At 69.7% G+C, this 52,608-nt stretch carries 61 protein-coding genes and 1 pseudogene (1 of these 62 running past the window's edge); 19 read left to right on the top strand and 43 right to left on the bottom strand.

The annotated features are described in order from the left end of the window. Window positions 1–93 precede the first annotated feature (93 nt). From prfB to ACYVAQ_RS18195, 9 genes are read right to left on the bottom strand one after another with little or no spacing between them, the layout of a single operon-like run. The gene (prfB, locus tag ACYVAQ_RS18235) at window positions 94–1,203 is read right to left on the bottom strand and encodes a peptide chain release factor 2 (protein ID WP_460791865.1); all 1,110 of its coding nucleotides are present in this window, start codon (window positions 1,201–1,203) and stop codon (window positions 94–96) included. A gap of 16 nt (window positions 1,204–1,219) precedes the next feature. Continuing rightward, window positions 1,220–1,675, bottom strand: coding sequence for a CAP domain-containing protein (locus tag ACYVAQ_RS18230; RefSeq protein ID WP_460791864.1), 456 nt, complete (start codon window positions 1,673–1,675; stop codon window positions 1,220–1,222). Between the two features lie 36 nt (window positions 1,676–1,711). Further along, window positions 1,712–2,149 (bottom strand): pilus assembly protein TadG-related protein, encoded by a 438-nt coding sequence (locus tag ACYVAQ_RS18225; RefSeq protein WP_460791863.1) that lies wholly within the window; start codon window positions 2,147–2,149, stop codon window positions 1,712–1,714. Then, window positions 2,139–2,576: a hypothetical protein gene (locus tag ACYVAQ_RS18220; RefSeq protein WP_460791862.1), complete on the bottom strand. Its 438-nt coding sequence runs from the start codon at window positions 2,574–2,576 to the stop codon at window positions 2,139–2,141. The genes ACYVAQ_RS18225 and ACYVAQ_RS18220 overlap by 11 nt, the downstream gene beginning before the upstream one ends. Beyond that, window positions 2,573–2,956, bottom strand: coding sequence for a TadE/TadG family type IV pilus assembly protein (locus tag ACYVAQ_RS18215; RefSeq protein ID WP_460791861.1), 384 nt, complete (start codon window positions 2,954–2,956; stop codon window positions 2,573–2,575). The genes ACYVAQ_RS18220 and ACYVAQ_RS18215 overlap by 4 nt, the downstream gene beginning before the upstream one ends. Window positions 2,957–2,962: 6 nt before the next feature. Beyond that, window positions 2,963–3,151 carry a hypothetical protein gene (locus ACYVAQ_RS18210; protein ID WP_460791860.1) on the bottom strand — a complete coding sequence of 63 codons (189 nt, stop codon included), beginning with the start codon at window positions 3,149–3,151 and terminating at the stop codon, window positions 2,963–2,965. 28 nt (window positions 3,152–3,179) lie between these two features. Further along, entirely contained in the window at window positions 3,180–4,100 is a 921-nt protein-coding gene (locus ACYVAQ_RS18205) for a type II secretion system F family protein (protein ID WP_460791871.1), read from the bottom strand. Continuing rightward, window positions 4,100–4,954, bottom strand: a complete 855-nt coding sequence (locus ACYVAQ_RS18200; protein WP_460791859.1) for a type II secretion system F family protein — start codon at window positions 4,952–4,954, stop codon at window positions 4,100–4,102. Before ACYVAQ_RS18200 ends, ACYVAQ_RS18205 begins: the two co-directional genes overlap by 1 nt. 10 nt (window positions 4,955–4,964) lie before the next feature. Continuing rightward, window positions 4,965–5,465, bottom strand: a complete 501-nt coding sequence (locus ACYVAQ_RS18195; RefSeq protein ID WP_460791870.1) for an ATPase, T2SS/T4P/T4SS family — start codon at window positions 5,463–5,465, stop codon at window positions 4,965–4,967. A 55-nt stretch (window positions 5,466–5,520) separates the two neighbouring features. On the opposite strand from ACYVAQ_RS18195, the gene ACYVAQ_RS18190 reads away from it, so the two are divergent. From ACYVAQ_RS18190 to ACYVAQ_RS18155, 8 genes are all read left to right on the top strand, one after another. Beyond that, the gene (locus ACYVAQ_RS18190; RefSeq protein ID WP_460791858.1) at window positions 5,521–7,026 is read left to right on the top strand and encodes a recombinase family protein; all 1,506 of its coding nucleotides are present in this window, start codon (window positions 5,521–5,523) and stop codon (window positions 7,024–7,026) included. Window positions 7,027–7,351: 325 nt separating this feature from the next. After that, window positions 7,352–7,993: a hypothetical protein gene (locus ACYVAQ_RS18185; protein WP_460791857.1), complete on the top strand. Its 642-nt coding sequence runs from the start codon at window positions 7,352–7,354 to the stop codon at window positions 7,991–7,993. Continuing rightward, window positions 7,993–8,349, top strand: a complete 357-nt coding sequence (locus ACYVAQ_RS18180) for a hypothetical protein (RefSeq protein ID WP_460791856.1) — start codon at window positions 7,993–7,995, stop codon at window positions 8,347–8,349. The genes ACYVAQ_RS18185 and ACYVAQ_RS18180 overlap by 1 nt, the downstream gene beginning before the upstream one ends. After that, window positions 8,346–8,957 carry a hypothetical protein gene (locus ACYVAQ_RS18175; protein WP_460791855.1) on the top strand — a complete coding sequence of 204 codons (612 nt, stop codon included), beginning with the start codon at window positions 8,346–8,348 and terminating at the stop codon, window positions 8,955–8,957. Before ACYVAQ_RS18180 ends, ACYVAQ_RS18175 begins: the two co-directional genes overlap by 4 nt. Before the next feature lie 96 nt (window positions 8,958–9,053). Continuing rightward, a complete protein-coding gene (locus tag ACYVAQ_RS18170) occupies window positions 9,054–11,567 on the top strand; it encodes a phage/plasmid primase, P4 family (protein ID WP_460791854.1) in 2,514 nt (837 codons plus the stop codon). Between the two features lie 5 nt (window positions 11,568–11,572). After that, the gene (locus tag ACYVAQ_RS18165; protein ID WP_460791853.1) at window positions 11,573–12,097 is read left to right on the top strand and encodes a hypothetical protein; all 525 of its coding nucleotides are present in this window, start codon (window positions 11,573–11,575) and stop codon (window positions 12,095–12,097) included. Beyond that, a complete protein-coding gene (locus tag ACYVAQ_RS18160) occupies window positions 12,097–12,243 on the top strand; it encodes a hypothetical protein (RefSeq protein ID WP_460791852.1) in 147 nt (48 codons plus the stop codon). Before ACYVAQ_RS18165 ends, ACYVAQ_RS18160 begins: the two co-directional genes overlap by 1 nt. Further along, window positions 12,240–12,563: a hypothetical protein gene (locus ACYVAQ_RS18155; protein ID WP_460791851.1), complete on the top strand. Its 324-nt coding sequence runs from the start codon at window positions 12,240–12,242 to the stop codon at window positions 12,561–12,563. The genes ACYVAQ_RS18160 and ACYVAQ_RS18155 overlap by 4 nt, the downstream gene beginning before the upstream one ends. 298 nt (window positions 12,564–12,861) lie before the next feature. Here the strand turns inward: ACYVAQ_RS18155 and ACYVAQ_RS18150 are convergent, their stop codons facing one another. From ACYVAQ_RS18150 to ACYVAQ_RS18135, 4 genes are read right to left on the bottom strand one after another with little or no spacing between them, the layout of a single operon-like run. Beyond that, a complete protein-coding gene (locus tag ACYVAQ_RS18150; RefSeq protein WP_460791850.1) occupies window positions 12,862–13,059 on the bottom strand; it encodes a DUF7417 domain-containing protein in 198 nt (65 codons plus the stop codon). A gap of 4 nt (window positions 13,060–13,063) precedes the next feature. Continuing rightward, window positions 13,064–13,342 carry a DUF3846 domain-containing protein gene (locus tag ACYVAQ_RS18145; protein WP_460791849.1) on the bottom strand — a complete coding sequence of 93 codons (279 nt, stop codon included), beginning with the start codon at window positions 13,340–13,342 and terminating at the stop codon, window positions 13,064–13,066. Next, entirely contained in the window at window positions 13,339–13,518 is a 180-nt protein-coding gene (locus ACYVAQ_RS18140) for a hypothetical protein (RefSeq protein ID WP_460791848.1), read from the bottom strand. Before ACYVAQ_RS18140 ends, ACYVAQ_RS18145 begins: the two co-directional genes overlap by 4 nt. Beyond that, complete coding sequence (locus ACYVAQ_RS18135; protein WP_460791847.1) at window positions 13,515–13,754, bottom strand: hypothetical protein; 240 nt, start codon at window positions 13,752–13,754, stop codon at window positions 13,515–13,517. Before ACYVAQ_RS18135 ends, ACYVAQ_RS18140 begins: the two co-directional genes overlap by 4 nt. A 114-nt stretch (window positions 13,755–13,868) precedes the next feature. Here ACYVAQ_RS18135 and ACYVAQ_RS18130 point away from each other — a divergent pair, with 114 nt between their 5' ends. Next, window positions 13,869–14,039, top strand: coding sequence for a hypothetical protein (locus tag ACYVAQ_RS18130; protein WP_460791845.1), 171 nt, complete (start codon window positions 13,869–13,871; stop codon window positions 14,037–14,039). Between the two features lie 89 nt (window positions 14,040–14,128). On the opposite strand, the gene ACYVAQ_RS18125 is transcribed toward ACYVAQ_RS18130, so the two are convergent. Genes ACYVAQ_RS18125 through ACYVAQ_RS18115 form a run of 3 tightly spaced genes read right to left on the bottom strand, consistent with a single transcriptional unit; the run spans window position 14,129 to window position 15,206 of the window. Continuing rightward, complete coding sequence (locus ACYVAQ_RS18125) at window positions 14,129–14,482, bottom strand: hypothetical protein (protein ID WP_460791844.1); 354 nt, start codon at window positions 14,480–14,482, stop codon at window positions 14,129–14,131. Then, the gene (locus ACYVAQ_RS18120) at window positions 14,479–14,739 is read right to left on the bottom strand and encodes a hypothetical protein (protein WP_460791843.1); all 261 of its coding nucleotides are present in this window, start codon (window positions 14,737–14,739) and stop codon (window positions 14,479–14,481) included. Before ACYVAQ_RS18120 ends, ACYVAQ_RS18125 begins: the two co-directional genes overlap by 4 nt. 2 nt (window positions 14,740–14,741) lie before the next feature. Then, window positions 14,742–15,206 carry a hypothetical protein gene (locus ACYVAQ_RS18115; protein WP_460791842.1) on the bottom strand — a complete coding sequence of 155 codons (465 nt, stop codon included), beginning with the start codon at window positions 15,204–15,206 and terminating at the stop codon, window positions 14,742–14,744. Between the two features lie 249 nt (window positions 15,207–15,455). Between ACYVAQ_RS18115 and ACYVAQ_RS18110 the strand changes: the two genes are divergently transcribed. The 3 genes from ACYVAQ_RS18110 to ACYVAQ_RS18100 all read left to right on the top strand — a co-directional run bounded on the left by ACYVAQ_RS18110 (window position 15,456) and on the right by ACYVAQ_RS18100 (window position 17,047). Beyond that, the gene (locus ACYVAQ_RS18110; protein WP_460791841.1) at window positions 15,456–15,659 is read left to right on the top strand and encodes a helix-turn-helix domain-containing protein; all 204 of its coding nucleotides are present in this window, start codon (window positions 15,456–15,458) and stop codon (window positions 15,657–15,659) included. A gap of 2 nt (window positions 15,660–15,661) precedes the next feature. Next, the gene (locus tag ACYVAQ_RS18105; RefSeq protein ID WP_460791840.1) at window positions 15,662–16,021 is read left to right on the top strand and encodes a hypothetical protein; all 360 of its coding nucleotides are present in this window, start codon (window positions 15,662–15,664) and stop codon (window positions 16,019–16,021) included. 570 nt (window positions 16,022–16,591) lie between these two features. Beyond that, complete coding sequence (locus ACYVAQ_RS18100) at window positions 16,592–17,047, top strand: hypothetical protein (protein ID WP_460791839.1); 456 nt, start codon at window positions 16,592–16,594, stop codon at window positions 17,045–17,047. On the opposite strand, the gene ACYVAQ_RS18095 is transcribed toward ACYVAQ_RS18100, so the two are convergent. Beyond that, entirely contained in the window at window positions 17,025–18,182 is a 1,158-nt protein-coding gene (locus ACYVAQ_RS18095) for a hypothetical protein (protein ID WP_460791838.1), read from the bottom strand. The two genes, ACYVAQ_RS18100 and ACYVAQ_RS18095, sit on opposite strands and share 23 nt — an antisense overlap. A 122-nt stretch (window positions 18,183–18,304) precedes the next feature. Here ACYVAQ_RS18095 and ACYVAQ_RS18090 point away from each other — a divergent pair, with 122 nt between their 5' ends. After that, a complete protein-coding gene (locus tag ACYVAQ_RS18090; protein ID WP_460791837.1) occupies window positions 18,305–18,547 on the top strand; it encodes a helix-turn-helix domain-containing protein in 243 nt (80 codons plus the stop codon). A gap of 32 nt (window positions 18,548–18,579) precedes the next feature. Here ACYVAQ_RS18090 and ACYVAQ_RS18085 read toward each other — a convergent pair whose 3' ends face one another. Then, window positions 18,580–19,359, bottom strand: a complete 780-nt coding sequence (locus ACYVAQ_RS18085; RefSeq protein ID WP_460791836.1) for a hypothetical protein — start codon at window positions 19,357–19,359, stop codon at window positions 18,580–18,582. Between the two features lie 62 nt (window positions 19,360–19,421). Beyond that, complete coding sequence (locus ACYVAQ_RS18080; protein WP_460791835.1) at window positions 19,422–20,000, bottom strand: recombinase family protein; 579 nt, start codon at window positions 19,998–20,000, stop codon at window positions 19,422–19,424. 995 nt (window positions 20,001–20,995) lie between these two features. On the opposite strand from ACYVAQ_RS18080, the gene ACYVAQ_RS18075 reads away from it, so the two are divergent. After that, window positions 20,996–21,280, top strand: a complete 285-nt coding sequence (locus tag ACYVAQ_RS18075; RefSeq protein WP_460791834.1) for a hypothetical protein — start codon at window positions 20,996–20,998, stop codon at window positions 21,278–21,280. 45 nt (window positions 21,281–21,325) lie between these two features. Here the strand turns inward: ACYVAQ_RS18075 and ACYVAQ_RS18070 are convergent, their stop codons facing one another. From ACYVAQ_RS18070 to ACYVAQ_RS18055, 4 genes are all read right to left on the bottom strand, one after another. Further along, entirely contained in the window at window positions 21,326–21,802 is a 477-nt protein-coding gene (locus tag ACYVAQ_RS18070) for a hypothetical protein (protein WP_460791833.1), read from the bottom strand. 72 nt (window positions 21,803–21,874) lie between these two features. Beyond that, window positions 21,875–22,660, bottom strand: coding sequence for a CpaF family protein (locus ACYVAQ_RS18065; protein WP_460791832.1), 786 nt, complete (start codon window positions 22,658–22,660; stop codon window positions 21,875–21,877). Between the two features lie 110 nt (window positions 22,661–22,770). Further along, the gene (locus ACYVAQ_RS18060; RefSeq protein ID WP_460791831.1) at window positions 22,771–23,649 is read right to left on the bottom strand and encodes an EamA family transporter; all 879 of its coding nucleotides are present in this window, start codon (window positions 23,647–23,649) and stop codon (window positions 22,771–22,773) included. Beyond that, a complete protein-coding gene (locus tag ACYVAQ_RS18055) occupies window positions 23,646–24,725 on the bottom strand; it encodes a type III PLP-dependent enzyme (protein ID WP_460791830.1) in 1,080 nt (359 codons plus the stop codon). Before ACYVAQ_RS18055 ends, ACYVAQ_RS18060 begins: the two co-directional genes overlap by 4 nt. A gap of 277 nt (window positions 24,726–25,002) precedes the next feature. Here ACYVAQ_RS18055 and ACYVAQ_RS18050 point away from each other — a divergent pair, with 277 nt between their 5' ends. Then, window positions 25,003–25,878, top strand: coding sequence for a DUF6801 domain-containing protein (locus tag ACYVAQ_RS18050; protein ID WP_460791829.1), 876 nt, complete (start codon window positions 25,003–25,005; stop codon window positions 25,876–25,878). 54 nt (window positions 25,879–25,932) lie between these two features. Here the strand turns inward: ACYVAQ_RS18050 and ACYVAQ_RS18045 are convergent, their stop codons facing one another. The 11 genes from ACYVAQ_RS18045 to ACYVAQ_RS17995 all read right to left on the bottom strand — a co-directional run bounded on the left by ACYVAQ_RS18045 (window position 25,933) and on the right by ACYVAQ_RS17995 (window position 39,475). Beyond that, window positions 25,933–26,589, bottom strand: a complete 657-nt coding sequence (locus ACYVAQ_RS18045; RefSeq protein ID WP_460791828.1) for an ABC transporter ATP-binding protein — start codon at window positions 26,587–26,589, stop codon at window positions 25,933–25,935. Between the two features lie 2 nt (window positions 26,590–26,591). Next, a complete protein-coding gene (locus ACYVAQ_RS18040; protein ID WP_460791827.1) occupies window positions 26,592–27,977 on the bottom strand; it encodes a hypothetical protein in 1,386 nt (461 codons plus the stop codon). 162 nt (window positions 27,978–28,139) lie between these two features. Continuing rightward, a complete protein-coding gene (locus tag ACYVAQ_RS18035; RefSeq protein ID WP_460791826.1) occupies window positions 28,140–31,334 on the bottom strand; it encodes a VWA domain-containing protein in 3,195 nt (1,064 codons plus the stop codon). A 168-nt stretch (window positions 31,335–31,502) separates the two neighbouring features. Further along, on the bottom strand, window positions 31,503–32,846 hold the full coding sequence (locus tag ACYVAQ_RS18030) for an NAD-dependent succinate-semialdehyde dehydrogenase (protein ID WP_460791825.1): 1,344 nt from the start codon (window positions 32,844–32,846) through the stop codon (window positions 31,503–31,505). Window positions 32,847–32,868: 22 nt separating this feature from the next. Next, window positions 32,869–33,678, bottom strand: coding sequence for an SDR family NAD(P)-dependent oxidoreductase (locus tag ACYVAQ_RS18025; RefSeq protein WP_460791823.1), 810 nt, complete (start codon window positions 33,676–33,678; stop codon window positions 32,869–32,871). Continuing rightward, a complete protein-coding gene (locus tag ACYVAQ_RS18020) occupies window positions 33,675–34,373 on the bottom strand; it encodes a type 1 glutamine amidotransferase (protein WP_460791822.1) in 699 nt (232 codons plus the stop codon). Before ACYVAQ_RS18020 ends, ACYVAQ_RS18025 begins: the two co-directional genes overlap by 4 nt. After that, a complete protein-coding gene (locus tag ACYVAQ_RS18015; protein WP_460791821.1) occupies window positions 34,373–35,305 on the bottom strand; it encodes a TIGR03619 family F420-dependent LLM class oxidoreductase in 933 nt (310 codons plus the stop codon). The genes ACYVAQ_RS18020 and ACYVAQ_RS18015 overlap by 1 nt, the downstream gene beginning before the upstream one ends. Before the next feature lie 11 nt (window positions 35,306–35,316). Then, a complete protein-coding gene (locus ACYVAQ_RS18010) occupies window positions 35,317–36,177 on the bottom strand; it encodes a fumarylacetoacetate hydrolase family protein (protein WP_460791820.1) in 861 nt (286 codons plus the stop codon). A 21-nt stretch (window positions 36,178–36,198) separates the two neighbouring features. Continuing rightward, complete coding sequence (locus tag ACYVAQ_RS18005) at window positions 36,199–37,158, bottom strand: DODA-type extradiol aromatic ring-opening family dioxygenase (protein ID WP_460791819.1); 960 nt, start codon at window positions 37,156–37,158, stop codon at window positions 36,199–36,201. Further along, the gene (locus ACYVAQ_RS18000) at window positions 37,158–38,660 is read right to left on the bottom strand and encodes an aldehyde dehydrogenase (RefSeq protein WP_460791818.1); all 1,503 of its coding nucleotides are present in this window, start codon (window positions 38,658–38,660) and stop codon (window positions 37,158–37,160) included. Before ACYVAQ_RS18000 ends, ACYVAQ_RS18005 begins: the two co-directional genes overlap by 1 nt. Then, on the bottom strand, window positions 38,657–39,475 hold the full coding sequence (locus tag ACYVAQ_RS17995) for an acetoacetate decarboxylase family protein (protein ID WP_460791817.1): 819 nt from the start codon (window positions 39,473–39,475) through the stop codon (window positions 38,657–38,659). The genes ACYVAQ_RS18000 and ACYVAQ_RS17995 overlap by 4 nt, the downstream gene beginning before the upstream one ends. A 134-nt stretch (window positions 39,476–39,609) precedes the next feature. On the opposite strand from ACYVAQ_RS17995, the gene ACYVAQ_RS17990 reads away from it, so the two are divergent. After that, window positions 39,610–40,890 carry a cytochrome P450 gene (locus ACYVAQ_RS17990; protein ID WP_460791816.1) on the top strand — a complete coding sequence of 427 codons (1,281 nt, stop codon included), beginning with the start codon at window positions 39,610–39,612 and terminating at the stop codon, window positions 40,888–40,890. Window positions 40,891–40,978: 88 nt separating this feature from the next. Here the strand turns inward: ACYVAQ_RS17990 and ACYVAQ_RS17985 are convergent, their stop codons facing one another. Genes ACYVAQ_RS17985 through ACYVAQ_RS17965 form a run of 5 tightly spaced genes read right to left on the bottom strand, consistent with a single transcriptional unit; the run spans window position 40,979 to window position 46,887 of the window. After that, window positions 40,979–41,980: an enoyl-CoA hydratase/isomerase family protein gene (locus ACYVAQ_RS17985; RefSeq protein ID WP_460791815.1), complete on the bottom strand. Its 1,002-nt coding sequence runs from the start codon at window positions 41,978–41,980 to the stop codon at window positions 40,979–40,981. Window positions 41,981–42,008: 28 nt separating this feature from the next. Beyond that, window positions 42,009–43,025, bottom strand: coding sequence for a Rieske 2Fe-2S domain-containing protein (locus ACYVAQ_RS17980; protein WP_460791814.1), 1,017 nt, complete (start codon window positions 43,023–43,025; stop codon window positions 42,009–42,011). An 11-nt stretch (window positions 43,026–43,036) separates the two neighbouring features. Then, on the bottom strand, window positions 43,037–43,999 hold the full coding sequence (locus tag ACYVAQ_RS17975) for a PDR/VanB family oxidoreductase (RefSeq protein WP_460791813.1): 963 nt from the start codon (window positions 43,997–43,999) through the stop codon (window positions 43,037–43,039). Window positions 44,000–44,029: 30 nt separating this feature from the next. After that, complete coding sequence (locus ACYVAQ_RS17970) at window positions 44,030–45,418, bottom strand: glutamine synthetase family protein (RefSeq protein ID WP_460791811.1); 1,389 nt, start codon at window positions 45,416–45,418, stop codon at window positions 44,030–44,032. Further along, the gene (locus ACYVAQ_RS17965) at window positions 45,415–46,887 is read right to left on the bottom strand and encodes an APC family permease (RefSeq protein ID WP_460791810.1); all 1,473 of its coding nucleotides are present in this window, start codon (window positions 46,885–46,887) and stop codon (window positions 45,415–45,417) included. Before ACYVAQ_RS17965 ends, ACYVAQ_RS17970 begins: the two co-directional genes overlap by 4 nt. 155 nt (window positions 46,888–47,042) lie before the next feature. Here ACYVAQ_RS17965 and ACYVAQ_RS17960 point away from each other — a divergent pair, with 155 nt between their 5' ends. From ACYVAQ_RS17960 to ACYVAQ_RS17950, 3 genes and pseudogenes are all read left to right on the top strand, one after another. Next, window positions 47,043–47,543 carry a MarR family winged helix-turn-helix transcriptional regulator gene (locus ACYVAQ_RS17960; protein ID WP_460791809.1) on the top strand — a complete coding sequence of 167 codons (501 nt, stop codon included), beginning with the start codon at window positions 47,043–47,045 and terminating at the stop codon, window positions 47,541–47,543. A gap of 43 nt (window positions 47,544–47,586) precedes the next feature. Next, a pseudogene (locus ACYVAQ_RS17955) lies at window positions 47,587–48,192 on the top strand (DUF222 domain-containing protein); the annotation flags it as partial. Further along, entirely contained in the window at window positions 48,190–48,405 is a 216-nt protein-coding gene (locus ACYVAQ_RS17950) for an HNH endonuclease signature motif containing protein (RefSeq protein WP_460791869.1), read from the top strand. The pseudogene ACYVAQ_RS17955 and the gene ACYVAQ_RS17950, both read left to right, overlap by 3 nt. 213 nt (window positions 48,406–48,618) lie before the next feature. Here ACYVAQ_RS17950 and ACYVAQ_RS17945 read toward each other — a convergent pair whose 3' ends face one another. From ACYVAQ_RS17945 to ACYVAQ_RS17930, 4 genes are all read right to left on the bottom strand, one after another. Then, window positions 48,619–49,359, bottom strand: a complete 741-nt coding sequence (locus tag ACYVAQ_RS17945) for a gamma-glutamyl-gamma-aminobutyrate hydrolase family protein (protein ID WP_460791808.1) — start codon at window positions 49,357–49,359, stop codon at window positions 48,619–48,621. Beyond that, complete coding sequence (locus ACYVAQ_RS17940) at window positions 49,356–51,023, bottom strand: amidase (protein ID WP_460791807.1); 1,668 nt, start codon at window positions 51,021–51,023, stop codon at window positions 49,356–49,358. Before ACYVAQ_RS17940 ends, ACYVAQ_RS17945 begins: the two co-directional genes overlap by 4 nt. Before the next feature lie 99 nt (window positions 51,024–51,122). Continuing rightward, window positions 51,123–52,328, bottom strand: a complete 1,206-nt coding sequence (locus tag ACYVAQ_RS17935; RefSeq protein WP_460791806.1) for a serine hydrolase domain-containing protein — start codon at window positions 52,326–52,328, stop codon at window positions 51,123–51,125. Between the two features lie 55 nt (window positions 52,329–52,383). Then, on the bottom strand, window positions 52,384–52,608 hold the 3' portion of the coding sequence (locus tag ACYVAQ_RS17930; RefSeq protein ID WP_460791805.1) for a biotin carboxylase. The gene runs 1,425 nt beyond the window's last position; the window shows 225 of its 1,650 coding nt (coding positions 1,426–1,650); the start codon falls outside the window, past its right edge; the stop codon is at window positions 52,384–52,386.

Here is a 52,608-nt window from a genome sequence, read left to right as displayed (position 1 = left end):
TCGATCCGGGCCCACTGGGCGTCGTTCAACACCTCAACACGCGACATAGGTCAACAATCACCGACCTGACGACCGCGATTTAGCAGACACGCCCTAGGCCTGGTCGGTGCCCCGGCGCCAGCGGATGCCGGCCTCGAGGAAGCCGTCGATGTCGCCGTCGAACACGGCCTGCGGGTTGCCGGTCTCGAAGCCGGTGCGCAGGTCCTTGACGATCTGGTACGGGTTGAGCACGTAGTTGCGCATCTGGTCGCCCCAGGACGCGGCGACGTCGCCCTTGAGGTCCTTCTTGAGCGCGGCCTCCTCGGCCTTCTTCTTCGCGAGGAGCTTGGCCTTGAGGACGATCATCGCAGCGGCCTTGTTCTGCAGCTGCGACTTCTCGTTCTGGCACGACACCACGATGCCGGTGGGGATGTGGGTCAGGCGGACCGCGGAGTCGGTCGTGTTGACCGACTGGCCGCCCGGACCGCCGGAGCGGAAGACGTCGGTGCGGATGTCGTTCTCGTCGACCTCGATCTCGTCGGTCTGCTCGAGCACCGGCACGATCTCGACCGCGGCGAAGGAGGTCTGCCGGCGGCCCTGGTTGTCGAACGGGCTGATCCGGACCAGGCGGTGGGTGCCGGCCTCGACCGACAGCGTGCCGTAGCCGTACGGCGCGTGGATCGCGAACTCGGCGGACTTGATGCCCGCCTCCTCGGCGTAGGAGACGTCGTAGACCTCGACGGGGTACTTGTTGCGCTCGGCCCAGCGGGTGTACATGCGCATCAGCATCTCGGCGAAGTCGGCCGCGTCGACACCGCCCGCGCCGGAGCGGATGGTGACGATGGCCTCGCGCTCGTCGTACTCCCCGGACAGCAGGGTGCGGACCTCGAGCGCCTCGACGTCCTTCTTGATGCGAGCCAGCTCGGCGTCGGCCTCGGCCTGGCTCTCCGCGTCGCCCTCCTCGGCGGCGAGCTCGGCGAGGACCTCGAGGTCCTCGATCCGGCCGCGCAGCGTCTCGATGCGCTCGACCTGGCCCTGGAGGGCCGAGAGGCGGCCGGTCACCTTGGTGGCGTTGGCCTGGTCGTCCCAGAGGTCCGGCGCCGCGACCTGCTGCTCGAGATCGGCGATGTCATCCTGCAGCTTGGGCAGGTCGAGCACCTGCTCGATGGTGTGCATCGTCGCAGCGAGCTGCTTGATCTCGGAGTCGTAATCGGGTCCAGCCACCCGCTGAGACTATCTGTCAGCCCTGTCTTCCGAAGACTTGGGAGACGTACCACTTGCCGTCGTCGGAGCGGACCGCGCCGACCACCATCAGCCGGTAGTGGGTGCTCAGGATGTTCGCCCGGTGCGGCGGGGACTTCATCCAGCCGTCGTAGACGACGCTCAGGCCGGTGGTGAAGCCGCCGGCGACGTTCTCCCCCGCGTAGGTCAGGTGGCAGGTCCGCAGCGCGGCACCCATGTCCTGGTGGAAGATCCGGTGCTGGGTGGCCATCCGGTGCGCCTGCGCCCACGCGAGGTGGGCGACGCAGTCAGAGTGGTCGAGGGTGCTGAGACCGTGCCGCGTCCGCACGTCGTTGGTCGCCGAGGACGCCGTGTGTGCGTAGGTGACGTTGGCGCGGGCGTCCGCCGTGGCCGGCGATCCGGTCGGCACCAGCAGGACTGCGGCCAGGGCCAGCACCCCGAGAAGTCGTCGCACGCGTGGGACTGTAGGGCATCCGGCGGTGTTGCGGAACTAGTCCGGGAGGACGGCGGCCGAGCCCGTCGAGCGGACGCTGGCGCGCATCGGCGCGCCCGGGAGGTGCAGCGGCAACGCGACGGGGGCGGTCAGGACGACCACCACACGGCCGTGGTCGACCCTGACGGAGGCGTGGATGCCGGGGTGGTCGCCGGCCGCGCCGACGTCGCGCAGGTAGGCCAGGACCGCGCGTTCCGCCTTCTGCGCGGTGAGGGTCAGCGGGCCGTGACCGACGCCGTGCTCGTACGTCGTGTCGCCCTCGGCCGCAGCGTCGGCTCCGCGCAGGGCCGCGCCGTCGGCGAGCGCGTCGACCTGCTGGTGGCCGAGGTAGGCGGCACCGGAGTCGACGACCGCGGCGACGAGCAGGAGGAGCACGGCGGTGAAGGTGATCAGGAGGGGGATCGTGGAGCCCCGCTCGTCGGTCTCATCGGCCATCGGTCACCTCCTGGAACTGGCCGATGGGCACGGTCTGGGTCGCGTGCAGCGCGAATCGCGGCGCACCGCCCCCGAGCACATCGGGCAGCAGCGGCAGGTCGACCGCGGTGTCGAGGCGGACCGTGATGACCGACGTACCGCTGTGGCAGTCGTGGGGGTACGGCGTACACGAGAAGTGGACGGAGGACGAGTCGATGCCCTGGCCGGCCAGTGCCTGGTCGATGACGGCACGGGCCTGCCGCTCCCCCGCGACGTCGTCGGCAGCGAGGGCGTACGCGCGCGCCGCCGCGCGCACGGCGGCGCTGGTGGCGAAGGCGCCCCGTTGGACCTGGAAGACCGAGAGCACGATCCAGAGCAGGGGCAGCATCAGCAGCAGACCGATCCAGGTGACCTCGACCAGCGCGCTGCCCCGGTGCTGGCTGCTCATCGCACCTGCTCCTGGACCGCCCGACCGGAGACGTCGAAGGAGATCGCAGGGCCGCCGAGGCCGAGGGCCGGCACCTTCGCGTGTACGACGATCTCGATCGCGGGTGCGCCGTCGACGAGGATCCGGCGCGGCTCGACGCCGGTCACGTAGCGGCTGCCGACCGACTCGATGATCTGCGCGCGCGTGCGCGCGAGGCCGTCGCTAGGGCTGCTGCCGACCGTGGCGGCGAGGCGCGCCCCCTCGGCGGCCGCGGAGGACAGCGAGTTGCGCACGTGCAGCACCAGCGCGACCTGGAGCAGCCCGAGGAAGAGCGGGACGAGCAGCACCACGACGAGGACGAAGTCGACGACCGCGCTGCCGCGCTCGCTGCGCCGGTCCACCTCGGCTCACTTCACGGAGTCGAGGGCGCTGCGCAGCATGTCGGTGAGCATCGGCCGAGCGACCGCGAACAGGCCCATGCCGACGGTGATGGTCATGACGCTGACCAGGACCCAGCCCGGAACGTCGCCGCGTTCGTCGTCCTCGTTCACGTGCAACCAGCTCGTGAACCGCACCCACAGCGTCATCGGATCCATCGCTTCAACCTTTCCCGAGAGTGACCGGTCAGTGCCCGGTGAGGGTGAGCCCCACGTAGCCCGGCCAGAACGCGACGACCACCACCAGCGGCATCACGAGGAACACCACCGGCAGCATCATCAGGATCTCCTTGCGCGAGGCGCGCTCGATCAGGTCGCGCCTCCCCGCTTCCCTCACGTCGGCGGCCTGGGCGTGCAGCACGTCGGCGAGCGGGGTGCCGCGCTCGAGGGCGACGGCGATGCCTCGCGCGAAGCGGGCGACCACCGGGACGCCGGTCGTCGCGGAGAGCCGGTCGAAGGCATCGGCCACCGGCTCCCCCGTGCGTACGCCGGCCAGCACGTCGGCCAGGTCGCGACTCAGCTCGCCACGGCTGCGCGCCACGACCCGGTCGAGCGCCGCGACCGGGCCCTCGCCGGCGGCGACCGCGAGCGCCAGCAGCTCGGCGACCGTGGGGAACTCGGTCACGATCTCCGCCTCGCGCTGCTTCACCTGGGCGGTCAGGCGGTTGTCGCGCAGCAGCACGCCGAGCACGAACCCGCCTGCGCACATCACGATGAGGGGGAGGGCCGGGGTCGGCGTGCTCAGGGCACGTGCCAGCGCCACGGCGGCGACCAGGCCGAAGCCGGCCACCCCCCAGAGGACCTGTTCCACCCGGAAGTCGTGGACGGTGCGGTCGAGACCTGCGCGGGCCAGGCGGCGGCGTACCGAATCGGCGCCACCGAGGGCGCGCTCGACGAGGTCGGCGGCGCGGCGCAGCAGCGGGCCGTAGATCGCGGCGAAAGCGTGCTGGGGCTGGGAGGGGACGGGGCGCGGCTGGTCGGCGAGGAGGTCGCGGACGTAGGGCAGGACGCGGGCCTCGAGGCGCGGGCGGCGACCGTGCAGCACGTGCATGCCGATCAGGACGACGCCCCCGGCGAAGACCGCGCCGAGCAGACCACCGGTGAGCATCACGACAGGATCCTCCGTTCGACGGGGAGCCGGCCGAGCCGCATCATCAGCCGGTAGGCGACCACGCAGAGGATCGCGGTCACGACGAGGATGAACGCGCCGGCCGGCGAGCGGTAGCGGGTGATGATCTCCGGCTGGGTGGCCATCGCGAGCAGCACGATCCAGGGCGCCGCAACCGCGAGGCGGGCGCCGTTGACGGCCCAGGACTGCCGCGCCTCGAGCTCGGAGCGGGTGCGCACGTCGTCGCGCAGGTAGCCGGAGAGGTTGCGGAGCAGCCTGCCGAGCTCACCTCCCCCGACGTCACGGGCGACGCGGAGTCCCTCGACCACGCGGTCACCGACGGGGTCGGCGAGCCGAGCCTTGAGCCGGTCCAGGCACTCGCCGAACCGACCGGACACCTGGTAGTCGAGGGCGAAGGTCGCGAACGCCGGCCGCAGCGGTGTCGGGCCGCGGTCGGCGAGCGCGGCGACGGCATCGGGCAAGGACATCCCCGCGCGTACGGCGGACGCCAGGTCGTCGATCGCCTCGGGCCAGACCTCGGCGTACTCCCGGCGCCGGCGGCGTACCCGCCCGCCGAGCACGGCCACCGGGAGGTAGCCGGCGAGGGCACCGAGGACGAGCGCGAGGGGCGGGGTGCGGGTGAGGACGAGCACGAGGAAGGTGGCGGCGATGCCGGACGCGACGCAGGTCATCAGGAGCGAGCGGGGCGCGACCTCGGGAAGGCCGGCCTCGGCGAGCAGCCGCGTCCAGCGACCGTCGGGGCGGGGGGTGGTCCGGGGCCGCGGCGGCCACACGAACGCCGACCAGATCAGCAGCGCTCCGAGCCCGAACCCCAGACCGACCAGTGCCCCCATCGTCGGTGTCCTACCTGGCCTCGCCGAGCAGGCGTCGTACGTCGATGCCGACCCGCTCGAACTGCTCGAGCCGCGGCGGCATCCCGATCGCCCGCACCAGCTCGCCGCCGCGACGTTCGAAGATCGGCTCGGTCTCGATGACGTGGTTCTCGGCGCGGCCCGGGACGGCCACGATCTCCGCGACCCGGCGGGAGCCGGCGGGGTCCAGCGAGAGGTGGACGACCAGATCGATCGAGCCGGCGACGGTCGGCACCACGAACTGGGCGCTGATGTTCTCGCCCGCCAGCAGCGGCAGGGTGCAGGCCTTGGTGAGCGCCTCGCGCGCGCTGTTGGCGTGGATCGTGCACATGCCCGGCAAACCGGAGTTGAGCGCGAGCAGCAGGTCGAGGCACTCCTCGGCGCGGACCTCACCCACGATGAGGCGGGAGGGTCGCATCCGCAGGGCTTCCTTGACGAGCTCGCGGAGCCGGATCTCGCCGGTGCCCTCGAGGCCTTCCTGCCGGGTCTGCAGGGCGACCCAGTCGGGGTGGGCGGAATCTCTTCACTCACTAACACGTTCCATGAGTATGACCACCGATTGGCAGAGCCTCCGCGCCGCGATCTACGTGCGTCTCTCCGAAGACAAGCGGCAGACCGGCGACAACGTGGCGGACCAGGAGCGGGCCGCCCGCGACATCGCCGCCAAGCATGGCTGGACCATCGCCGGTGTCTATGACGACAACGACCGCACCGCAGCCGATCCGGAGCGCAAGCCGCGCCCGGGGTTCGACCGTCTCCTGGCAGACGCTGAGGCGGGCCGGTTCGACGTGGTGATCTGCCGTCACGCCGACCGGCTCTACCGGCACCCCCTCGACCAACTCCGTCTGAGCCAGACGCTCGGCCCGAAGGGCATCACCATCGTGCAGGAGTGGGCGGGCTTCCCCCTCGACCTCTCCACGCCGACAGGCGTCTTGCAGAGCGGCATCCTGGCTCAGGTCTCGCTCTACGAGTTGAGCCACAAGAAGGAGCGCCAGCAGGCGGCCAACCGCGCCCACGCTTTGTCCGGCGAGCCGCCGCGTGGTGGGCCGGTTCCCTTCGGCTACGCCGAGGATCGCAAGACCCCGAAGGAGGCCGAGGCCACGCTGATCCGCGACGCCCACCGGGCGCTGCTCCGAGGCGAGACGTTCGGCTCGGTTATCCGGGCCTGGAACGACAGCGGCATCTCGGCCCCTCGCGGCGGACGCTGGTCGTACTCAACCGTGCGGGCTGTACTCAGCCGCCCAATGAACGCCGGACTCGTCTTCTACGGCGGGCAGGTGCACAAGGCCGTGGATGCGAAGTGGACGGCCCTGGTGTCGCCCGAGGACCACTACGCCCTTGTGAACCTCCTGGCCGACCCCGCTCGGCGCACGACCACCGAGGGGAATGGCCGGAAGCACCTGCTGTCCGGCGTCGTATGCTGCGGCACGTGTGGGCAACCCATGTCCACGGGCACAGCGGGCAGCAAGACCAGCGTAGGAACGAAGACGACCTCGCACCTCTATAAGTGCCGGAACGCGACTTGCGCGCAGCGGGTCAACGTGGCTCGCGAGAAGTTGAACGAAGAGGTCGAGCGTCGTTTCCTCACCGAACGCGGCCCCCTGGCTCACTACCGGCTCATCCCCGTGGCGGGGCACGACGCTGCGACGCTGGCTGACGTGGAGGCTCGGATCGCGGGCACCACTGCCCGCCTCTCTGCCGATGACGCCGACGTTCCGGCGCTGCTGGCTGACCTGGAGCGGCTCAAGGCCGAGCGCAGGCACATCCGTGAGGCCCCCGCATTCCCCCGCTACGACAGCGGAACCGTGGCCGAGGAGTGGGAGAAGGCCAAGTCGATCTCCGACCCTGCCGAGAGGCTCGCGGCCCAGCAGAAGTTGCTGCTGGACCACCTCGCCCCCGGCGGACTGAGGATCTCTCCGAGGGGGAAGATCTCGCACCGCTTCGACCCGACGCGCGTCGAGATCAAGTGGGTGCCGGTACCCGATGTAGACGCGGCCCCTGTCGCGTACGCGCCCGACGACGGCACCACTGACTTCGGCAAGATCCCAGCATGAACGGCGCCGGGGTGGGCACACGTACCTTCCTCGTTGTCCGCCTTCGTTCTCGAAGTACACTTGTTCCAGGTTGATCGAGGAACCGCCAACCGGCAGGCCGGAATCAACTACCCGCAGGGACAGCGTGTAAGACCACATCGCCGCAAGACGATGGGCTCCGCCGAGTGCCTCGGGCGTCGGGCCTCGGTCTGGCGGTCGATCAACGTCCGCACAAGCCATGTGCGGTGGAATCCAGCGGCAGGCGGTCGTCCTGAGCCCGGAGTGGCTCCCCCGATTGGAATCGGGGTGACTGAGAGCATCGAGCCTCAGTCGGACAGGCAGCCCGATGAATACGCAAGTCACCAGCAGCCAGCCCCTCCTTGAGCCGATCGAGGAGTTCGCCCGGAAGACCGGGACGGAGATCCCGACCGCTCGGGCCATGGCCCGCGACGGCCGCATCGCGTCGGTTAAGACCTCACCCGGCAAGGGCGGCCGTGTCCTCGTACCTGTGACCGAGGCACCTCGCTTCTTGCGTCAAGCGGAGGAGAACCGTCGCCGCACGATCGGCGCGTCGCCTTCGCAGGATCCCGATGACGGCACGACGGTCGTCTACAACGACGAGTGGAGTCGTGCCGAGGACGGCGACGAGTTCCTGGACGCCGACGGGTTCCCCCTGTCCGGCGAAGCACTCGCCGAAGCCAAGGCCGCCCTGCGGGCCGAGCGCGCCGCAGACGCTGCCAAGCACCGCGAGGAACTCAAGGCCCTTCAGGCCAGCCGCGACCGTCAGGCTGCGGCGGACACCGCACTCCGGGACCAGCGCCAGAAGAAGTTGAACTGGCTTGCTGACCCCAACGGCGGGCTGGCGGTGCTCGACGCCCTCGACCCGTTCACCATCGCTGACACCCTCCGGGCGGCACGCAAGGCAGCGGCAGAGCAGGCCGCCGCGCAGGCCGTCATCGACGCCGCAGATGCTGAGGAGGTGGAGTGATGTTCGCGCCCCTCGCCAGCAACCGGCTGCTCCGGCCGGTCCGGCGTGCGTTCTTTGGCCCTACTGACGTGCGCAGCCTGACCGGCTACACCTCGGCCGACGGACGCCGCCGGACTCGCGTCGTGTTCACGACCGGCCAGACGGCCCATCTGGAGATGCCCATCGAGGAAGTTCGTGCCGCACTCGACGCCGAACGCGCCGAGATGATGCTCCGGACGGTCCGGAAGATCCAGCGCGAGCGCGAGGAGTTCGAGGCAGCGCACCCCGAGTGGGCTGAGGAGTTCGCGGCACTTCGCCAGTGGGACACCGTCTTCGAGGCGGCGTACCAGCAGGTGGTGGCGGAGGCGGAACAGTGAGCACCTGCACCGCCCTCACCCACAAGACCCGGAAGCCGTGTAAACGCGAAGCCGTCAACGGGACGACGGTCTGCGAGATCCATGGCGGCACGGCACCCCAGACACGGCGGAAGGCCGAGATCGACCGGGCCGCTCGGGCTCTCGACGCGATGATCGAACCGATCCCTCTGACTGACCCTGAGGCGAACCCGGCGACCGGGCTCTACAACGAGTACCGCCGCGCCGTCGCCAGGGTCAGATTCCTGGAGAACTTGCTGACTGAGACCACTGACGCCGAGGGGCTTGTCTGGTCCAAGACCAAGGAGGAGCAGGTCGGAGCCACAGAGTGGACCGGAACCAACGTGATCTTCGAGGCCCGCAGCCCGGTCCTCGTAGACCTCCTCCAGCGGGAGCGCAGACACCTCCTGGAGATCACCACCTTGATGAGCAAGAACGCCTTCAAGGAGGCCGACCTCGCGATCAAGGAGCGGTCCGCTCAGTACGTGTACGAGATCGTCATGGACCTCGTTCCCGCGCTGGGTCGCAAGGTCGATGACCCCCGCGTGCGCCGGGCACTGGGCAAGTTCTTCTCCGATCGTGCTGCGGCCGTACTTCCTCCGCCGCCGTGATGAGGCGGACGGTCTCCGGCTGGGCGCGCCGGAGGTCGCCACCTCGACCACCCACAACACACGCAACCAAGCCAGACCTAGACGAGAGGCACTTCGATGCCGAAGCAGAAGACTCCTACCAATCCGACCGAGGCCGCGCCCGGCTATCCGACAGCGCCCGAGGGCACTACCTTCGCGGCGTTCTTCGACGCCATGGAGAAGGCGGGCATGGCGTACGCCGGATCAACCAGCGAGGGCGGCCGGTTCCAGTGCCCCTACCCCGGCCACGAGGACGAGAGGCCCAGCCTCGACGTGACGGTCGGCCACAACGGACTTCCGATCCCCAACTGCAAGGTCTGCGAGCAGGTCTACTCCGGCGACGCCGACTACGGCCGTCTCGACTGGCTCCACGAGGTGGAGACCGCCCTCGGCATCAACCTTCGAGGCGGCGCCCGGGTGACCGACGCCGAGGACGTGACGTGGGGCGAGCGTGCCGCGCTGTCCGGTTCACACCGTATGAAGGGGGATGGATCCGAGCGTGTAAACGTCGAGCGGATCACCTACCCGTACAAGTTCGCGGACGGCAAGCCGAACTTCCGGGCATACCGGGTGCAGTGGGACGAGGCTGACGAGAACGGCGACCTCCAGCCCAACAAGTCCTTCTTCGTCAAGCGGTACGTCCGGGGCACGGGCTGGATGACCGGCTTCACCCCCGACACCGAGCGCACGCCCTACCTCTACGAGCGGTTCGCCGAGTGGGCAGAGTCTGATGACCCGGTGCTGTGGTTGGTGGAGGGCGAGAAGGCGGTTCATGCCCTGCTCAAGCGTGGCAAGCAGGCCACCACGTTCCAGGGTGGAGCCAGCGCGCCTCTCACCGAAGGCTGGGTGACCCGCTACGGCTTCGACCGGTTCGAGGTCCGGGTGTGGCCCGACGCCGACGAGGCCGGAGTCAATCGTGCCCGCGCCCTCATCGCCGACCTCAAGGCCGCTGGTGTGGACGGGGCCGTGTGGGGCGTGCCTGTGGAGATGCTCAGCCCGAAGGACGACGCCTACGACGTCCTCCAGCGCAAGCAGGCCAGGCACATCCGGCCGCTGACCGATGCCGACCTCGTCGCCTACTCGGGGCTGGCTCCGGCTCCGAAGACCCGGAGGCAGCAGGCGGCTGGGCTCGATGCACGGTCAGCCGCCGAGCCCCCGAAGTCGATCGCCGTAGCCGGGAAGACCCTCGTCAGCGCCTCCGGGGCCGCATGGGCCGACTCACGGGCTGAGGCGGACACCCCCTACCTCGTCAACGGACTCAGCGAGCCCTACCCGTTCGTGGACGAGTACCTCGACCGCCACTACAAGCGCAACGGCACCCTCACGCTGCGGTACGCCGATGTGGGGTTCTGGCTGTGGGAGGGCGGCGATGATGGTGCGGAGCACTACCGGCCGCTCACCCAGGTCGAGATGGGTGCTCGGCTTGTTGAGGATGTGCTGGGCGCAACGTGCGTGAACGCTGACGGCGAGGTCGTGCCGATCAAGCCCACCCGCCGGTTCAAGGCCGAGGTGTACGGCGCTCTGGTGGACAAGACGCTCGTCTCCCACCACGGTGCCGCCGGAGAGTTGATTCGGCCGAGCGGCGGTGTCCCGTTCCGTAACGGCTGGCTGGACGTGACCACGGGGACGCTCCGGCCGCTCGATCCTTCGATGGACGTCAGATGGGTCGTGCCCGACGACTACGACCCCGACGCCGATGATCCGGTGGAATGGTTCAAGTTCCTTGACTCGATCGGCTACACGGACGGCACCGACGAGCGCCTGCTGCTCCAGGAGTGGTTCGGCTACCTGTTGTCCGGCGACACGAAGCAGCAGAAGGCGCTGATGATGGTCGGACCTCCCCGGTCCGGGAAGGGCACGATCCTCATGGTCGCCGAGGCGATGATGGGTGACGGTTCGGTTGGTCTCGACCTTGGAGCGTTCGGCACGAACTTCGGGCTCCAGCCGGTCATCGGCAAGGGGCTCGCAACAGTCGGTGACGCCCGGTTCGAGATGAGGACCGACAAGGCGACGGTGCGCCGTCTCCTCTCGTTGATCGGTCAGGACTCCATCACGATCGACAGGAAGCACAAGGATCCGGTCAGCGTCCGCTGCGGCGCGAGGCTGATGCTCGGCACGAACGAGGTGCCCGCCCTGATCGAAGCCAGCGAGGCTCTGTCGAGCCGCTTCCTGTTCCTCAAGATGGGCGAGTCGTACCTGAACCGTGAGGATCTGGGGCTCCAGACACGGGTGCTCGCGGAGATCCCCGGCATCGTCAAGTGGGCATTGGAGGGGCTGAGGCGGCTCACCCGGAATGGGAAGTTCACCGAAACGGAGTCCGGCCGGGAGATGCAGAGGGAGATGCGGGAGATCGGCAACCCGACCACCGCGTTCGTGGACGAGATGTGCGTTCTCGACCCGACGAAGTTCGTGCCGACCGAAGACCTCTACAAGGAGTACGCGCTCTGGGCTACCCGCCACGGCCACTACGTGACTTCGTCTGCGGTCTTCGCACGTGACCTGAACGCGGCGTACCCCGACTCCGTCATCCACTGCGCCACCCGCAAGTCCGGTCGGGTTCGCGGATTCGTCGGACTGAGCCTGGGGAGGTGAGAACGATGGTGAACAACGAGGACGTGTCACGGTACGCGGAGCCCAAGGTGTGCGGAGCGAAGTGCCGTCAGACCGGCGAGCCGTGCAAGAACTACGCACCCCCCTTTGGATTCCGCTGTATCAAGCACTCCGGCAACACCGTGCGTGCCAGGGAACAGGCACGGGAGCGGCTCAACGCCTACCTCTTGTGGTCCACCGACCCTGGATACATCAAGCGCGAGCATCTCCGGCGCTGGCGTAAGTCCAACGACCGCTGGGAGATGCGGCGGGCTAGGCAGGCCGACCGGCGGCGCGGAGACGGCAAGAACACGGCCGTCGCCCAGTTACTCGCCCACCGTGCCGCCGAGGCCGAGGAGAAGCAGCAGATCGCGGCCGACAACGCTCGGGCTCGCGCCGAACGGACTGCGGCTTGGAAGGCAAGCCGGGCCGAGCAGACAGCCACCGAGACAGACCACGACTTCCCGGGCTATGACGATGAAGGCCCCGGCTCATACGGCTACGACACTGCCTTCGATTGGAGCACCTTGTGATGAAGAACGACAACCAGACGACCGTGCGGGAGGCGGTCCACGACGTCGCCGAGGCCATGATCGGGCGGCGGCTCACAGTGGCGGACAAGGCTCTCCTGGAGGCGTTGATGCCCGCCGGATCGCTCGACAAGGTGGTGGAGTTGTGAGCACCAAGAAGGCAGACCACGACCCCGCCGAAGCACCGGAACTCACCGCCGAACAACTGGAGGCCGAGTTCCGCGCTGCGAACCGGCGGCGGGCCGCCGAGTCGTTCGAGCAGCCTCAGACCAAGCCCGGCTCACTGCTCCAGTATCGGCCGAAGCGCAAGGCACGGCCCCGCCGGAGACCCGTCATCGACACGGTTCCGGGCGGCGGCGAGATCTACGGTGACGTCCTCCCCATCGCAGCGTCGAACGTGCGCGAATCGAACGTCGTGCGTTACCGGGGCTTCGAGGACGACTGGATCTCCGACCTGTTCGACGCCTAGGCCATTCTCGAACGCTTGTTCGATAGAATGCGCTGGTGGCGAGGACGCGGCACGTGAGGGCGAAGCGGCCCTTCATGCCGACCGAATACGCCGGGCTCGTTCTCGAATGGAAGCAGACGCCGGACGGTTGGCAGGCGTTGGTCATCTACGTCGAACCCGGCGGTGCCGCTCACCTGGACTGGTTCGCCCGCAGAGAACCTGAGACCGATCATCACTGCGCCGAAGATCGGATCGGCCTACGGATAGCCGAAGGCCCGGCTCCCCCCATCCAATGCGGGAGCCGGGCCGTGGCGTGCCGTTAGATGGTGGCGAGCACCTCGCCCTCCGGGCTGAGCAGTCCCTCGGCGATGAGCCGCATCGCCGTGCGGCCGTAGTGGCCTTGGAGTTGCCAGACAAGGCCGGACTGCACGAGGTCGCCGAAGAACTCGACGGTCTCGGCGTCGTCCAGTTGCCCTGCCTCGTAGGCGATCACATTGGTCAGCAGGTCGGTGGTCATCGGCTCACCTCAGCCATTCGGCCGGAAGGTCGGTGTCCTCGCCGTCCTCGTCCACCCCGACCAGCACGGCCGGACCGACGATCAGGCGACCGGCCAGGATCGAGGCTTCCTTGTTGATCGGCAGTCGGAGGAGCCGACCTTCTTCGTTACACCAGAGGTGCGCGTCGAGGCTCACCGGCACGTGCTCGATGAGGCCACCCACGAGCGACTGGAGCGTCGCGAGATCAGCCGAGATCTCGCGACGCTCGACCCCGCCATCGGGCGTCAGGATCACGGCGATCACCGGGCACCACCTGACCGGCGGCCCAGCCGCCCGTAGAGGTCCACGGCGGCGATGCCGAAGACGACGAGCGTTCCGAGGACCGCCACGACCACTGCGAACTTGTGGGCGTGGACCACCAGGACCAACGCGAGGAAGACGCAGACGAAGGTCTCGGCGAAATGTCCGAGCGTCTTCATGCCGACACGCCCCCGTCCACGCCGCAAGCCGCTAGGAACTTCCTGCGATCGAACGCGGGGTTGAAGACAGAGCAGGCGTTGGCGACCTCGTGGGCCACCTTGGCGACCGTGGCCGGGTCGGCCGAGGGGTCGTGCGCGACGTACTGGATGCCGTCAGCGATGCGCTGGAAGTGACGGCGGGTAAGGCTTGCTCGACGCGGGGGCGACGAGCCGTTGGTGCGGAAGGCTTCGACCATCGTTGGTCCTCTCTCAGCGGGGCCACGGGTTGAGGCCCTTCATCCGGGTGTCAACACGGTCCATGGCCTGAAAAGTCCCGCTCCGCGCCCTGCGTTTACACGCACACTGGAGGCGTGAGCGAGCACCGGGCGCAGTGGACCGAAACGATCTTCGAGGTCGTGTTCGCCGAGCGTGTGCGTGCTCGACCCGCTGGCGGGATTCACGGGCTCAAGGCGATACAGGAGGCCCAGCGCCGAGCCGAGGCCCTGCTGCGCGATCTGGAAGGCAACGAAGCCCGGCCCTGACTGCTCAGGACCGGGCCTCTTGGCGGCCGGGCGAGAAGGCCGAACCCGGCCGCGTCGGAGGTCGCGCTCAGCATTCGCGACCTCCGAGGTCACTCGATGGGCTCGACCGGCGGCAGCGGCACGGCCACCCACTGGAGTTCGGTGCGCTCGGTCCCCCGGTCGAACACCGGCTGCTGGTGGAGGTAGGTGCGTGAGCCGTCGCTGTAGGTCACCAAGACCCCGTCGTGAAGCCGCTTGGTACTGCCGTCGCTCATCTGGAGCGTGACACCCCTCGCGGTGCGGGAGATCTCCACGGGTCCGTCCTCGAAGACCACGTGGCGGAGGGGGCGGTCCGAACCGGCCGGGTGCTGGATCCGGCTCGACTCGACACGTGCGAGGGCTGCCTGCTCGGCGAGGTACTCCGAGTAGCCGGGCCGGTCGCCAAGGTAGGCACTGCCGCTCACAGCCGACCGCCCAACTGGTCGAAGCGCCGGTGGAACTCGTCGGCAATCGCCTCGGCCCGAGCGGCCAGGTCCATGACGTAGTTCGCGACGGCGCTCGCCTGCTCGTTCGACAACTCGATGACGTCGCCGGTCACCGGATTCGACAGGTCGATGCCGCTGTAGGCGTCCGGGGCGTCGGCGCCGTTGGACAGGTCCACCGTGGGGCTGGCGGGCTCCCAGCCTCCGTACATGGTCGGAGTGTCGATCGTGCGTCCCATGGTCACCGCCCCCAGAGCCACTGGTCGGCCGCCTCGGCGGCATCGACGTCGGCCTCGGCCGCTGCCAGACGGGCGGCGTTCCCGGCTGAATCGCCAGGAGTTCCGGGGCTACGCATGGCCTCGTCGGCGCGGGCGTTGAGTGCCTCGTCGCTGGCGTGGAAGCGGGCCTCCAGGCCAGGCACCGAGGGCACTGCCGCCGGGTTGCTGGCCTTGACCGACTGGACGTGCTGCCGCGCTGCCAACTGGATCTGGCGGAGTTCGCGGGCATCCTGCTCAGTGTCGGCGACGCCCAGGCCGACCGACGCGTGCTGGGTGAGCCAGCGTCCGGCTTCGGCCCGGACCGACTCGCTCGGCGACAGGAGCGCCGGAAGCATCTCGGCTGCGATGTTCGTCGGCACATTGGCCCTCTCAAACTGGGCCAGAATCCGGTCGGCTTCGGCGATCCGGCTATCAACTTCGTAAACCATCTTGTGTGCCTCATCTCGTCTTATGCGTGCGGCGGATTGCCGTTTACACGCGGGATGGGCTCGCTACCTCAGGATGCCGCTACGGCACCTCCGAGTTTATCAGTGGGGCAATACCGCTAACTAAGGGAGAAGGCCCCCGCCGCCCCGCCGACGCCGGTACCTTCCGATGTTCCGCGCGACGAAAGTGCCGCGCGAAAGAGAGGAGAATAGGAGGAAAGGCAGCAATACCAGCAAAGGGCAGTGAGCAACATGACGAGGCAGCCGGACTACCTCACCCCCGCAGCAGCAGCGGTACGCACCGGGGTGAGCGAGAAGACCATCAGGGCGGCCGTCAGGAGAGGTGACCTGGCCGCGTGGCAGCCCGGCGGGTGGCACGGCCGCATCCTGATCCGGCCCGCCGACCTGACGGCCTGGGCCAACCGTGGGTGGGTCTCTCCTCGGGCAGGTGCGTGATCGTGGCAGCCACGCACCGCATCAAGGGCTCAACCGACGACTTCATCCGGCCGATCATCAGTGCGCTCGACGTGGCCGCCCACGTCGAGGCGTCGCTGTTCGACGTCCTCCACTCGGACCGCACGCCGAACGAGAAGCGCGCGGCCCTCGATGCTCTGGCTGATCTCGCCAAGACCCTCTCGGTCACCTGGGCGCACCGGCTCCCGGCATACGGCGAGGCCGGAGCGGCCGTGTTCTACCGGCTCTGCGGGCTCGATCGCGACGGAGGAGTGCCCGAGTACATCTCGCGCCGGATCGAGGCCCCTGAGGCTGATTCTGGCCCGCTGGCGAGCCCTGGCGGCCTCCCCGAAGGCGGTGCGTGACATGGGCAGGCCCAAGATGCAGCCCGTCGAGTGCTCCGAGCCCGACTGCGATCGGCCCACGACTGCTCGCGGTCTCTGCCCGAGGCATTACAACCAGGTGCTCCGCGCCGAGCGGCCGACGCCGAAGCCCGCTCGGACCGTCCGGCCCGAGATCCCGGTCGTGGTGGCGGACTTCGCCTACCCGGACCCCCACAGAAGTGCCCCGAGCGGGCAGCGGCTCGTGTCCTACACCTGCCCGGCGTGCGGCAAGGCCCATCTGACGAGTTGGCTGGCCGATGCCGAGAATCCCGGCCTCAAAGTCGCGTCCTGCGTCACGAAGGTGAGTTCCGGAAGGTACACGAACCCGATGGTCGAGGTGCTTAAACCGCCGCCTTCGCGGATCTTCTCCAGTTTCTCGGAATACAAGCTTCCGCACGAAAGCGCGAGTTCTACAAACGGCCTGGCACGAACAGATCTCGACTTCTGCAACGGCAAAACCGACCGTGTCCCTGACATAGAGAAACCCCGGAGCAGACTGGCGCTCGCTCCGGGGCTTCCCACCCGTATCCACACGCAAGAGAGGATGCATTAATGATAGGCGACTATCACCAGCCGGAGTTTGCGGAAGTGCACCACCTCGGGGAGGACTTCACAGTCGGAAACGGCTGGATCAACTTGCGCCATGTCGTGGCCGTCCGGCCCGTGGCGCTCGATCTCAGCCCGCTGTGCCCGGACTGCGCCGAGAAGGCCCGCAAGGCAGGCCTGCCGCCGGTCCTGGCCGTGAAGATGATCGACGGCTCGAAGTACCGGCTGCTCGGCGATGGGCTCCACGATGACGTGCAGGCCGTCCAGCAGGCCCGCAGACTGCGCCGCATGCTCGTGCAGTGCCAGCGGGAGCAGCACCTGCCCAGCGGCCCGCTACGGGGCGTCGCGAGCCTGCCCCTGCTCAGCGGCCCGCTACGGGGCGTCGCGAGCCTGCCCCTGCTCAGCGGCCCGCTACGGGGCGTCGCGAGCCTGCCCCTGCTCAGCGATGCACGCGACGCTTGAAGTAGACCGTTGCACCTCGCGTCACTGAGGCCCGCCAGCCCGTCACCTTGTGCACGAGCAGGAACTTCGTTGCGCTGAGCCGCGTAAACGACTTCGTGATACGTCCACGGCAGCAGATGTCGTCAGATGACTGGCCCGTGTAGATCCTCCATGAAGTGACCGTCGAGCCAGCCGGGATGCCGATCACGAATGCGTTCTTGGCGTACCGACCACCCCAGCAGTCGAGCGTCGCGGTGGCGTCGTAGTTGTCTCGTGTGATCGCGCAGTTGCCACGGGTGGAGAAGCGGCCTTCGTTGCCACTGAGGCCATGGTGACCGTGAAGCCAGAAGTAGCCGGTTGCCAGCGTCGTTGCACCGGTTGCCGTGGCCGTGTGACCGTCCTGATCTGTGCCCTTGAGCACGAGCCGGTACTTGCCAGGCGCGGCAAGAGCCCCGTCGTTGCGGTGTCCGTTCCACTTCGCTGAGAACGACCAACCCCCGGTGTAGACCCCGAAGTTGTGGACGTTCGACCAAGCCTCGTGCCGGACGCGGCTGCCCGTTGCGGCGTTGTAAACGTCGAGACTGGCACTCGCCATGAACCGCGATTGGATCACGTGAAGGGCCGTCGTGTCCTTGTACCCGTCATGCACGACCGGGTAGAAGGTCGGGTTGGTAACCGCGACGGAGGAGAATCCCAACGGTCCGACGACTTGGAAGTAGTCCGTCCATCCGCTCATTCCGTCGTTCCACGGCCAAGGGTCAGGGTTGTTGGCGTCCCAATCGACAGTGGCGTCACAGTTCTCCTGAGGCGCGTCGGGCAACGTGACCTGGAACGACTGCACAGCGTTCGTGCCGTCGTAGGTCGTCGTGGTGTCAACGGATCCAGGCCATTCCATGTCTGGGCACTTGACCCACATGTGGTAGATCCCGTGGGGCGAGTTGGTGAAGTCGAAGACGACGGTGGTCGTCGAACCGGCCGACAACTCGGCGTCGCCGCACTCGGGGCACGCCGGGTCATTGCGGTCATCGGGGAATGACATCGTGGGGTTAGGCGAGACCGACCCGTGCGCGGCGGGTGGAGCCACCGCGAGGCCAGCCACCAAGACACCGAAGACGGCGATGACGCGGGCGATGCCGCTAGTGCGAGCGGTTCTCATGCCTTAATCCCCCAAGAACTGATGCCAACGGAGAAGCGGCCCGATCCGCGTGTTCGAGCATACGACCATGTGCTGCGGATTCGCAGTCGATCAATCCGCAGCGCGTTTCTACGGTCGATCGCGTGGACGACGCGGAGGCTCTGAGGCGCAAGGAAGACGCCGCCGCCCACCTCCGCGCCTTCGGGGACCGAGTCCGCGAACTACGCGCCCAGAAGGGCGTCAGCCAAGAGGATCTGGCGCATGCCGCAGGGCTTCACCGCACCGTCGTCGGCTTCGTGGAGCAAGGCCGCCGAGAGATCGGCCTGAGCAAGGTGTGGCTCCTCGCCGACGCGCTCGGAGTCAGCGCCGCCGACCTGTTCGCCTGAGCAACTGCACGCTCGCGACGCAGGAACCAGCGTCACTGGAGCATGTCTAGGACCAGGTCTCGGAGCCACTGGCGGATCCCAAAGCCTCCGGCGTTGGCGAACAGGGCGTCCTCTGCGGCTTCGCGGGAGGGGAAGCCCTGCCCCGCGTAGTGGGAGACGGCTTCGATCACATCGAAGGCTTCGGCGCGGCGCAACGGCCAGTCCTTGGCCCCCTCGATGTCAACCACCTCCGGATCCGTGAGAGCCCCGAACCCCTCGTGCCGGAGCAGACGGCCGAGCGCGTCGCTCGGGAGCCGGACCGCCGTGCGCCCGTCACCTTCACGGATGAGCCAGTCGGGCAGTTCCGGGTTGCTGGTGACGCTCTCGCCCGTCGTGAGGTCGATGACCTCGACCCCCGCTTCGGCGTACCGGTCCCAACCAGTCAGGTGCTTAGGGACGCGACTGAGAAGTTCGTGCTCTGCCTTGGTCACGGTGGCGGCGACGGCAAGGTTCTCCATGATCCAGCGGATCGCCCGCTGGTTGGGGTTGGCCTCGATGAGCGTGGCGAGATGGGCTCGGGTGAAGACGTGCTCGTGCTCAACCGGGACCCCGGCGGCGGCCTTCTGAGCGCCGACGCTGACGAAGCGTGTCGCACCCTGCTTCGGCAGGGTGCCCTGGGTAACCAGCGACAGCACGTAGAGCCGAAGCAACTCGCGACGAGCGGTCGGCCTCGCGTCGAGTCCTGGGCTGGTTGCGGCGAACAGGGCCATAGCCGTCGCGGCCTCAATGACGGCGTCAGCGTGGGGTGCGCGGCTCCAAGGAGTGCTGGTCATGGCCGCAGCCTGCCACCGGGATCCGACGGATTGGGTGACCCATCGGCTGGCCGCACGACGCGTCACGCAGCGGGATCGGCGTACGTGCCCTCGCCGTTGAGGGCGCGGTACAGCGACGACCGCCCGACGCCGAGATCGCGTGCGACTTGGGCCGTGGGTTCACCCGCCTCGATGCGACGCCGCGCGGCTTCAATCTTCTCCGGCGTGAGCGCAGGCTTCCGGCCCCGGTACTTGCCCTTGGCCTTCGCCAGCGCGATGCCCTCGGCCCGCCGCTCGGCGATCAGCGTGCGCTCCAACTCGGCGACTGCGCCGAGCACGTGCATCTGGAAGTTGGCGTACGCGTCCGCTGCACCTGGGCGGAAGGTGAGCGCCTCCTTCACGAACTCGACCTCCACGCCGTTGCCGGTCAACTCGCGCACGAGGTCGAGTAGGTCGGGCAGGCTGCGAGCCAGTCGGTCCATGCTCGCCACCCGCAGATGGTCGCCGTCGCGGACGTACTCGATCATGCGGCGCAACTCGGCCCGCTCCTCGCGGCTCCTGCCGGACACGCGGTCTTCAAAGACGCGGTCTGCTTCGCCGATCGCCTCGTATTGGCGCTCGGGGTTCTGGCCGACCGACGACACCCTGACGTAGCCGACCACCTGCCCTTTGCTCGTTCCCAAAACTCTGCCCTCTCGTTCCGGGACACCTGTCCCAAAGACCCCGATTGGGGCCTACTGGGACAACGTTTGGGGGTCGCTGAAAAGTCCCGTTGGGGAGTACCTCAGAGGGACGAATCTGGCGAGAATCTCGGCGCTCAGAAACTCGCCCGGCCGAGGCGTTCCGGCGATGTTGTGACGGGCGTTCTCGGCGAGAATCGCCAGTGTTGTAGCGGGTTTCCGCGCACGCGGAAGGTCTTCGGCGTTGGCGTTCGGGGAGAGGGCCCAGGTGAACCAGCACGAACGAGCCCGTACATGAGCATGAGCGCGACGATCTCGGCACACCAGCGCGCCCGTCCCGCCCCTCCGCCGCAGTGCGCATAAGCCCGGTGACAGGTCCGGTGACACCAGTGACAGGTCCGGTGACACATCCAAGGGGCATGTGTCACCGGCGAAAACCTCCTCTGACCTGCGGAAACGCCCCGCCGGTGACACCAGTGACACATGAAACTGACTTATGACCAGAACATCAGGAGGGGGATGGGGGTAGGAGGTGAGCACCGGGGGGTGTTGGCGCTGCAATGCACCCTATGTGTCACTGGTGTCACCGAAACAGGCCAAAACCGCCCCTGACCTGCGGAAACACCCGGTGACACATGCGCGTGCACCTGTCACCGGATGTGTCACCGAATCTGCTGTACGCCCACTTCGGCGCTCAACATCGAGTGCAGAACCCGGGATCCGCGTTCCAACATCCGATGTTGTGGCGAATCGTCGCGTTCTACACAGTGACGATCTGCCCGATCGGCTCCAAACTGCAAGATCCGACCGCGAACCTCACTGGCAGAACGAGCAATCCGCCGAAGCGCCGTTGCAAACAGAGGCGTCGAGTCAGACGCCGTGTTGGGACGCCCTCGAACTGGATCGAGTTCGCGTACAGAATCGCGCCGTTCATGTGATGCTGGCGAGGCCACGCCCCAGACGCCAAGGAGGTTCTGATGCCCACCGGACCCAGCCACTACAAGACCACAGCGACGCTCGTTCGCGGCGACGGCACGAACGTTGACGACTACGAGATGAGCGACGTTGTCTGCCGTTGCACGATCGGCGAGGACCACAACGGCGATGGCGAGCCGCTCGCCTCGATGTTCTCTGATGACGACGACTCTGACGACGAGACGCTCAGCGTGTACGACGCGGCGGACATCTGGCGCTCGAAGGGCATGGACGAGGACTACATGTTCGGTTACAGCGAAGAAGAACTCCGTAACGCTGGCGGCTAGCCAACCTCCGCTTGCGACGCCACCGCGCTGTCTCCAGGTTCCGAATCAACTACAGATGTGGCTGGCCTTCGCGGCGGCGACGTACATGTGCGATGCGTACAGGTCGTATCCGGAACTGTTCAACATGCCCTCTGGGCTACCGCCGTTCGATACCCAGTTGCAGATGAAACCCGCCGTGCCGACGAGGCTGTCGAACGTCGTGTCCTCAGGCGGGAAACTGTTTGGAGCGCCAGATGCTGCGTTCCGAATGATCGAGACGAACCGCATGAATGCTTGACGGTCGATCGCTCCGTAGGGCGCGGCGTTGATCGGACCTGTCGGCGACGGCTTGGGCTTCGGCTTGGCGGTATGCGATGCAGGGACGTGAGTGGCCGACGGCGTCGGTGACGACGATGCTGAAGTCGTCGCAATGGTCGCGAGCGACGGCTGGTCTACCGAAGCGCCAGAGGTTCCGCCGCAACCTGTGAGCAGCGGCAGTCCGAACGGAACGACGCAGAGACCGGTGACGAGACGACGATTCACAGCGCAAACCTAGGGACCAAGCAGTCGTCTCGCCCGCAAACGGCCACATTCACGAGACCGCTCCGAACGGCCTCACGCCGCGCCGGTGGATAGCGAGCCAAGAAACTTCGGGTGGTGGAAGCGGATCTCGAAGACCTCCTCGGCGGTGATGACCCGCTCCCCGCCGGGGATCGCGGCCGCGAGGCAGTTGAGCATGGTCGTCTTGCCGGCCTGGGTTCCGCCCGTGACCAGGATGTTCAGACCGGCGCGGACCGACGCCTCCAGGAAGTACGCGGCCTGCGGGGTGAGGCTGCCGAGCTCGACGAGCTCGCTCAGCCGGGAGGCGCGGACGACGAACTTGCGGATGTTCACCGCGGAGAAGCCGCGGCTGATCCCCTTGAGCACCACGTGGAGGCGGTGGCCCTGGGGCAGCATCGCGTCGACGAACGGGCGGCTCAGGTCGATCCGGCGGCCGGTGGTCTTGAGCATCCGCTCGACCAGCTCGGTCACCTGGGCCTCGGTGAGGATCAGGTTGGTCAGCTCGTGCCGGCCGTTGCGTGCGATGAAGACGCGGTCCGGGGAGTTGATCCACAGCTCCTCGACCGTCGGGTCGTCGAGGAAGGGCTGCAGCGGCCCGAAGCCCGCGACCCGCGCGACCAGCTCGGCGACGAGACCCTCGGGATCGGCGACCGGCGCGACGGCGCCCGTCAGGCTGCGGTCGTCATGGGCGCGGACCAGGCTGCGGGCGAGCGCCCGGACGGCACCGACCTCGTGCTGCGGGTCCAGCCCGTCCCGTCGTACCGCTCCGCGGAGGGCCTCGTCGAGCGCGCCGACGACGTCGGCGGTCGCCGGTACGACGGGTTGCTGCTGCACGGCCACGAGGACTCCCGAGATGAGTGGATGGCCCCCTGACCGTAAGCGAAGAACCGCGCAATGGCGAGGGCTCTCGACCGAATCTGTGGATGAGGTGCGCCGGACGTCCGAGTCGGTCAGAACATGGCGAGAGCAGAGGTGCCGATCACGACGAGTGCGCCGCCGGCGATCGCCAGGCGTCCGAGGCGCTCGTGCAGGAAGACTGCTGCCAGAAGCATCGTCGGCAGGGAGAACGCGCCACTCAGAAGTGCGACGACGCTGGTGTGGGAGCCGGCCTCGTAGCCCCACGAGATCCCGGCGTACGCCGCCGCCTCACCCATCCCGATGCCCGCCAGGGCCGGGATCGCTCGCAGGCCCACGCGCAGCGGTGCCTTCCTGGCAACCACGAACACGACGAAGAGGACCGTCATGCACCCGTACATGAAGGCGGCGCACGCGATCGGGTCGCGGTCCCTCACGATCTCGGACCAGCCGACCGTCCAGCCGGCCGCGAGCAAGGTGGCGAGCCCCACCGGCCGGAACCCCTTGACCCGCCCGATGCCGCGCAGGACGGGCACGCCGTCGGTGGCACTCAGCAGGATCACCCCGCCGAACACACCGACCAGCGCGAACGAGCGCCACAGGTCCGCGCGGTCCCCGAGGAAGGCGATCGCCGTCAGCGCCACGATCCCGGAGAAGGAGGCGAAGACAGGACTGAGCCGAGAGACATCGCCCTCTCCGAATCCCTTGTACAGCAGCAGGTAGATGACGCCCTGGAGGATCCCCAGCAGCGCCAGGCCAGTCATGGCTGCCGGCCCGCCGATGCGCGCACCGTCGTACTGGTCCCAGGTCCCGGCGGCCAGCGCCACCAGGAGGAGGGTGGCAACGACGTGACCCGACACCAGGGCGGTCAGCTCGTCAAGGGCGTCGACGCTGACCTTCGCGAAGAAGTCCGCGAGACCCCACCCGAACATGGCCAGCAGGCCGCCCCCGACGGCGACGGCGTAGGCGCTCACTCGACCACCAGGTGGGGCCGTGGGAAGCCGTTGAACGGCACCGCGAGCGACATCGTGTACGCCCCGACGTTCGCGAACTCCAGGCACGACCCCTCACGTACGTCGGCGGGGAGGCGGACGTCGCGCGCGATCACGTCGGCCGAGTCGCCCGTCGGGCCGGCGAGGTTGAACAGGAGCGTCCCGGCTGAGTCGCTCGCGTCGATGGCACGGACCGGGTACTGGGTGCGTCCTTGGTACGCCATCGCCTCGAAGAGGCCGTTGTAACAGCCGGCGTCGAGGAAGAGCCAGTGCGACCCGCCTCGATCGGACCGTCCCACGACCCCGACCGTCAGCGTCGCCGCGGGCGCCACGACGAATCGGCCTGGTTCGGCGACGACCTGGACCGGGGGCAGTGTCGCCAACGCGCGCTGGATCTCAGCGCCGATGTCCGCCATCCGCGGGACCTCGGGGCCTTCGTACTGGCACGGGAACCCGCCGCCGATGTTCAGGTGCGACAAGGGCTCGCCATCTGCGGCGAGCTTCTCGTAGACCGGTCGCACGAGATCGATGGCGGCGGCCCAGGCCGTCGGCCTGAGGGACTGGGACCCGACGTGAAAGCTGAGGCCCCGGCAGTCGAGCCCCCGTGACCGCGCGTACGTGGCCAGGCCGTACGCGCCACCGACCTCCGCACCGAACTTCTCGCCGAACGCGAACGATGATCGGGAGTCGTCGACCCGCACGCGGACGTAGACGGAGGCGCGCGGAGCGTGCTTCGCGATCTTGTCGATCTCCGCCTTCGTGTCGGCGCTGAAGATCCGGATGCCCCGAGCACTCGCCTCGTCGACGTGGTGCGCAGGCTTGATCGCCGTACCGAAGGCGAGCTGGTCCGGAGAGATGCCGAGGCCGAGGAGAAGTGCGATCTCGTGGATCGAGGCAACCTCGAACGAGGCGCCCGCCTCGGCGAGCGTGAGGAGAACCGGCTCCTCGGGGTTCGCCTTCACCGCGTAGTAGACCTGCACACCGGGCACCGCGCGCCGCAGCGTGGCGACGCTCTCGATCAGGCGGTTCCGCGACAACGTGAAGTACGGGGTACTCACACCGACACGAGCTGGTGCTGCGGCGAGCGTCATCGGGCAGGGAGCCTTCGCATGCGAACGACATGGCGGATCCCCCGATGCTCACCGCCGTTGGCGAGCGCACAGTACTGCTCCGCCAGGCGGGCCACACCACTGTTTGTCGAACTCGCGGAACAGCTCCTGGAGGCGACAAACACCCCTGGAATGTTCGGTGGGGATGTGATGAGGTGCGGGTGGCGGCGAGGTCCGGGAGGGGCCGCGCCGCCGATTCGGAAAATCGAACAGGGAGGGAACCCCTATGAACGTGCGTCCTCGTGCGCGCCTTCGCACCATCGCCAGCGCCGGAGCGACCGCCGTCGCTGTCGGCTCGACCGTCGTCCTCGGAGTCGCGGCGCCGGCCTCGGCGGCGACGCTGAGCTTCGACTGCAACGTGCCGGTCGTCGGCATGCAGACGTTCTCGGCCACCATCAGCAGCAACGCCCCGACCACGCTGCCGACGGGCAGCAGCACCGCACCGAACGTCACCACCGTGATGACCGTGCCATCCTCGCTCGCCGACACCATGCGCAGCCTGCTCGGCGTCACCTCGCTGTCCGGGGTGATCCACTCGACGACCCTCGTCAACGGTGTCGCGAAGGTCGTCGACCTGACCATCCCGTCAACGCCGGCGGGCGCGACCGGGACGGCCGTCCCGCTGGAGGCCACGGGCGCGCTCGCGCCGATCACCGCCGGGATGCCCGGCTCCAGCACCACGCTCGCCGCGGGTGCGCAGGACGTGGTGATGAGCCTGGTCACCGGCAGCGGCACCTCGCCGTTCGACGTGCCCTGCACGCCGAGCACCGGTCAGAGCACGACGCTCGGCACCATCACCTCGGTGACGGACGGCTCGCGGACGACCGGCAGGACTGCGTTCAGCCGGGCCAAGCACGCCGCCACCAGCACCGCCACGGTGACGTCGAGCCACGGCATCGTCAAGGCCACCGGCAAGGTGACCTTCGTGCTCAAGCGCGGCACCAAGAAGATCGCCTCCACCACCAAGACGCTCAGCAGCGGCAAGGCGGTCGCGGTCTTCACGGGGGTGCGGACGAAGGGGAAGTACACCGTGACCGCGACGTACGCCGGGTCGAGCCGGCTCAAGGCCTCGAAGGGGACATCGAGCTTCACGGTCCGCTGACCACCTGAGGAACGGACGGCGCCGTCGACCGATCCGGTCGGCGGCGCTCGTCCCTCAGCGGGCACCGGGAGTCGTCAGCCGCCCGTCGACCAGTCGCACGACCCGGTCGGCGTAGGTGGACGAGATCTCGTCGTGCGACACCACGACGACGGTGACGCCGTGGCGGTCGACGAGCCAGCGCAGCAGGTCGTGGATCGCCCCCTTGGCCTCGCTGTCGACGGCGGCCGTCGGCTCGTCGGCGAGGACGAGCTCCGGCCGGTGGGCGACGGCACGCAGCAGAGCGACGCGCTGTGCCTGACCGCCGGACAGACCGGCCGCGAGCTGGTCGAGGACGTGCGCCACTCCGAGGCGGTCCGCGAGATCGGCGAGCCATCCCTCGTCCACGCGCGAGCGGTTGAGCCGGTGGCCGACCTCGATGTTCTGGCGTGCGGTGAGCCCGCCGAGCAGGCCCGAGCGCTGGAAGACGAGACCGACGGCCGCGCGGTACCGCGAGCGGTCGCGGCCCCGGAGGTCGGTCACGCGGTGGTCACCGACCTGGACCGAGCCGGTGTCCGGCCGGTCGATGGCGGCGACCAGGTTCAGCAGCGTCGTCTTCCCCGACCCCGAGGGACCGGTGATCAGCGTGAGCCGCTTCTCCTCCACGTCCACGGAGACGTCGGAGAGCACCCGCGTGGTGCCGTAGGCCTTCGACACTCCCTCGATCCGGATCATGCTCATCCCTTCACGGCCAGCGACAGGTCCAGCGACCGGGCGAACTTCGACAGGGCGCGCCGGGACGCGACGAGCATCGAGACGAGCGTCAGCGCGACGCCGACGCTCATCTCGGTGAGACCCACGCCGATCCGGACCCCCAGCTCGCTCGCGTTCATGGCGGCGGCGACCGGGACCATGAGCGGGCAGGCCAGGACGGCCGCCCGGTAGGTGGTCCGCAGGACGCGGCGGCGCTCGACCGCGCGCAGCGTCCGGATGTCCACGCCGCCGGCGTGCAGGGTGCCGATCTCGCGGACGTTGCGCTGCAGGTTCGACTCGCGCTCGCCAGCGGCCGCCATCGCACCGAACAACGCCAGGTACAGGATGATCTGGAGCAGGAGCGGCGTGGCGTTCGCCCGCCAGAAGTCCCGGTTGTCCTCCTTGAAGGTCGCCGGGCTCACCACGCTGGCGGCCAGCCCGGCGTCGCGGAGGTCTGCCCTGACCTGGTCGCCGGCCGGGCCCCGCACCAGCACGCCGAAGTACGCCGTGGAGGTCGCGCCCTCGACGCATGCCCGTGCCGTGGTGTCGGCGAGGATGCCGATCGACCGGTTCATCTGCGCGATCCCGTGCTCGACGCCCGCCACCCGGAGGCGGACGTCGTTGACCATGACGGAGTCACCGCGGTGCAGCCCGAGGGTGTCGTCCAGGACGATCGACGGGTCGGCGCACCCGTCGACCACATCCCCGGAGATCCGTTGGTAGACCGTGTCGGGGACGGAGATCTCGAGACCCGACTGGTCGTCCAGGTTGAACAGGTGCTTCCCGAACGGCACGTACGCCGTGGGATCGCGGGCGACCAACGAGGCGACCGCGACCGAGGGCAGCGACGAGTCGTCCATGAACGTGATGCCCGGGGACTGCAGCACCAGCGCCGTCGGCTCGCCACCCATCACGGCGAGCGCCGCGTCGATCGGCCGCAGCGGTCCGTTCGTCACCTCGGACTCGATGCCTGACGTGGCACCGACCAGCACGATGGCGAGCACCGCGATCGAGGTACCGGCGAAGAAGGCGCGGAACGGGCGGACGAGACGACGTACCCGCCCTCGGTGCTGGGGCGCGACGTGCTCGACGCCGGAGTACTCCACCGCGGCCAGGTCGTTGAGCGCCTCGGCTCGGCGCGACCAGACCGGCAGCACGCCGTACGTGCCGAGAGCGATGAGCCCGACCGCGGCGAGGTAGGGACTGACGATGCGCAGGGCGTGGACGACCTGCACCAGCCAGTCGACCATGTGCGGAACGAACCCGGGCACGGGCCGGACGGTGAAGGACCGGAGGTCGCCAGAGATCGGCCAGACCGCCAGCAGCGCGAGACCCGCGACAGCGAGAGCGAGCCAAGCCAGCCGTCGCACGTGCCACTCCCCCGTTCGGTCCGTCCAGATGCACCCGAGAGAGCCGCGCACGGCGAGGGCGATCGTTGCACAGTCCGGGCGGCGGGAGGGCGGTTTCTGCGGCAACGGACGGCGCCGCCGACCGAGTCCGGTCGGCGGCGCCGTGCCGTTGTTGCGGCTCGGTCAGCTGAGCTTGATCACCACCAGGGCGAGCGAGCCGGTCGCCGTCGACGGGGCGTACGCCGGGTCGCCGGCGAACTTCGCCTGGTAGCTGCCGCCGAGGGTGATCGGGATGACCGTCAGCACCCCGCCGCAGGCCGCCTTGCCCGTGGCGTCGGTGGTGGCCGAGCAGATCGGCGCCCCGCCGGCCGTGGTGAAGGAGACGGTCCGGCCGACGACCGGGCTGCCGTCGCGCGTCCTGGTCAGCGTGGCGGCCGGGTGGAGGGCGATGTTCGCCGACACCAGTGCCGACAGGCCGGTCGAGAACAGCAGCCCGCTCACGCTCACCGTGGCGATGTCCGGCGCCGCGACCAGCGTCGTCGCCGACCGGTTCACGGTCACGGCGGCGGTCGCCGAGCCGGAGAGACCGGTCCGGTCGGTGACGGTCAGCTTCGCCGTGTAGCTGCCCGCGGCGGCGTACGCGTGCGTCGCGGAGACGGGCGGGGCACCGGTGCCCGAGGCCGCCGGGGCCCCGTCCCCGTAGCTCAACGTCCACGAGGCCAGGTCGGGGGCGCCGTCCGGGTCGGACGTGCCGGCCGTGCTGAACGTGACCGTCTGACCGGTCTCGCCCGTGCCCGGCGAGGCACTCAGGGCCGCGACCGGCGGGGCGTCGACCACCCAGGTGCGGGAGGCCGGCGTCGGGTCGACGTTCCCGACCGCGTCCACCGCGGCGACGGTGAACGTGTGGCTGCCCACCCCGAGGCCCGTGAGCGTCACACCGGTGTTCGGGCACATCGCGGCCATCCCGTCCAGCGCGCAGACGAAGTGGTCGGTGTCGATGGCCGGCGTACCGCTGTAGGTGAACGCGGCGGTCCCGGTCGCCACCGTCCCCGTCGGACCCGAGTCGATCGAGGTGTCCGGCGGCGTGGTGTCGACGGTCCAGGTCCGGCCGGCCGGGCTGGGGTCGACGTTGCCGACCGCGTCGACCGCGGCCACCGTGAAGGTGTGGCTGCCGTCAGCCAGGCCGGTCACGGTCCGACCGGTGTCGGCGCACGTCACCGGCGACCCGTCCAGGGTGCAGGTGATGTGGGCGGTGTCGCTGGCCGGCGTACCGCTGTAGGTGAACGACGCGCTGCTGCTCGCGACGGTGCCCGACGGACCCGAGTCGATCGAGGTGTCCGGCGGCGTGGTGTCGACTCGCCAGGTCCGCGACGCCGGCGTGCCGTCGACGTTGCCCACCGCGTCCACCCCGGCCACCGTGAAGGTGTGGCTGCCGTCAGCCAGGCCGGTCACGGTCCGACCGGTGTTGGTGCACGTCACCGGTGACCCGTCCAGGGTGCAGGTGAAGTGGTCGGTGTCGCTGGCCGGCGTACCGCTGTAGGTGAACGACGCGCTGCTGCTCGCGACGGTGCCCGACGGACCCGAGTCGATCGAGGTGTCCGGCGGCGTGGTGTCGACCCGCCAGGTCCGCGACGCCGGGGTGCCGTCGACGTTGCCCACCGCGTCGACCGCGGCCACCATGAAGGTGTGGCTGCCGTCAGCCAGGCCGGTCACGGTCCGGCCGGTGTTGGCGCACGTCACCGGCGACCCGTCCAGGGTGCAGGTGAAGTGGTCGGTGTCGCTCGCCGGCGTGCCGCTGTAGGTGAACGACGCCCTGCCGCTCGGCACCGTCCCCGACGGTCCCGAGTCGATCGAGGTGTCGGGAGCGGTCGTGTCCACCGTCCAGGTGCGTGAGGCGGGCGTGGGGTCGACGTTGCCGACCGCGTCGACCGCCGCCACCGTGAAGGTGTGCGAGCCGTCGCCGAGACCGCTGAACGACTTCCCGCCGCTCCCGCACGGCACGGTCGAGCCGTCGAGGGTGCAGGTGAAGTGGTCGGTGTCGCTCGCCGGCGTACCGCTGTAGGTGAAGGACGCGCTGCCGCTGCCCACCGTGGCCGACGGACCGGAGTCGATGGAGGTGTCCGGGGCCGTCGTGTCGACGGTCCAGTCGCGTGAGGCCGGGGTCAGGTCGACGTTGCCCGCGGCGTCCACGGCAGCGACCGTGAACGTGTGGCTGCCGTCGGCCAGCCCAGTGACGGTCGTCCCGTCGTTCGCGCACGGGAGCGCTGACCCGTCCAGGGTGCAGGTGAAGTGGTCCGTGTCGCCGGGCGTGCCGCTGTAGGTGAAGGACGCGCTGCTGCTGCCCACCGTGGCCGACGGGCCCGTGTCGATCGAGGTGTCCGGCGGCGTCGTGTCCGGTACGGCGACGTGCACCGTGATGTCGGCCGAGACGTGGGTGCCGTCCGTGGCGGTGCCGCGGAGCTCGATGGTGTCGTCGCCGGGCTGCAGGCCACTCGCGGTGGCACTGATCTGACCCAGGCTGTTGACGGAGGTGACCGGCGTGCCCGCACCGCCGTCGACGGAGATCTCGACGCCCTTGATGCCCGCCGGCGGCGTACCGGTGAGGGTGCCCGGAAGCGACGTGAACGTGGGCACCAGCGTGCACTTGGTCGCGATGACCTGGAGCGGCGCGCACACGCCCTGGGAGCCGACGGAGTAGACGTAGACCGCTGCTCCCTCGGCGTCGAACACGGTGCGCTGCTGCTGGGTCGGCGTCTGCGTGGAGGCCGGGTTCGGAGCACCGTCGGTGATGAGGATGACCTGCTCGATGCCGCTCTTGCCGGCCAGCTGGGTCTGTGCGGCCGTCATCGCGTCCTTGGTGAAGGTGTTGCCGCCCGGGTACGGGTGGTTCTGCACCGCGGTGACGAAGTTGTCGGCGGCCGGCTGGTCGGCCAGGACCGTCTCGACGTTGCTCGAGAAGAAGATCAGGCTGGTGTTGACGCTGAGGCCCGAGGTGTTCCGGATCTGGTTGAACAGGCCGATCGCGGCGTTCTTCTCGGTCTGGAAGTTCTGGGTGCCGAGGCTGCCCGACTCGTCGATGACGAAGACCACGTGAGCCTCGCCGGTGACCGGGACGTTGCCGATCGAGATCGTGCCGGCGACCGGCGCGGAGGTCGTGCCGACCGGGAGGGACGCGCCGTCAGCAGGGCTGGTGATCGCGATCGAGAAGTCCTGGCCGGTGGACGTGGTGGTGTCGCCGGTCGGGGCCGCGGAGGCCGAGGACAGGGCGGCGGTGAGGAAGACCGCGGCGGACGCGGTGAGCGCGACCGTGGCGCGCCACGGGCCACGCGACCGAGGTGCGGCGTGCGCCCTTCGGGCACGACGATGTGCTGCAGGCATGGGGGAACCTCGACTCTGCTCTGGGGGCTTGCATGGAGGGAGCGCCGCCCGAGCCGACCGGCTTCGGACGCTACTCCCGCGCGACCATCCCCGTGCGGGTTCGCCGAAAGGCAAAGACCGGCCCGGACGAGAATCGTCCGAGCCGGTCCAGACCGGTCCCCGAGAGGGTCAGCCGACCACGCGGATCAGCTTCTTGTTGACGAACTCCTCCATGCCGAGGCGGCCGAGCTCGCGGCCGAAGCCGGAGCGCTTCACGCCACCGAAGGGCAGCTCGACGCCCTCGGCGCCGACGCCGTTGACGAAGACCATGCCGGTCTCCAGGGCGTCGGCCACGCGGGCGGCCTGGTCGGCGTCGTCGGTGAAGACGTAGGAGCCGAGGCCGAACGGGGTGTCGTTGGCGATGCGGATCGCGTCGGCCTCGTCCTTGGCGCGGAACACCATGGCCACAGGGCCGAACAGCTCCTGGTAGTACGCCGGGTTGTCCGGCGTGATCTCGGTGAGGACGCCGGCCGGGAAGTACCCGCCCTCGCGCTCCCCCGCGGTCGCGAGCTTCGCGCCACCGGCGACGGCGGCGTCGACCTGGCGGGAGAGGTTCTCCGCGGCGGCGAGCGAGGAGAGCGGCGCCGGGGCACCCCGGTCGAGCACCTTGGACGTGAACTTCGCGACGAAGTCCTCGTACAGGTCGTCGACGACCACGAAGCGCTTGCCGGCGTTGCACGCCTGGCCGCTGTTGTCGAGGCGCGCCTCGGCGGCCTGCTCGACGGTGGCGTCGAGGTCAGCGGCCGAGAGCACGATGAACGGGTCGGAGCCACCGAGCTCGAGGACGCACTTCTTCAGGTTGCGGCCCGCGATCTCGGCGACGGCCGCGCCGGCGCGCTCGGAGCCGGTCAGGGAGACGCCCTGGATGCGCGGGTCGGCGATGACGTCGGCGATCTGCTCGTTGGTGGCGTAGACGTTGTTGTACGCCCCGACCGGGAAGCCGGCGTCGAGGAAGATCTGGGCCTGGATCGCGGCCGAACGCGGGCACTGCGGCGCGTGCTTGAGGACGATCGTGTTGCCGGTCGCGAGGTTCGGGGCCGCGAAGCGGGCGATCTGGTAGACGGGGTAGTTCCACGGCATGATCCCGAGCAGCGGGCCGACCGGCGTACGCCGGATGACGGCGCTGCCCTCGCCGTCGAGCAGCTCGATCGGCTGGTCGGCGAGGATGCTCTCGGCGTTCTGCGCGTAGAAGTCGTAGATGCCGGCCGAGAAGAGGACCTCGCCCTCGGCGTCGCCGAGGGGCTTGCCCATCTCGGCGTTGATGGAGGCGGCCAGCTCGCCGGCGCGCTCACGGTGCAGCTCGGCGACCCGCGCCAGCAGCTTGGACCGCTCGGCGACGGTGCTCGTGCGACCCCACGAGTAGTAGGCGTCCGTCGCGGCGGCGACCGCGGCGTCCACCTCGGCGTCGGTGGCGGTCGGGTAGGCCTCGATCAGCTCACCCGTGGCGGGGTTGCGGACGGCGTACTCGGTCATGGGGTTCTACTCCTCGTTCGGTTCAGGGCAGGGTGATGGACACGCGGGGGTCCAGTGCCAGCGTGCCGGTGTCGACCACAGTGGATCCACCATCGACGGGAAGCACAACCCCGTTGACGTAAGACGCGGCATCGGACAGCAGCCATGCCACGGTAGCCGCCACCTCCTGGGGCTGCGCCGGACGCCGCTGGGGTACGACGGCGGTGGCCAGCCGGTAGGCGTCCTCGGTCGAGATGCCCCGCTCGCGGCCGAGCTCGGTCATCTCCATGTCGCCCATCTCGGTGGCGGTCCAGCCGGGGCAGATCGCGTTCGCGCGCAGGCCCTCGCGACCGTGGTCGACCGCCAGCGACTGGGTGAGCAGCAGCAGGCCCGCCTTGCTCGCGGAGTACGCCGCCATGCCGTCCGCGGCACGCAGGGCCGCCACCGACGACACCGCCACCACGGCACCTCGCGCGGCAAGCAGGTGCGGCAGCGCGGCCTTCACCAGCAGGAACGGCGAGGTGAGGTTGACCCGCAACGTCTCGTCCCACTGCTCGGGCGTCACGTCGGCGACGCCGCCGATGTGGATGATGCCGTGGTTGAGGACGAGGCCGTCGAGCCGGCCGAAGGTGGCGATCGTGTCGTCCACGACCGCGTCGACGCCCTCGGGGGTGCTGACGTCGGCGACGACCACGTGGGCGCCGGTCGCGTCGGCGACGGCCCGCAGCGGCGCCTCGCGCCGGCCGCAGATGACGACCGTGTCGCCCGCTGCAGTCAGCGCGCGTGCGACGGCCGCGCCGATGCCGGTGCCGCCGCCGGTGACGAGGACGACCCGAGAGGCGGCGTCGCTCATGAGGGCGCTACCTCGTCGAGGAAGTAGTCGACCAGCGCGGCCGCCCGCACCCGGATGTCGGGGTCGAGGGAGCGCACGTGCTCGACGAGGACCGCGGGGTCGAGCCCGGCCTTGCGGGCATCGTCCTCGCCACCGTCGACCATCCACGCGCCGAGGCTCTCGGCGTCGATCTCGGGGTGGAACTGCACGGCCAGGTTGCGGCGCAGCACGAAGGCCTGGGTGGCGGCGGCGTTGACGCCGACGACCGTCGCGTCGGCCGGCGGGACGAAGCGGTCGTAGTGCCACTGGGTCCAGATCCCGGCGACCGCGGGGACGCCGGAGACGACGTGCGGCCCGATCTCGGGCAGGGGCGAGCGGACGACCTCGCCGCCGTGGGCGGTCGCGAGCATCTGCGCGCCGAAGCAGATCCCGAAGACGGGCACCTCGGCCTCGTCGGCGTCGCGGAGCAGCTCGAGCTCGGGCTTGACCCACGAGGTGACGTCGTCGCCGTACGCGCTCCACCGGGCCCCGAGGACGAGCACGGCGTCGTACTCCTTCGGGTCGGGGAAGTCGACGTCCACGCCGGGGTCGTCGAAGCGGTCCGGCGGCACGACCTGGAGGCTCTCGATCTCGTAGCCCCGCTCGACGAACCGGCCCTCGATCGAGCCGGCCGTGTCCAGGTAGTCGTGCCCGATCACCAGCAGCCGCTTGCTCATCAGCCCATCGCCTCCGCACGCTTCATGACGTCCTTGCAGAACGCCTCCATCTTGGACTGGTCGTCGATATACATCGACGGCTTGATGCAGATGGTGGTGAAGCCCTGCTCGAGCTGCTCGGGGATGGAGTCCATCGACTCCCCCAGGTCGGCCGGCGAGTGGTCGTCGGGGAACGAGTAGCGGACGCCGCCGACCATCTCGAGGTCGGCGATGTCGCGGCCGGCTGCGGCCATCTCGGTGCGGATGACCTCGAGGTCCTCGGCCGTGGGGCGACCGAACGGGTGGAAGCCGTGGCCGTACTTCACGATCCGCTCGACGACCGCGCCGTGCGCCTTCTGCCCGCCGAACCACATCCGCGGCCCCTCGGGGCGGAACGCCTTCGGCTCCAGGTAGATGTCCTCGAAGTCGACGTACTCGCCCTTGTACGTCGCCGGCGACTGCTCGAAGACGAGCTTCATCACCTCGAGCTGCTCGTCGAGGATCTTGCCGCGCTCGCGGAAAGGCACGCCCATCGCGGCGTACTCGTCCCTGCTCCAGCTCACGCTCGGCTGGACGACGAGTCGGCCCTCGGAGATCAGGTCCAGGGTGCCGAGCTCGCGGGCGAGCAGCAGCGGGTGCCGCAGCGGCGCGAGGACGGCGGCGCCGACCAGCCGGATCCGCTCGGTGACGCTCGCGATCGCGGAGAACAGCATCAGCGAGTTCGGCCAGGGCATCAGCGGATCCTGGTTGCCGGGCGCCGCGTAGTCGCGCGGGTTGCCCATCACGCCCTTGTCGCTGGCGTCGCGGCCGAGCACGACGTGCTCGGAGATCATCACCGAGTCGAAGCCGGTGTCCTCCGCGATCCGTGACCAGGTGACGAGGTCGTTCAGGTTGCGTCCGTCGGTCAGGGTCCAGTTCTCGCTGAGGATCATCAGCATCCGGGGAGCAGGCATCGGTGCGGTCCTCAGTGGGTGTTCGACAGGTCGGGCTTGCGGATGCCGCGGAACTCCCAGTCGCCGCCCTTGGCGGTCGACAGGACCTCCTCGCTCTCCGTCGGTTGCGCGCCGACGTCGCTGCGGATCGGGGTCGGGCCCTCGACGATGTGGTTGCGCAGCGTGCCGAGGCCCTCGACCTCGACCTCCACGACGTCGCCCGGGTAGACGGTGCGGGAGATGGCGGGTGTTCCGGACATCAGGATGTCGCCGGGCTGCAGCGTGATGGTCCGCGCGATGTCGGCGACGAGGTAGTGCATGTCCCACTTCATCTCGTCGGTGTTGCCGTCCTGGCGGACCTCACCGTTGACGATCGTGCGGATCCGCTTGTTGCGGAAGTCCCAGCCCTCGACGATGCCGGGGCCGACCGGGCACAGCGTGTCGGCGCCCTTGACCCGCAGCATCGACCCGGAGTCGGTGTCGCGGAAGTCGTGCAGGCCGTAGTCGTTGCCGACGGAGTAGCCGCGGATGTAGTCGCCGGCCTCCTCGGGCGAGATGTTGCGCGCGGTCTTCCCGATGATGATCGCGATCTCGCCCTCGTAGTTCAGCCACTTGCAGCCCTGGGGCCGCACCACGGCGGCGTCGTGCGCGGTGAGCGCCGAGACCGGCTTGTGGAAGTACGTCGGCGCGGGCGGCAGCTTGAGCATCATCTCCTCGACGCGCGAGGAGTAGTTGAGGTGGACGCAGACGATCTTGCTCGGCGTCACGGGCGGCAGGTGGGTCGCGTCGGCGATCGCCACGGTGCGGCCGTCGCCGGCGACGAGGGTGTCGCCCTCCCGGCGTACGTCGACAGCGTTGCCGTCCAGCAGGATCCGGCGGTACTCGGTGGTCATGTCAGCTCCTCGTGGTGTGCGTCAGCCGGCGGCCGGTACGTCGGCACCGGTGCCGCTCGTCTGGCGCACGTAGTCGGGGTCGGTGGGGGTACGGCGGGGTGCGGGGAAGCCACCCTCGGGGCGGTCGAACCACAGGTGCACCTGTCCGGTGCCGACCGAGTTCTCGTACTCGCCGTACTGGCGGCCTGTGGCGGTGCAGTCGCCCTCGCCGAGCGCGCCGATCATCATCAGGTAGTGCTGGAAGCGGGCCTCCGGCTTGAACCGGTAGAACTCGTCCATCGTGTCGAGGACCCGGGCGTGGTCGCCGTCCTTGAACCACGCGATCCGCTCGGCGTCGGCCGCGGCGGCCTCGGGCGTGAAGATGTGCTCGACCCCCGCGGCCTCGTGGTCGCGGAGCTTGCGCAGCGGCCAGAAGGTGTGCGACATCGCGCCGCTGGCGACCAGGAGGACCTTCCGGTCCGAGGCGGCGATCGCGTCACCCAGGGCGCGGCCGAGCCGGAGCGCGTCCTCGCCGTCGGCAGTCTGGCAGACGCCGATGGAGATCCACTTCTTGTCGGCCAGACCCTGGCCGAGGTACTCCCACACGTTGGTGGTCGCGTAGAAGATCGGCAGGGCGTCGTCCTCGATCGCGGTGATCCAGGTCGAGTGCTCGGCCGCCTTGCTCGCGATGAGGTGCGCGAGCTCGGGGTCGCCGGAGAAGTCGTAGGGCCGCTGCGACATGCCACGCGGCAGCTCCTCGGACGTGAACAGGCCCTTGCGCTGCTCCTGGGCCGTCACGACGAACTCGACGGTGGTCGCCCAGTGCGAGTCGAGCACCACGACGGTGTCGTAGTCGAGGGTGTCGAAGACCTCGCGGCGCAGCTGCTGCAGGCCGGAGACGAGGGTGGTGTCCTCGCCGTTGTTGAGCTCGCGCCGGATCTCCTCCGGCAGCACGATGGTGGGGACGTGGGCGATCAGGCCCGCGCCGACGATCTCACCCATCAGCTGTCTCCCTCCGCGTCGCTCCAGCCGGTCGGCGAGAACACGCTGTTCTTGATGTCGGTGTAGAAGTCGAAGGACCAGATCCCGCCCTCGCGGCCGATGCCGGACTTGCCGTTGCCACCGAACGGGGCGTTCAGGTCGCGCACGAAGAAGCAGTTGACCCAGACGGTGCCGGCGTCGAGCGCTGCCGAGACGCGCTCGGCGCGGTCGCGGTCGCCGGTGACGAGGGTGGCGGCGAGGCCGAAGCGGCTGTCGTTGGCCTTGGCGATCGCCTCCTCCTCGGTGCGGAACGTGCTGATCGTGACGACCGGGCCGAAGACCTCCTCGGTCATGATCTCGGAGTCGTCCTTGGCGCCCACGAGGATGGTCGGGCGGTAGTAGAGGCCGCCGAGCTCGTCGTTGGGGCCACCGCCGAGCAGCGCCTCGGCGCCGTCGGCGAGCGCCCGCTCGACGAAGCCGGAGACCTGCTCGAAGTGGCGGCGCGCGACCAGCGCGGAGACGTCGGTGGTCTCGTCGCGGGGGTCGCCCTGGCGCAGCCGCGCCGCACCCTCGACCACCCGGCGGGTGAACTCCTCGGCCAGGCTCTCGTGCACGTACATCCGGGCGGCCTTGAGGCAGACCTGGCCGGCGTTGTCGAACTGCTCGACCGCGATCTCGACCGCGAGGTCGAGGTCGGCGTCCTCGAAGACCAGCAGCGGGCTCTTGCCGCCGAGCTCGTAGGAGAGCGGGATGATATTCGTCGCGGCGGCCTTCGCGATGACGCCGGCGGTCGGGACCGAGCCGGTGAACGCGAGCCGGTTGATGTCCGGGTGCGCGGTCAGCGGGGCGCCGGCCTCCGCACCCGTGCCCTGTACGACGTTGAAGACGCCCGCGGGCACTCCGGCCTCGTGCATGATGTCGGCCAGCAGGCTGGCCGTGAGCGGCGCCCACTCCGGCGGCTTGACGACGACCGTGTTGCCGGCGGCCAGCGCCGGGCCGATCCGCCAGGTGGCCAGCATCAGCGGGGCGTTCCACGGGGTGATGATCGCGACCACGCCGGCCGGGTCGTAGCTGATCCGCTCACGGTGGCCGCGGCCCGGCACCTCCATGTCGGGGTGGCCCAGCTGGTGCTCGGCGAAGTCGGCGAAGGCACGGAAGTTCATCGCCACCCGCGGCATGACGCCCCGGCGGTGGCTGCGGATCAGGGAGCCGTTGTCGCGGGTCTCGACCAGGGACAGGTCCTCGACACGGGCCTCGATGCCCTCGGCGACCCGGCGCAGGATGTCGGCGCGCTCCTTGACCGCGAGGCCCGCCCAGGCCGGGAAGGCGGCGCGGGCGGCCGCCACGGCGGCGTCGACCTCGGCCGAGGTGCCGGCGTGGACCTCCGCGAGCGGTGTCTCGTCGATCGGGCTGATGTCGGTGAAGGTCGACGCGGAAGCGACGCGCTCGCCGCCGATCCAGTGCCGGGTGTCGACCGGGACGCCCTCGACGACGGCGATGTGCTCGGTGACCTCGGCGCTCATCGGGCGGCCTCCTTCTGCGGGGTGAGGGTCGCGAGCGACGTACCGCCGTCCCACACCACGCCGACCTGGCGGTAGTAGCCGCCGATGACCTCGCGGACGGGAAGGCGGTGCAGCTCCTCGGTCGGGGACTCGAAGAGCTCGACCTCGACGTCCCCGGTCCAGGCCGGACCGGCCTCGAAGGAGCTGGCGCCGGAGGCGATGAGCTCGACGTACGCGTCGGGGCTGTTCTTCTCGATGCCCGGGTACACGCGGTGATGCGCCATCGGGTGGCCGTTGACGAAGCCGTTGCTCGGCGACTCCTCCCGGAGGGTCAGCACCGCCTGCGCGAGCCGACGGTCGCCGGCCGCGAGGGTGGCGCCGAAGACGCCGCCGGGCGCGATCTGCGGGGCGCCCTGGCTGAAGGGGTGCGGCCGGGTCTGCCACATCGAGCCGAGCTTCTTCGGGTAGCCCTGGTGCATGCCGCGGGCGATGGCGAAGTCCTTGTCGACCCAGATGTAGACGCAGCGCGAGTAGGTGACGCCCTCGAACGCGCAGCGGACGACGACGAACGCCTCCTTGTACTGCGAGCGCACCGGGTCGAGCAGCTCCTCGCGGGTGCTCGAGCACGACTGCCAGTCGGCCCAGATCAGCGCGACCGCGCCCGGGTCGTCGGGCGCCAGCTCGAGCGGCTCGGGGAGCAGCTCGCGGACCCGCTCGGGGTCGGTGCGGTACTCGACGGTGAGCAGGTCACCCGAGTAGTACCAGGGCGGTGACGGGATCACCGACGACTGGCCGGTCGCCGTCCGGGGGAAGAAGAACCCCTGCATGTCGTTCATCGTGCCTCAGCTCCGGTCGAGGGAGAATCAAGATCGTTCGGATCCGTACGATATCCACTCGCCGCCGGAAAGACCACCCTTGCGGCGAACCTTTTCGAGAGATATTGTTCGGACCCGAACGATCTAACCTTCCGATGGATGGAGTCACCGTGGACAAGCCGCCGTACGTCGCCCTGGAGGATGTCGACCTCGTCGACCTCGACCGCTTCGTCGGGCCGCAGGCCTGGGGCATGCTCGACGCGCTCCGGCGCGAGGACCCCGTCCACTTCCAGCCCGAGACCGATGGGGGAAGCGGCTTCTGGGCGGTCACCAAGCACGCCGACATCTGCGAGGTCGACAAGGACCCCGAGACGTTCACCTCGACCAACTTCGTCAACCTCGAGGAGGTGGAGCCGGAGCTGCAGGAGGCCCGCCGCTCCATCCTCGAGATGGACGGGCTGCGTCACCGCGCGCTGCGCAAGCTCATCTCGCGCGAGTTCAGCCGGCCGAACCTGATGCGCAACTACGAGGCACTGCTGCGCGACATCACGCGCGCCACCGTCGACGCCGCGCTCGCGAAGGGCGAGTTCGACTTCGTCGAGGACGTCAGCGCGGACTTCCCGATCCAGGTGCTGGCCCGCCTGCTCGACGTACCCCAGGAGAAGACGGGGCAGCTGATCGAGTGGGGCAACCAGATCATCGGCTTCTCCGACCCGGAGCACGCCGCTGTCCTGATCTCCGACCCGGAGAGCGAGAAGTACAAGCACCTGCCGTTCCGCTCCCCCATCTCCCAGGAGGTCTTCGACTACGGCCGCGAGCTCGCGGCGGGTCGGCGAGGCGGCGAGGGCACCGACCTGGTCAGCCAGCTCGTCAACAAGATCCCCGAGGACGGCCAGGCCATGTCCGCCTCGGAGTACGACTCGTACTTCCTGCTCCTCGTCGTCGCCGGCAACGAGACGACCCGGCACACCATCACGCACTCCATGCTCGCCCTGCTCGAACACCCCGAGCAGCTCGCGAAGCTGCAGGAGGACCCGTCGCTCATCCCCGACGCCGTCGAGGAGTTCCTGCGCTGGGCCTCGCCGGTCTTCCACTTCCGCCGCACCGCGACGCGCGACGTCGAGCTCGGCGGGAAGCAGATCAAGGAGGGCGACAAGGTCGTGATGTGGTTCGCCTCCGGCAACCGCGACGAGGACGTCTTCGAGAACCCCTACGACTTCGACGTGACCCGCAAGAACATCGACCACGTCACCTTCGGCAAGGGCAGCCCGCACCTGTGCATGGGCAACAACCTGGCCCGCATGGAGATCCGGCTGATGTTCGAGGAGCTCATCCCGCGGATCGACTCGATCCAGCTCAACGGTGAGGTACGCCGGGTCCGCAGCAACTTCGTCAACGGCATCAAGACCCTGCCGGTGAAGGTCACCACCCGCTGACCCCTGCTTACGCGAGTTGCCAGTTGTGGTCGACCGAAACCAGGGTTTCGGTCGACCACAAGTGGCAACTCGCGTGAGGGGGTGGGGGTCAGGAGGTCCAGCGGGGCGCGTGGTCCTTGTCCACGAGGACCGCGCGGACGCCCTCGACGAAGTCGGCGCTGGCGATGACCTCGGCGGCCGTGGCCAGCTCCATCGCGAGGCAGGCCTCGAGGTCGAGCTGACGGCCCTCCACGATCAGGCGGTCCGTCACCGCCATCGAGTACGGCGATGCGGCGGCCAGCTCGCCGATCGTGTCCTGCGCCCAGGCTGCCGCAGGGCCGGAGTCCGGTCCCGCAGCGACCAGGTCGGCCAGCCGGGTGCCGATGCCGGCGAGGTCGGGCGCGCTGAAGGCCCAGTCCAGCTCGGGCCGCACGGCGGCCAGGCGACCCGCCTCCCCCGGCTGCCCGGGGGCGAGCTCACGGAGCAGCTGCTCCAGCGGGCCGTCGTACTCGGCGATGAGGTGGGGCAGCCGGGCCAGGTCCTCCGCCGAGCAGGCGTGGGTGGCGAGGCCGAGCGCGAGCGCGTCGGCCGCGCTGATCCGCGCGCCGGTCAGGCCCAGGTAGCGGCCGGTCTCACCGGGCAGCCGTGGCAGGAAGTGCGAGCCGCCCACGTCGGGGAAGAAGCCGATCTTGGTCTCCGGCATCGCGAACGAGGCCTGCGGCGAGACCACGACGAAGGTGCCGTGCACGCTCAGCCCCATGCCGCCGCCCATGCAGACGCCGCCGACGAGCGCGACGACCGGGACGGGGTAGCTGCCGAGGAGCGCGTTGACGGCGTACTCCGTCTCGAAGAACCGCAGGCTCGCCTCGTGCCAGCCGGCCAGCGAGTTCTCGCGGATCCGGCGGATGTCGCCTCCCGCGCAGAACGCGCGGTCCGACGCGCTCTCGATGGTGACCGCGCGCAGGCCGGCGGTCCGCCACTCGTCCAGCGCCACCCGGATCCGCTCGACCATGCCGAGCGTGATCGCGTTCAGCGCGCGCGGTCGGTCGAGGATGATCCGTCCGACGTCGCCGAGCCGCTCGATCCGGACGTCCTGGTCCCCCTGCTCCATGCAGGCCAGTCTCCCAGGGGCGGGTCGGTCAGCCCTCGTCGGCCACCAGGCGCCGCAGGATCTTGCGGACCTGCAGCGCGGCCAGGTCGGCGGCGACGTTGACGTCCTCGCCGTAGCCGTCACGGTCGATCACACCCTGCATGGTCTCGAGGATCTCGCGGACCTTGAGGTAGTAGGACTCGAAGATCGGGCGCAGCACGTCGGTGGTCTCCGCGCCGTGCGCGAAGTTCCGGCTGACCCGCCAGATGTGGCGCGTGTGCCGGTCGTCGACCGGGGTGACGGCGTGGGTGAACCGGAACGTCTGCGTCCCGCCCTCCTCGGCCGGGACGAGCACGTCCCAGCGGTCGGCCCACAGACCGGGGGCGAGGAAGGCGCCCTCCTCGCGCTGGGGGTACGCCGCCGTGGTGGCCGCTCCCGACACCTTGGCCTGCCACTCCGGCATCGGGGCCGCCGGCCAGTCCCGGTGGAAGGACACCGTCGTCTCGGTGAGCTCCACCTGCAGCGCGGGCGCGACACCGGCGAGCGCCGGCGGCGAGATGACCGGGTCGACCACGGCCACGTGGGTGATGTCGGCGAAGTTGTCGTGCAGCAGCCGTACGTGCGCGGCCGTCTCCCACTGCCCGCCGAACGTCTCCCAGGAGTCGTCGGTGAGCCAGGGGGTGGCGATCGGCTGGCGAAGGTCGGCGAGCACGGGCTCCCCGAGCCAGACCCACACCAGACCACCCTCCTCGCGCACGGGGTACGCCGGGACGCGGGCGCCGTACGGCACCTGCTCCTGCGAGGGCACCCGGACGCAGGCGCCGGTGCGGTCGTAGGCGAAGCCGGAGTAGCCGGAGACGACGGTGTCGCCGTCGACGTGACCGCGGCTGAGCGGGTAGGGCCGGTGGGCGTCCCGGTCGCCGAGCGCGACGGCCGTGCCGTCCGACGTACGGAACAGGACGACGGGACGGTCCAGGGCACGCGTGCCGAACGGCTCGCGCGTGACCTCGTCGGAGCTCGCGAGGGCGTACCACGCGTTGCGCGGGTAGCCGGTGCTCTTCGTCATCGCAACCCTCCTCAGAGGTCCAACGTCAGCCGGCTGCCCTTGCAGCGCGACACGCAGATCATCATGAACTCGTTCGACTCCTTCTCCTCGTCGTTGAGGATCGAGTCACGGTGGTCGACGTCGCCGTCGACGACCTCGGTCTCACAGGTCCCGCAGACGCCCTCGAGGCAGGAGCCCACGACGCTGACCCCGGCGTCACGGCAGACCTCGAAGATCGACCGGTCGGCCGGCACCTGCAGGGTGAGCCCGGAGCGCTGCAGGACGATCTCGAAGGCCTCGTCGTCGCCGGTGTCGACCTCCTTGGCCGTGAACCGCTCCAGGTGCAGCGCACCGGCAGGCCACCCGGCGCAGCGCGTCTCGATCGCGTCCAGGAAGGGCGTCGGTCCGCACGCGTAGACGAGGGTGTCGGGCTGCGGGGTGCCGAGCAGGACGTCCAGGTCGGGGAAGCCGTCGGTGTCCTGCGGCACCAGGGTCACCCGGTCGCCGTACCTCTCCAGCTCGTCGCGGAAGGCCATCGACGCCAGCGAGCGGCCGCCGTAGACCAGCCGCCAGTCGGCGCCGGACGCCTCGGCCTCGAGGATCATGGGCAGCAGGGGCGTGATGCCGATGCCGCCGGCGAGGAAGAGGTAGCGCTTCGACGCCACGAACGGGAAGTGGTTGCGTGGGCCGCGGACCTTCACGGTCGTGCCGGCCGCGAGCTCGGCGTGAACGGCCTTGGAGCCGCCCCTGCTGTCGGGTGCGCGCAGCACGCCGACGCGCCAGCTGCCGGGGTCGGCAGGGTTGCCGCACAGCGAGTACTGCCGGACCAGGTCGCCGGCCAGCACCAGGTCGACGTGGGCGCCCGGCGTCCACGGCGGCAGGGCCGCTCCGTCGGCGGACGCGAGCGTCAGCGCGACGACGTCCTCGGCGACGGTGGCCGCCCCGACGACGGTCAGGTCCGCCTCGAACTCACGGACGATGGGCTGCGAAGTCATCGGTGTCTCTCCTCTCCCGGGAACGCCCACTCACAGGTGGTAGGCGTACTCCCGGAACTCCCAGTCGGTGACCCAGTGGTGGAAGCGCTCCAGCTCGTTGCGCTTGTAGGCCACGAAGGTCTCGACGAACGTCGGGCCGAGCAGGTCGGCGAGGTCCTTGTCCTGCTCCAGGGCGTCGATCGCCGCGCCGAGGCTCTCGGGCAGCTGCTCGGCCTTGGAGGTGTCGTAGCCGTAGCCCTCCAGCTTGGCCGGCGGCACCAGCTCGTCGCGGATGCCCAGGTACGCCGCTGCCAGCAGGCCGGCCACGGCGAGGTACGGGTTCGCCGACGCGTCACCGAGGCGCAGCTCCATGCGCGAGGCGCGACCGCGCTCCGGCGGGATCCGGACCATCGCGCTGCGGTTGTCCAGGCCCCAGTCGATCAGCCACGGCGCGAGCGTGTCCGGGCCGAAGCGCTTGTAGGAGTTGATGGTGGGGTTGCTGATCGCGGCGAGCGCCGGGGCGTGCGCGAGCACGCCGGCGATCGCGGAGCGGGCCACCTTGGACAGCCCGTCCTCGCCGGCGGGGTCGTCGAAGATCGGCCGGCCGTCCGCGTCCACGGTGCTGAAGTGGATGTGGAAGCCGGAGCCGCCCTCGTCGTTGAACGGCTTGGCCATGAAGGTCGCCAACTTGCCGCGGCGGCGCGCGAGCTCCTGGACGGCGGTCTTGAACCGGAAGGCCCGGTCGGCCGCGTCGAGCGCCTCGGAGTGCCACAGGTTGATCTCGAACTGGCCGCTGGAGAACTCGTGGTTCGCGGCCACCACGTCGATGTCGTACGCCGCCAGGTCGCGCAGCGTCGCCAGCAGCGTGTTCTCCGGGTCGCCCTTCAGGCCCGCCACGTAGACGTTGCCCGTGGCCTCGCCGTACCGGCGGAAGCCGTTGGGGGCACTCGCGTCCTCCTCGAGGACGTAGAACTCGAGCTCCGGGCCGACGATCGGGGTCATGCCGAGCTCGGCGAACCGGTCCACGACGCGCTTGAGCACGTTGCGGGGGCCCTCCTCGGAGCGCGTGCCGTCCGGGTTGTAGACGTCGGCGATCACGTGCGCCACGCCCGGCTCCCACGGAACGGCGTGGACCGTGGCGAGGTCCGGAACCGCGACGATGTCGGGCAGGCCGGCGGAAAGCCCGCCCGCGATGTCGATGACGTCGCCCATCGGCGAGGTGGCGTAGACCGAGCGGCAGAACGCCACGCCGTCGCCGAGCGTGCGGTCCAGCCGGTCCACCAGGACGTCGCGGCCACGCTCGGTGCCGATCAGGTCGCTGTAGCCGACCCGGAGGATGTCGATGCCGTCCGCCTTGAGCCGGTCAGCCGTCTCGCGCAGGGCGGACTCGTCGCTGTGCACCACCGTGGGGTCTCCGTTCGTTCCTGGGGTCTTCATCATCGGGCGACAGCAGCGCTGTCAGCCAGGGCTTCGTCGAAGCGCTCGAGGTCGGAGTCGAGGGCGTCGTACGTGGTGGGCTTGCTGGATCGCAGGTAGACCGCGTAGCCGATGCCGCCGACGAGGGCCACGACCAGCAGCCACGGCAGCTTGGTGACGGCCGGGTCGGTCGAGCCGGCGACGATCGTGAAGTGCTTGAACGCGAGGACCACCGCGAAGCACAGGCCGAGGAAGCCCAGGCCGGGCGCGACCAGCGTCGTACCGATCCGCGGGTCGTTCTTGCGGCGGAAGTGGACCACGATCGACAGGGCGGCGAGCGCCTGCAGGACCAGGATCGCGAGGGTGCCGAAGCCGAGCATGCTCGGGACGACGGTGAGGATCGGGTCGGCGCCGCCGAGCTTGAAGGCGATCGCGACGACCACGGCGAAGCCGGCCTGGACCGAGCTGGCGACGTACGGCGAACCGCGGCGGCCCGTCGTCGCGAGCACCTCCGGCAGGATCCGGGCGCGGCCGAGCGAGAACAGGTAGCGGCTCGCGGAGTTGTGGAACGCGAGCATCGCGGCGAACAGGCTGACCAGCAGCAGCCACTGCATGGTGTTGGTCAGGAAGGTGCCGACGTAGCCCTGCGCGACGCTGAAGACGAGGTCACCGGTCGCGGCGTGCTCGCCGGCGGTGGCCTGGGCCTCGGCGACACCGGTCGCGCTGACGAGCGCCCAGGTGGTGGTGCCCAGGACGACGCCGATCAGGGTGATCGCGATGTACGTCGCCCGCGGAACCGTCTTCAGCGGGTTCTTGGCCTCCTCGCTGAACAGCGAGGTCGCCTCGAAGCCGAGGAAGCCGGTGGCGGCGAGCAGCAGGCCGATCGGCAGCGAGCCGGCGTGGATCGAGTGCCAGGAGAACGCGTCGAAGGAATAGCCGTGCTTGAACAGCACCGCGATGTCGAAGATGACGAGGATCGAGGTCTCCAGGACCAGCGAGATGCCGAGGATCTTGGAGCTGAAGTCGACGCCGCGCAGCGCCATCAGGTACGCGACGAGCATCGAGGCGAGGCCCCAGAACAGCCAGGAGAAGAAGCCGGACATGACCCAGCCGGTCTGGGCCTGGATGACCACCCACATGAAGAAGCCGCTGGTGCCGATGGTGCCGACGACGAAGAAGTTGTAGCCGAGCATGGCGATGAAGCCCGCGGCGAGGCCGGCGGGACGCCCGAGGCCCTTGACCACGAAGGCGTAGAAGCCGCCCGCGTTGACCAGCTCGCTCGACATCTTCCCGTAGCCGATGGCGAACAGCAGGAGCACGACGGCGACCGCGAAGAACGCGAACGGCGTACCGCCGCCGTTGCCGAGCGCGATCGCCAGCGAGGCCACGACGACCATGCCGGTGAGCGGCGCGACGGCGGCCAGGACGAGGAAGACGATGGCGCCGACGCCGAGGGCGTTCTTCCGGAGTGTGGTGTTGACCGAATCGGACATCGGTCCGCCTCCTAGGTCGCGGTGGAAAACTCGTTCGGATCCGTACGATACCGAGATGTGACCCGGAGCACCATGCCCCGAGGCAAAATTGTTCGGATCCGAACTACTTCGCGCCTTCCCGCGATCGGGATCGGCCCATGACTACCCTGAACGGCATGCCCGACCGCCACACGCTCGCCGAGACCGAGAAGGCCATGAGGGACCACGTGGGCGACCTGCCCCTGGACTTCAAGGCCGCCAATGCGCTCTCCAACCTGTTCCGCGCCGCCAACGCGGTACGCAGCGAGCTCACCAACCGGGTGCTGCGCAAGCACGACATGACCTGGACCGGGTTCGTCGTGCTCTGGGTCGTCTGGATCTGGGAGGACATGGAGACCCGGCACGTCGCCGAGTCCGCGGACATCTCCAAGGCCACGCTCACCGGCGTCGTGAAGACCCTCGAGGGTCGCGGCCTGCTGCAGCGCGAGGGCGACCCCAACGACGGCCGCCTGGTCCGCCTCCGCCTCACCCCCGCCGGCGTGAGCCTGATGGAGGAGATCTACCCGGAGTTCAACGCGGTCGAGTCCGAGATCATCGGCAAGCTCTCCGACCGCCGGGTCAGCGCCTTCACCAGCACGCTGCGGGACGTGGTGATCGCGGTGGAGGGGGCGGAGTAGGCGCCGTTGAGTCGGCACGGGCTTCGTCCTCGCCACCCGCACCACCGCGACCGCCGCCCGGGTCGACCTCCACCTCGCGCGAGACCTGCTGGCGCACCCGCTGACCGCAGCGGCCATGCGCGAAGGCGCCGTGAACACCGCCCAAGCACGAGTGATCATCCGGTCCATCGACAAGCTCTCCACCGAGGTCGACGACCTCACCCGCGTCCGGGCCGAGAAACACCTCATCAAGCTCGCGCAGACCTACGACTCCAAGGACCTGACTGTCCTCGGCACCAAGATCACCGCACTGGTCCCCGACTCCATCGCAGAGCGACTGACGACCTACGTCGACGCCGAGGACTCACCCCGTGTCACCAAGTCCCGCAGTCGCGGTGAGGCGTTCTGCCGGCTCCTGGAGATCCTCGACCCCCAGCGGCTCCCCGACCACGGCGGCGACGCCACCACCGTCCTCGTCACCATCCCCTACGAGGCACTGGTCAACGACCTCGGCTCCGCGATGCTCGGCACCATCGTCATCAGCGCCTCCGAGGCCCGCCGGCTGGCGTGCACCGCGAAGATCGTCCCCGCCGTGCTCGGCGGGACGTCCGAGGTCCTCGACCTCGGCAGGGCCCGGCGGCTGCACTCGCCGTCCCAGCGCAAGGCCATGCGGCTGCGCGACAAGAAGTGCCGCGCCGACGGTTGCACCGTCCCGGTCACCTGGACCGAGGCACACCATCTGAAGCCCTGGTCCGAAGGCGGTCACACCACCGTCGGCGACGGGATCCTCCTGTGCGGCCACCACCACCGAAGGGCGCACGACTCTCGCTACGACATGACCAAGCTCCCGACCGGCGACTACAGGTTCCACCTCAGGACCTGAGGGTCGGTCGCTACCCCCGATGGGTCAGGTGACCCATAGGGGGTAGCGGCGCGCGATCACCACCCCGTGGCGGCCGCGAAGCGGCGGCGCGGGCGAAGCCCGTGCCGACTCCGCGCCGTACAAGCCGCCGGGTCGGGACCCCGGGTCAAGGACGCGAAGCGCCGCGCAGCGGGGCGAGCGAAGCGAGCATCCTTGATGCGGGGTGCCGGGCGGCTACGGTGCGGCCGCCACCGACGAGCCCCGAGCGGCGTAGGCCCGCGCCTGCTCGACGAGGGCGGAGAACAGGCCTGCCTGGGCCGGGTCGGTGGCGGCGGTGTCCTCGGGGTGCCACTGCACACCGAGGTACCAGCCGGCGCCGTCGCGCTCGACGGCCTCCATGACGCCGTCCGGCGCGTGCGCCACGGCGCGCAGGCCGTCGCCGAGGCGGCCGAGGGCCTGGTGGTGGAAGCAGGAGATCTCGGGGCGGGTGCCGACGATGGCGGCGAGGGCCGAGTCCGGGGACACCGAGATGGGCTGCACGACGTGGCGGTGGGTGCGGTCGCCGAGGTCCTGGACCAGGTCTCCCCCGAGACCGACGTTGACGACTTGGTTGCCGCGGCAGATCGCGAGCAGCGGGATGCCGCCGTCCAGAGCCCAACGGGCGACGGCGAGGTCGAAGGCGTCCTGCTCCTCGTCGACGTCGTACTGGGTCTCGTGGTCCTCCTGGCCCGACCAGCGCGACGCGAGGTCCCCACCGCCGGGCAGCAGCACCCCGTCGGCGAACCACAGGCGCTCGGCGACCGCCTCGACGTCGATCACCGCACCGGGGGCGACGGGGTGCACGACGAGCGGCTCCCCGCCGGCGGCGTACACGGCGTCGACCAGCTTGCGGGCCGTGACGTCGGCGCCGAAGCGCAGCGCCGACGCCGACGCCGAGAACCGGGCCGGGATCGCGATGAGGGGCCGACGGGTCATCGCGCGATGAGGGGCGGCAGGTTGTTCTTGGTGTACTGCGTGGCCCGGTCCCAGGCCGCAGCGAACTCGAGCACGCTCGCATCGTCGTGGTTGCGGCCGAGGACCTGTACGCCGATCGGCAGGCCGTCACGGCTGAAACCGGCCGGAGCGGCGAGGGTCGGCGCGCCCAGCAAGGTGCCGATCGAGGTCACCTCCATCCAACGGTGGTACGACGACATCGGCGTGCCGTTGATCTCGCTCGGCCACTGCTCGTCGGCGACCGCGAAGGGGAACACCTGGGCGGTGGGCAGCACGACGTAGTCGTAGGTCTCGAACAGCCCGCGGAACGCCTGGTACATCGCGGTCCGCTTGACCGAGCCGTTCCAGGCGTCGATACCGGAGATGGCGGGATTGCCGTCGGCGCCGATGAGGAGGCCCTCGATCTCGTAGATCGCCTCGGGCTTCATGTGGGACCGGAAGGCCGGGACGTCGTAGAGACCCTTGAGCAGGCCGCCTTCCAGCCAGTGCCGGAAGACCAGCCAGGTCGGCCAGAGATCGACGTTGCCGGCGAAGCCGGGAGCGGTCGGGAGGCCGTCGAGCTTGTCGACCTTCATGCCCATACCCCGCATCCGGTCGACGGCTGCACCGGTCACCGTGAGCACCTCGGGATCCATCGGGAGGTAGCCGCCGAGGTCGGCCATCCAGGCGACCCGGCGCCCGCGCATCGAGGGGTTGCCCTTGATCGGGGGCACGTCCTGCTCGATGGAGAGAGGTGCGCGGACGTCGTACCCGGCGAGGGTGTCGAGGAAGAGGGCGAGATCGTCCGCGGTGCGCGCGATCGGGCCCTCGATGCCGCCCTGCTGGATGAACTGCTCCGCACCCAGGCCCGGGACCCGCCCGTACGACGGACGCAACCCGAACACGTTGTTCCAGCCCGGGGGGTTGCGCAGCGAGCCGAAGAAGTCGCTGCCGTCGGCGACCGGAAGCATCCGCAGCGCGACCGCGACCGACGCGCCGCCGCTGCTGCCCCCGGCGGACCTGGACTGGTCGTAGGAGTTGAGCGTCGTGCCGAACACCTTGTTGAACGTGTTCGAGCCGAGGCCGAACTCAGGGGTGTTGGTCTTGCCGATGAAGATCGCGCCGGCGGCACGCACCCGCTCGACGAAGAGCGCGTCAGCGGCGGCGGGAGGCGCGGCGGGGACGCCCGGCTGGCCGAAGAAGCCGAGCGAGGTCGGCAGACCCTTGACGTTGGCAAGGTCCTTCACGGCCTGCGGGAAGCCGTGCATCCAGCCCTGGTAGGTGCCCGCCGCGATCAGCCGGTCCTTCTCGGCAGCCTCGGCGAGCAGGTCGGCCCGGGGGCGCAGCGACACGATGGCGTTGACCGCAGGGTTCACCGCGTCGATGTGGTCGAGGTACGCCGTCATCACCTCGACGCAGGTGACCACCCGGCGACGGATGGCCACCGACAGCTCCGCAGCGCTCCAGTCGACGATGCGGCTCAGGTCCGACGGACGCTTGACGTTCGGCCAGACGACGGCCGGGGCAGCCTGCGCCGAACCGGCGGCCGCGACCGCGCCGACGGCACCGACCGCCGCTGCACCCGCCACGAGCGAGCGGCGCGACATCCGGCCGGCTGCCGGCTTCTCCTCGACCCGCTCGGATCCGTTGGACTGCTGAGCCACCATGACAGGTCCCCTTCGACACTGATCAAGTCGTTCTGAGCCAAACGACTTCGTTTGATTCCGAACGATATGGGTATGGTGCCCCTCCCGCAAGAGGCGATCTCAGCGTTCTTCGAGGCCCGCGAGGTGCGTCGAGACGGCGTCGAAGGCGCGCAGGGTGGAGAACAGCTTCCCCGCGTGCTGGGGCTCGGGCCAGCTCGACAGCTTGGCCGCCACGACGCCGGTGAGCGGGTTGACGTAGATCATCTGGCCGTGGATGCCCAGGCACACCAGGATGTCGCGGTCCGGGTAGGGCAGCCAGAACTGGTTGCGGTACATCCCGCCCGGCATCAGGTTGTCGATCGGACCCGTCGCGAACGCCTCACGCGAGTCCGGGTCGCCGCGGTAGGTGTCGAGGATCCAGGCCGGGCTGACGACCTGCTCCCCCGTCAGCGAGCGGCCGCTCGCCGCGAGCATGGCGCCGAACCGCGCCAGGTCCCGCAGCGTCGCACAGATGCCGCCGTCGAACATGCCGGAGCCGACCGAGTCGACGCCGATGTAGGCGTCCTCCTCCGCCCCGATCCGCGACCAGAGCAGCCGCGACATCAGCCCCGGCATCCGCTCCCCGGCCGCCGCCTCGCAGACCCACCCGAGCACGTCGGTCTCGCCGCTGCGGTACTCGAACGGCCCGCCGTGCGGGCCCTTCTGCTGCAGCGTCAGCAGGAAGTCGTACATCGTCGCCGGCACGCCCGGGTGCTCGCGCGGCGCCCACCCGATCGCCTGCTCCAGCAGCCGCACCTCGGCGTTCGGGTCGAGGTAGACCTCCGAGAACCGGATGCCCGACCGCATGTCGAGGAGGTGGCGGACGGTCGCTCCGGCGTACCCGCTGGCGGCGAGCTGCGGGACGTACGTCGTGAGCGGGGCGGCCGGGTCGAGCAGGCCGGTGTCCACCAGCGCGCCCGCGACGGTGCCGACCAGCGACTTGCTCACCGACATCAGCAGGTGCCGGGTGTCGGGCGTCATGCCGGCGACGTAGTCCTCGGCGACCACGTGACCGTTGCGGGTCACGATCCAGCCGTCGGTGTCGGTCTGTGCCATCACGTCGGCGACGGTCGTCACGGTGCCGTCGTACAGCGCGACCGGCAGCGGCCCGACGTCGAGCGGCGACGGGACCAGCGCAGCCACCGGCCCGCTCCCCCGCGAGATGGTCGCGGTGGCGAACAGCTCGTCGACGTGCTGGAACGACCAGTGCAGCTGCGGCGCCGTCTGCCAGTTGTCCAGCGTGACACCGCCGGTCACCGGCAGGTCCGGTCGCTCTCCGAGCACCACGTCGTCCGATCTCTCGCGCCGGCCGATCCGTCGTCGTGCCGTCCGACGAGAAAGACTAGACATCGGCCAGCGCGTCTCCGGTGCCGCCCTTGAGGGCCGGCGTCGCCGCGGGCGGCGCGATCGGGGTGCCCGTGTAGTGGGCACGGACCGAGTCGATGAGGTGCTTGGCCCGGATCGTCAGCGCGCCCCGCGCGGTCTGCAGGCGGCCCTTGGTGATGAGCACGCCGAGGTCGGCGCCCTTCCAGCGGTAGTCGCCGGCACCGTAGATGCGCAGGAAGAA

Source organism: Nocardioides maradonensis (genome assembly GCF_054777115.1).
The sequence above is the reverse complement of the archived record's forward strand: the minus strand, read 5'-3'. Positions and strand labels throughout refer to the sequence as shown.

Coding starts and splice junctions, on each gene's coding strand:
- ACYVAQ_RS18225 (WP_460791863.1), bottom strand. CDS start 2,149: ATGGCCGATGAGACCGACGAGCGGGGCTCCACGATCCCCCTCCTGATC.
- ACYVAQ_RS18220 (WP_460791862.1), bottom strand. CDS start 2,576: ATGAGCAGCCAGCACCGGGGCAGCGCGCTGGTCGAGGTCACCTGGATC.
- ACYVAQ_RS18210 (WP_460791860.1), bottom strand. CDS start 3,151: ATGGATCCGATGACGCTGTGGGTGCGGTTCACGAGCTGGTTGCACGTG.
- ACYVAQ_RS18205 (WP_460791871.1), bottom strand. CDS start 4,100: ATGCTCACCGGTGGTCTGCTCGGCGCGGTCTTCGCCGGGGGCGTCGTC.
- ACYVAQ_RS18200 (WP_460791859.1), bottom strand. CDS start 4,954: ATGGGGGCACTGGTCGGTCTGGGGTTCGGGCTCGGAGCGCTGCTGATC.
- ACYVAQ_RS18190 (WP_460791858.1), top strand. CDS start 5,521: ATGACCACCGATTGGCAGAGCCTCCGCGCCGCGATCTACGTGCGTCTC.
- ACYVAQ_RS18185 (WP_460791857.1), top strand. CDS start 7,352: ATGAATACGCAAGTCACCAGCAGCCAGCCCCTCCTTGAGCCGATCGAG.
- ACYVAQ_RS18180 (WP_460791856.1), top strand. CDS start 7,993: ATGTTCGCGCCCCTCGCCAGCAACCGGCTGCTCCGGCCGGTCCGGCGT.
- ACYVAQ_RS18170 (WP_460791854.1), top strand. CDS start 9,054: ATGCCGAAGCAGAAGACTCCTACCAATCCGACCGAGGCCGCGCCCGGC.
- ACYVAQ_RS18165 (WP_460791853.1), top strand. CDS start 11,573: ATGGTGAACAACGAGGACGTGTCACGGTACGCGGAGCCCAAGGTGTGC.
- ACYVAQ_RS18160 (WP_460791852.1), top strand. CDS start 12,097: ATGAAGAACGACAACCAGACGACCGTGCGGGAGGCGGTCCACGACGTC.
- ACYVAQ_RS18150 (WP_460791850.1), bottom strand. CDS start 13,059: ATGACCACCGACCTGCTGACCAATGTGATCGCCTACGAGGCAGGGCAA.
- ACYVAQ_RS18140 (WP_460791848.1), bottom strand. CDS start 13,518: ATGAAGACGCTCGGACATTTCGCCGAGACCTTCGTCTGCGTCTTCCTC.
- ACYVAQ_RS18135 (WP_460791847.1), bottom strand. CDS start 13,754: ATGGTCGAAGCCTTCCGCACCAACGGCTCGTCGCCCCCGCGTCGAGCA.
- ACYVAQ_RS18120 (WP_460791843.1), bottom strand. CDS start 14,739: ATGGGACGCACGATCGACACTCCGACCATGTACGGAGGCTGGGAGCCC.
- ACYVAQ_RS18115 (WP_460791842.1), bottom strand. CDS start 15,206: ATGGTTTACGAAGTTGATAGCCGGATCGCCGAAGCCGACCGGATTCTG.
- ACYVAQ_RS18110 (WP_460791841.1), top strand. CDS start 15,456: ATGACGAGGCAGCCGGACTACCTCACCCCCGCAGCAGCAGCGGTACGC.
- ACYVAQ_RS18100 (WP_460791839.1), top strand. CDS start 16,592: ATGATAGGCGACTATCACCAGCCGGAGTTTGCGGAAGTGCACCACCTC.
- ACYVAQ_RS18095 (WP_460791838.1), bottom strand. CDS start 18,182: ATGAGAACCGCTCGCACTAGCGGCATCGCCCGCGTCATCGCCGTCTTC.
- ACYVAQ_RS18085 (WP_460791836.1), bottom strand. CDS start 19,359: ATGACCAGCACTCCTTGGAGCCGCGCACCCCACGCTGACGCCGTCATT.
- ACYVAQ_RS18075 (WP_460791834.1), top strand. CDS start 20,996: ATGCCCACCGGACCCAGCCACTACAAGACCACAGCGACGCTCGTTCGC.
- ACYVAQ_RS18050 (WP_460791829.1), top strand. CDS start 25,003: ATGAACGTGCGTCCTCGTGCGCGCCTTCGCACCATCGCCAGCGCCGGA.
- ACYVAQ_RS18045 (WP_460791828.1), bottom strand. CDS start 26,589: ATGATCCGGATCGAGGGAGTGTCGAAGGCCTACGGCACCACGCGGGTG.
- ACYVAQ_RS18035 (WP_460791826.1), bottom strand. CDS start 31,334: ATGCCTGCAGCACATCGTCGTGCCCGAAGGGCGCACGCCGCACCTCGG.
- ACYVAQ_RS18030 (WP_460791825.1), bottom strand. CDS start 32,846: ATGACCGAGTACGCCGTCCGCAACCCCGCCACGGGTGAGCTGATCGAG.
- ACYVAQ_RS18025 (WP_460791823.1), bottom strand. CDS start 33,678: ATGAGCGACGCCGCCTCTCGGGTCGTCCTCGTCACCGGCGGCGGCACC.
- ACYVAQ_RS18020 (WP_460791822.1), bottom strand. CDS start 34,373: ATGAGCAAGCGGCTGCTGGTGATCGGGCACGACTACCTGGACACGGCC.
- ACYVAQ_RS18015 (WP_460791821.1), bottom strand. CDS start 35,305: ATGCCTGCTCCCCGGATGCTGATGATCCTCAGCGAGAACTGGACCCTG.
- ACYVAQ_RS18010 (WP_460791820.1), bottom strand. CDS start 36,177: ATGACCACCGAGTACCGCCGGATCCTGCTGGACGGCAACGCTGTCGAC.
- ACYVAQ_RS18005 (WP_460791819.1), bottom strand. CDS start 37,158: ATGGGTGAGATCGTCGGCGCGGGCCTGATCGCCCACGTCCCCACCATC.
- ACYVAQ_RS18000 (WP_460791818.1), bottom strand. CDS start 38,660: ATGAGCGCCGAGGTCACCGAGCACATCGCCGTCGTCGAGGGCGTCCCG.
- ACYVAQ_RS17995 (WP_460791817.1), bottom strand. CDS start 39,475: ATGAACGACATGCAGGGGTTCTTCTTCCCCCGGACGGCGACCGGCCAG.
- ACYVAQ_RS17990 (WP_460791816.1), top strand. CDS start 39,610: ATGGATGGAGTCACCGTGGACAAGCCGCCGTACGTCGCCCTGGAGGAT.
- ACYVAQ_RS17985 (WP_460791815.1), bottom strand. CDS start 41,980: ATGGAGCAGGGGGACCAGGACGTCCGGATCGAGCGGCTCGGCGACGTC.
- ACYVAQ_RS17980 (WP_460791814.1), bottom strand. CDS start 43,025: ATGACGAAGAGCACCGGCTACCCGCGCAACGCGTGGTACGCCCTCGCG.
- ACYVAQ_RS17975 (WP_460791813.1), bottom strand. CDS start 43,999: ATGACTTCGCAGCCCATCGTCCGTGAGTTCGAGGCGGACCTGACCGTC.
- ACYVAQ_RS17970 (WP_460791811.1), bottom strand. CDS start 45,418: ATGATGAAGACCCCAGGAACGAACGGAGACCCCACGGTGGTGCACAGC.
- ACYVAQ_RS17965 (WP_460791810.1), bottom strand. CDS start 46,887: ATGTCCGATTCGGTCAACACCACACTCCGGAAGAACGCCCTCGGCGTC.
- ACYVAQ_RS17960 (WP_460791809.1), top strand. CDS start 47,043: ATGCCCGACCGCCACACGCTCGCCGAGACCGAGAAGGCCATGAGGGAC.
- ACYVAQ_RS17950 (WP_460791869.1), top strand. CDS start 48,190: ATGCGGCTGCGCGACAAGAAGTGCCGCGCCGACGGTTGCACCGTCCCG.
- ACYVAQ_RS17945 (WP_460791808.1), bottom strand. CDS start 49,359: ATGACCCGTCGGCCCCTCATCGCGATCCCGGCCCGGTTCTCGGCGTCG.
- ACYVAQ_RS17940 (WP_460791807.1), bottom strand. CDS start 51,023: ATGGTGGCTCAGCAGTCCAACGGATCCGAGCGGGTCGAGGAGAAGCCG.